Source organism: Devosia sp. P1_H9 (assembly GCF_056405135.1).
In genome coordinates, this window is sequence record NZ_JBFUCQ010000002.1 from 496,116 (window position 1) to 550,640 (window position 54,525).

60 protein-coding genes and 1 tRNA gene (2 of these 61 running past the window's edge) are annotated in these 54,525 nt (G+C 65.8%); 22 read left to right on the top strand and 39 right to left on the bottom strand.

The features are described from left to right. Nucleotides 1-474, bottom strand: the beginning of a protein-coding gene (locus tag AC1DYL_RS05665) for a transglutaminase family protein (protein WP_477172361.1). 486 nt of this gene lie to the left of the window's left edge; 474 of the gene's 960 nt are visible here — the first part of the coding sequence; its start codon is at nt 472-474; the stop codon falls past the left edge of the window. A gap of 111 nt (nt 475-585) precedes the next feature. Here AC1DYL_RS05665 and AC1DYL_RS05670 point away from each other — a divergent pair, with 111 nt between their 5' ends. The 5 genes from AC1DYL_RS05670 (at nt 586) to AC1DYL_RS05690 (ending at nt 3,781) form a co-directional block, all read left to right on the top strand. After that, nucleotides 586-1,422: a transglutaminase-like domain-containing protein gene (locus AC1DYL_RS05670; RefSeq protein WP_477172362.1), complete on the top strand. Its 837-nt coding sequence runs from the start codon at nt 586-588 to the stop codon at nt 1,420-1,422. Nucleotides 1,423-1,484: 62 nt separating this feature from the next. Continuing rightward, nucleotides 1,485-1,838 carry an ArsR/SmtB family transcription factor gene (locus tag AC1DYL_RS05675; RefSeq protein WP_477157520.1) on the top strand — a complete coding sequence of 118 codons (354 nt, stop codon included), beginning with the start codon at nt 1,485-1,487 and terminating at the stop codon, nt 1,836-1,838. Between the two features lie 90 nt (nt 1,839-1,928). Beyond that, entirely contained in the window at nt 1,929-2,525 is a 597-nt protein-coding gene (locus tag AC1DYL_RS05680; protein WP_477172363.1) for a dihydrofolate reductase family protein, read from the top strand. A 15-nt stretch (nt 2,526-2,540) separates the two neighbouring features. Further along, nucleotides 2,541-2,996: an SRPBCC family protein gene (locus AC1DYL_RS05685; protein WP_477172364.1), complete on the top strand. Its 456-nt coding sequence runs from the start codon at nt 2,541-2,543 to the stop codon at nt 2,994-2,996. Beyond that, entirely contained in the window at nt 2,993-3,781 is a 789-nt protein-coding gene (locus tag AC1DYL_RS05690) for an alpha/beta fold hydrolase (protein ID WP_477172365.1), read from the top strand. The genes AC1DYL_RS05685 and AC1DYL_RS05690 overlap by 4 nt, the downstream gene beginning before the upstream one ends. A 9-nt stretch (nt 3,782-3,790) precedes the next feature. Here the strand turns inward: AC1DYL_RS05690 and AC1DYL_RS05695 are convergent, their stop codons facing one another. Genes AC1DYL_RS05695 through AC1DYL_RS05710 form a run of 4 tightly spaced genes read right to left on the bottom strand, consistent with a single transcriptional unit; the run spans nt 3,791 to nt 7,673 of the window. Continuing rightward, nucleotides 3,791-4,615 (bottom strand): ABC transporter ATP-binding protein, encoded by an 825-nt coding sequence (locus AC1DYL_RS05695; RefSeq protein ID WP_477172366.1) that lies wholly within the window; start codon nt 4,613-4,615, stop codon nt 3,791-3,793. Nucleotides 4,616-4,629: 14 nt separating this feature from the next. Continuing rightward, nucleotides 4,630-5,691 (bottom strand): FecCD family ABC transporter permease, encoded by a 1,062-nt coding sequence (locus tag AC1DYL_RS05700; protein WP_477172367.1) that lies wholly within the window; start codon nt 5,689-5,691, stop codon nt 4,630-4,632. Continuing rightward, nucleotides 5,688-6,719 (bottom strand): FecCD family ABC transporter permease, encoded by a 1,032-nt coding sequence (locus tag AC1DYL_RS05705; RefSeq protein WP_477172368.1) that lies wholly within the window; start codon nt 6,717-6,719, stop codon nt 5,688-5,690. The genes AC1DYL_RS05700 and AC1DYL_RS05705 overlap by 4 nt, the downstream gene beginning before the upstream one ends. Further along, a complete protein-coding gene (locus AC1DYL_RS05710) occupies nt 6,720-7,673 on the bottom strand; it encodes an ABC transporter substrate-binding protein (RefSeq protein ID WP_477172369.1) in 954 nt (317 codons plus the stop codon). A 151-nt stretch (nt 7,674-7,824) separates the two neighbouring features. On the opposite strand from AC1DYL_RS05710, the gene AC1DYL_RS05715 reads away from it, so the two are divergent. Beyond that, entirely contained in the window at nt 7,825-8,196 is a 372-nt protein-coding gene (locus AC1DYL_RS05715; protein ID WP_477151133.1) for a hypothetical protein, read from the top strand. A 117-nt stretch (nt 8,197-8,313) separates the two neighbouring features. On the opposite strand, the gene AC1DYL_RS05720 is transcribed toward AC1DYL_RS05715, so the two are convergent. Beyond that, nucleotides 8,314-8,571, bottom strand: coding sequence for a hypothetical protein (locus AC1DYL_RS05720; protein WP_477151134.1), 258 nt, complete (start codon nt 8,569-8,571; stop codon nt 8,314-8,316). 343 nt (nt 8,572-8,914) lie between these two features. Between AC1DYL_RS05720 and AC1DYL_RS05725 the strand changes: the two genes are divergently transcribed. Beyond that, the gene (locus tag AC1DYL_RS05725) at nt 8,915-9,877 is read left to right on the top strand and encodes a nucleoside hydrolase (protein WP_477172370.1); all 963 of its coding nucleotides are present in this window, start codon (nt 8,915-8,917) and stop codon (nt 9,875-9,877) included. A gap of 19 nt (nt 9,878-9,896) precedes the next feature. Here AC1DYL_RS05725 and AC1DYL_RS05730 read toward each other — a convergent pair whose 3' ends face one another. Beyond that, nucleotides 9,897-11,132 carry a class I SAM-dependent methyltransferase gene (locus AC1DYL_RS05730; RefSeq protein ID WP_477172371.1) on the bottom strand — a complete coding sequence of 412 codons (1,236 nt, stop codon included), beginning with the start codon at nt 11,130-11,132 and terminating at the stop codon, nt 9,897-9,899. A 172-nt stretch (nt 11,133-11,304) separates the two neighbouring features. Continuing rightward, nucleotides 11,305-13,101, bottom strand: coding sequence for a single-stranded-DNA-specific exonuclease RecJ (gene recJ / locus AC1DYL_RS05735; protein WP_477172372.1), 1,797 nt, complete (start codon nt 13,099-13,101; stop codon nt 11,305-11,307). Between the two features lie 179 nt (nt 13,102-13,280). Between recJ and AC1DYL_RS05740 the strand changes: the two genes are divergently transcribed. Continuing rightward, nucleotides 13,281-14,231: a Tim44 domain-containing protein gene (locus tag AC1DYL_RS05740; RefSeq protein ID WP_477172373.1), complete on the top strand. Its 951-nt coding sequence runs from the start codon at nt 13,281-13,283 to the stop codon at nt 14,229-14,231. A 54-nt stretch (nt 14,232-14,285) separates the two neighbouring features. Here the strand turns inward: AC1DYL_RS05740 and AC1DYL_RS05745 are convergent, their stop codons facing one another. The 7 genes from AC1DYL_RS05745 to AC1DYL_RS05775 form a co-directional block, all read right to left on the bottom strand. Then, nucleotides 14,286-14,414 carry a hypothetical protein gene (locus AC1DYL_RS05745; RefSeq protein WP_477172374.1) on the bottom strand — a complete coding sequence of 43 codons (129 nt, stop codon included), beginning with the start codon at nt 14,412-14,414 and terminating at the stop codon, nt 14,286-14,288. A gap of 240 nt (nt 14,415-14,654) precedes the next feature. Beyond that, entirely contained in the window at nt 14,655-15,635 is a 981-nt protein-coding gene (glpX, locus tag AC1DYL_RS05750) for a class II fructose-bisphosphatase (protein ID WP_477172375.1), read from the bottom strand. Between the two features lie 34 nt (nt 15,636-15,669). Further along, nucleotides 15,670-17,010, bottom strand: coding sequence for a homoserine dehydrogenase (locus tag AC1DYL_RS05755; RefSeq protein ID WP_477151213.1), 1,341 nt, complete (start codon nt 17,008-17,010; stop codon nt 15,670-15,672). A 243-nt stretch (nt 17,011-17,253) separates the two neighbouring features. After that, the gene (locus tag AC1DYL_RS05760) at nt 17,254-18,222 is read right to left on the bottom strand and encodes an iron-siderophore ABC transporter substrate-binding protein (protein WP_477172376.1); all 969 of its coding nucleotides are present in this window, start codon (nt 18,220-18,222) and stop codon (nt 17,254-17,256) included. 8 nt (nt 18,223-18,230) lie between these two features. After that, nucleotides 18,231-19,199 carry an iron-siderophore ABC transporter substrate-binding protein gene (locus AC1DYL_RS05765; protein WP_477172377.1) on the bottom strand — a complete coding sequence of 323 codons (969 nt, stop codon included), beginning with the start codon at nt 19,197-19,199 and terminating at the stop codon, nt 18,231-18,233. 262 nt (nt 19,200-19,461) lie between these two features. Then, nucleotides 19,462-20,679: an LL-diaminopimelate aminotransferase gene (locus AC1DYL_RS05770; protein ID WP_477151144.1), complete on the bottom strand. Its 1,218-nt coding sequence runs from the start codon at nt 20,677-20,679 to the stop codon at nt 19,462-19,464. 292 nt (nt 20,680-20,971) lie between these two features. Next, on the bottom strand, nt 20,972-22,003 hold the full coding sequence (locus tag AC1DYL_RS05775; RefSeq protein ID WP_477172378.1) for a glycosyltransferase family 4 protein: 1,032 nt from the start codon (nt 22,001-22,003) through the stop codon (nt 20,972-20,974). Between the two features lie 112 nt (nt 22,004-22,115). Between AC1DYL_RS05775 and AC1DYL_RS05780 the strand changes: the two genes are divergently transcribed. Further along, nucleotides 22,116-23,528, top strand: coding sequence for a DUF2264 domain-containing protein (locus AC1DYL_RS05780; protein WP_477172379.1), 1,413 nt, complete (start codon nt 22,116-22,118; stop codon nt 23,526-23,528). 57 nt (nt 23,529-23,585) lie between these two features. Here AC1DYL_RS05780 and rpsI read toward each other — a convergent pair whose 3' ends face one another. The 3 genes from rpsI to AC1DYL_RS05795 form a co-directional block, all read right to left on the bottom strand. Further along, nucleotides 23,586-24,068, bottom strand: coding sequence for a 30S ribosomal protein S9 (rpsI, locus tag AC1DYL_RS05785; RefSeq protein WP_477151147.1), 483 nt, complete (start codon nt 24,066-24,068; stop codon nt 23,586-23,588). After that, nucleotides 24,068-24,532 (bottom strand): 50S ribosomal protein L13, encoded by a 465-nt coding sequence (gene rplM, locus AC1DYL_RS05790; protein WP_477151148.1) that lies wholly within the window; start codon nt 24,530-24,532, stop codon nt 24,068-24,070. The genes rpsI and rplM overlap by 1 nt, the downstream gene beginning before the upstream one ends. Before the next feature lie 161 nt (nt 24,533-24,693). Beyond that, on the bottom strand, nt 24,694-25,728 hold the full coding sequence (locus tag AC1DYL_RS05795; RefSeq protein WP_477172380.1) for a COX15/CtaA family protein: 1,035 nt from the start codon (nt 25,726-25,728) through the stop codon (nt 24,694-24,696). Nucleotides 25,729-25,811: 83 nt separating this feature from the next. Between AC1DYL_RS05795 and AC1DYL_RS05800 the strand changes: the two genes are divergently transcribed. Then, on the top strand, nt 25,812-26,018 hold the full coding sequence (locus tag AC1DYL_RS05800) for a DUF2842 domain-containing protein (protein WP_477151150.1): 207 nt from the start codon (nt 25,812-25,814) through the stop codon (nt 26,016-26,018). 6 nt (nt 26,019-26,024) lie between these two features. On the opposite strand, the gene AC1DYL_RS05805 is transcribed toward AC1DYL_RS05800, so the two are convergent. The 3 genes from AC1DYL_RS05805 to AC1DYL_RS05815 are packed head-to-tail and all read right to left on the bottom strand — an operon-like array spanning nt 26,025 to nt 30,475. Beyond that, nucleotides 26,025-27,311, bottom strand: coding sequence for a UDP-N-acetylglucosamine 1-carboxyvinyltransferase (locus AC1DYL_RS05805; RefSeq protein ID WP_477151151.1), 1,287 nt, complete (start codon nt 27,309-27,311; stop codon nt 26,025-26,027). Between the two features lie 51 nt (nt 27,312-27,362). Further along, on the bottom strand, nt 27,363-28,397 hold the full coding sequence (locus tag AC1DYL_RS05810; RefSeq protein WP_477157503.1) for a polysaccharide deacetylase family protein: 1,035 nt from the start codon (nt 28,395-28,397) through the stop codon (nt 27,363-27,365). A 5-nt stretch (nt 28,398-28,402) separates the two neighbouring features. Continuing rightward, nucleotides 28,403-30,475: a GumC family protein gene (locus AC1DYL_RS05815; RefSeq protein WP_477172381.1), complete on the bottom strand. Its 2,073-nt coding sequence runs from the start codon at nt 30,473-30,475 to the stop codon at nt 28,403-28,405. 159 nt (nt 30,476-30,634) lie between these two features. Here AC1DYL_RS05815 and AC1DYL_RS05820 point away from each other — a divergent pair, with 159 nt between their 5' ends. From AC1DYL_RS05820 to AC1DYL_RS05840, 5 genes are read left to right on the top strand one after another with little or no spacing between them, the layout of a single operon-like run. After that, a complete protein-coding gene (locus AC1DYL_RS05820) occupies nt 30,635-31,189 on the top strand; it encodes a polysaccharide biosynthesis/export family protein (protein ID WP_477151154.1) in 555 nt (184 codons plus the stop codon). A gap of 36 nt (nt 31,190-31,225) precedes the next feature. After that, complete coding sequence (locus AC1DYL_RS05825; RefSeq protein ID WP_477172382.1) at nt 31,226-32,401, top strand: glycosyltransferase family 4 protein; 1,176 nt, start codon at nt 31,226-31,228, stop codon at nt 32,399-32,401. 45 nt (nt 32,402-32,446) lie between these two features. Beyond that, on the top strand, nt 32,447-33,964 hold the full coding sequence (locus tag AC1DYL_RS05830; protein ID WP_477172383.1) for an undecaprenyl-phosphate glucose phosphotransferase: 1,518 nt from the start codon (nt 32,447-32,449) through the stop codon (nt 33,962-33,964). Between the two features lies 1 nt (nt 33,965). Further along, the gene (locus tag AC1DYL_RS05835; RefSeq protein ID WP_477172384.1) at nt 33,966-35,222 is read left to right on the top strand and encodes an O-antigen ligase family protein; all 1,257 of its coding nucleotides are present in this window, start codon (nt 33,966-33,968) and stop codon (nt 35,220-35,222) included. Between the two features lie 37 nt (nt 35,223-35,259). Next, a complete protein-coding gene (locus tag AC1DYL_RS05840) occupies nt 35,260-35,772 on the top strand; it encodes a cyclic nucleotide-binding domain-containing protein (protein ID WP_477172385.1) in 513 nt (170 codons plus the stop codon). Here AC1DYL_RS05840 and AC1DYL_RS05845 read toward each other — a convergent pair. From AC1DYL_RS05845 to AC1DYL_RS05860, 4 genes are all read right to left on the bottom strand, one after another. Next, the gene (locus AC1DYL_RS05845) at nt 35,769-36,554 is read right to left on the bottom strand and encodes a metallophosphoesterase family protein (RefSeq protein WP_477151159.1); all 786 of its coding nucleotides are present in this window, start codon (nt 36,552-36,554) and stop codon (nt 35,769-35,771) included. The genes AC1DYL_RS05840 and AC1DYL_RS05845 overlap by 4 nt on opposite strands. A gap of 18 nt (nt 36,555-36,572) precedes the next feature. After that, on the bottom strand, nt 36,573-37,547 hold the full coding sequence (locus AC1DYL_RS05850; protein WP_477172386.1) for a phosphotransferase enzyme family protein: 975 nt from the start codon (nt 37,545-37,547) through the stop codon (nt 36,573-36,575). A 30-nt stretch (nt 37,548-37,577) separates the two neighbouring features. Continuing rightward, nucleotides 37,578-37,654: transfer RNA gene (locus AC1DYL_RS05855), tRNA-Pro, on the bottom strand. A 74-nt stretch (nt 37,655-37,728) separates the two neighbouring features. Continuing rightward, on the bottom strand, nt 37,729-38,361 hold the full coding sequence (locus tag AC1DYL_RS05860; RefSeq protein ID WP_477172387.1) for a cysteine hydrolase family protein: 633 nt from the start codon (nt 38,359-38,361) through the stop codon (nt 37,729-37,731). A 146-nt stretch (nt 38,362-38,507) separates the two neighbouring features. Here AC1DYL_RS05860 and AC1DYL_RS05865 point away from each other — a divergent pair, with 146 nt between their 5' ends. Continuing rightward, the gene (locus AC1DYL_RS05865; RefSeq protein ID WP_141728495.1) at nt 38,508-38,669 is read left to right on the top strand and encodes a Thivi_2564 family membrane protein; all 162 of its coding nucleotides are present in this window, start codon (nt 38,508-38,510) and stop codon (nt 38,667-38,669) included. Here the strand turns inward: AC1DYL_RS05865 and ybaK are convergent. Both ybaK and AC1DYL_RS05875 read right to left on the bottom strand, forming a co-directional pair. After that, the gene (gene ybaK, locus AC1DYL_RS05870) at nt 38,666-39,139 is read right to left on the bottom strand and encodes a Cys-tRNA(Pro) deacylase (protein ID WP_477172388.1); all 474 of its coding nucleotides are present in this window, start codon (nt 39,137-39,139) and stop codon (nt 38,666-38,668) included. The genes AC1DYL_RS05865 and ybaK overlap by 4 nt on opposite strands. Before the next feature lie 132 nt (nt 39,140-39,271). Continuing rightward, nucleotides 39,272-39,922 carry a MarR family winged helix-turn-helix transcriptional regulator gene (locus tag AC1DYL_RS05875; RefSeq protein WP_477157494.1) on the bottom strand — a complete coding sequence of 217 codons (651 nt, stop codon included), beginning with the start codon at nt 39,920-39,922 and terminating at the stop codon, nt 39,272-39,274. 117 nt (nt 39,923-40,039) lie between these two features. Between AC1DYL_RS05875 and AC1DYL_RS05880 the strand changes: the two genes are divergently transcribed. Then, complete coding sequence (locus tag AC1DYL_RS05880) at nt 40,040-41,575, top strand: MDR family MFS transporter (protein ID WP_477172389.1); 1,536 nt, start codon at nt 40,040-40,042, stop codon at nt 41,573-41,575. A gap of 68 nt (nt 41,576-41,643) precedes the next feature. On the opposite strand, the gene AC1DYL_RS05885 is transcribed toward AC1DYL_RS05880, so the two are convergent. After that, entirely contained in the window at nt 41,644-42,039 is a 396-nt protein-coding gene (locus tag AC1DYL_RS05885) for a response regulator (protein ID WP_477157492.1), read from the bottom strand. A gap of 175 nt (nt 42,040-42,214) precedes the next feature. Between AC1DYL_RS05885 and AC1DYL_RS05890 the strand changes: the two genes are divergently transcribed. Continuing rightward, entirely contained in the window at nt 42,215-42,478 is a 264-nt protein-coding gene (locus tag AC1DYL_RS05890; RefSeq protein ID WP_477172390.1) for a hypothetical protein, read from the top strand. Here AC1DYL_RS05890 and AC1DYL_RS05895 read toward each other — a convergent pair. Continuing rightward, nucleotides 42,475-42,990 carry a MerR family transcriptional regulator gene (locus AC1DYL_RS05895; RefSeq protein ID WP_477172391.1) on the bottom strand — a complete coding sequence of 172 codons (516 nt, stop codon included), beginning with the start codon at nt 42,988-42,990 and terminating at the stop codon, nt 42,475-42,477. The two genes, AC1DYL_RS05890 and AC1DYL_RS05895, sit on opposite strands and share 4 nt — an antisense overlap. Nucleotides 42,991-43,016: 26 nt before the next feature. Next, nucleotides 43,017-43,328 (bottom strand): integration host factor subunit alpha, encoded by a 312-nt coding sequence (locus AC1DYL_RS05900; RefSeq protein WP_477151168.1) that lies wholly within the window; start codon nt 43,326-43,328, stop codon nt 43,017-43,019. A 256-nt stretch (nt 43,329-43,584) separates the two neighbouring features. Here AC1DYL_RS05900 and AC1DYL_RS05905 point away from each other — a divergent pair, with 256 nt between their 5' ends. The 3 genes from AC1DYL_RS05905 to AC1DYL_RS05915 are packed head-to-tail and all read left to right on the top strand — an operon-like array spanning nt 43,585 to nt 46,107. After that, complete coding sequence (locus AC1DYL_RS05905) at nt 43,585-44,556, top strand: glycosyltransferase family 2 protein (RefSeq protein WP_477172392.1); 972 nt, start codon at nt 43,585-43,587, stop codon at nt 44,554-44,556. Next, nucleotides 44,553-45,182: a class I SAM-dependent methyltransferase gene (locus tag AC1DYL_RS05910; protein WP_477172393.1), complete on the top strand. Its 630-nt coding sequence runs from the start codon at nt 44,553-44,555 to the stop codon at nt 45,180-45,182. Before AC1DYL_RS05905 ends, AC1DYL_RS05910 begins: the two co-directional genes overlap by 4 nt. Continuing rightward, the gene (locus tag AC1DYL_RS05915) at nt 45,175-46,107 is read left to right on the top strand and encodes a hypothetical protein (protein WP_477172394.1); all 933 of its coding nucleotides are present in this window, start codon (nt 45,175-45,177) and stop codon (nt 46,105-46,107) included. Before AC1DYL_RS05910 ends, AC1DYL_RS05915 begins: the two co-directional genes overlap by 8 nt. Here AC1DYL_RS05915 and AC1DYL_RS05920 read toward each other — a convergent pair. From AC1DYL_RS05920 to AC1DYL_RS05940, 5 genes are all read right to left on the bottom strand, one after another. After that, nucleotides 46,104-47,777 (bottom strand): hypothetical protein, encoded by a 1,674-nt coding sequence (locus AC1DYL_RS05920; protein WP_477172395.1) that lies wholly within the window; start codon nt 47,775-47,777, stop codon nt 46,104-46,106. The two genes, AC1DYL_RS05915 and AC1DYL_RS05920, sit on opposite strands and share 4 nt — an antisense overlap. A 118-nt stretch (nt 47,778-47,895) precedes the next feature. Further along, a complete protein-coding gene (locus AC1DYL_RS05925) occupies nt 47,896-48,864 on the bottom strand; it encodes a beta-ketoacyl-ACP synthase III (protein ID WP_477157485.1) in 969 nt (322 codons plus the stop codon). Then, on the bottom strand, nt 48,861-49,943 hold the full coding sequence (plsX, locus tag AC1DYL_RS05930) for a phosphate acyltransferase PlsX (protein ID WP_477151174.1): 1,083 nt from the start codon (nt 49,941-49,943) through the stop codon (nt 48,861-48,863). The genes AC1DYL_RS05925 and plsX overlap by 4 nt, the downstream gene beginning before the upstream one ends. 92 nt (nt 49,944-50,035) lie before the next feature. Continuing rightward, nucleotides 50,036-50,590, bottom strand: a complete 555-nt coding sequence (locus AC1DYL_RS05935; protein WP_477172396.1) for a YceD family protein — start codon at nt 50,588-50,590, stop codon at nt 50,036-50,038. After that, on the bottom strand, nt 50,587-51,114 hold the full coding sequence (locus tag AC1DYL_RS05940) for a ubiquinol-cytochrome C chaperone family protein (protein ID WP_477157484.1): 528 nt from the start codon (nt 51,112-51,114) through the stop codon (nt 50,587-50,589). Before AC1DYL_RS05940 ends, AC1DYL_RS05935 begins: the two co-directional genes overlap by 4 nt. Before the next feature lie 160 nt (nt 51,115-51,274). On the opposite strand from AC1DYL_RS05940, the gene AC1DYL_RS05945 reads away from it, so the two are divergent. Then, nucleotides 51,275-51,724, top strand: a complete 450-nt coding sequence (locus AC1DYL_RS05945) for an outer membrane protein assembly factor BamE (protein WP_477151177.1) — start codon at nt 51,275-51,277, stop codon at nt 51,722-51,724. Nucleotides 51,725-51,922: 198 nt separating this feature from the next. On the opposite strand, the gene AC1DYL_RS05950 is transcribed toward AC1DYL_RS05945, so the two are convergent. The 4 genes from AC1DYL_RS05950 to glyA form a co-directional block, all read right to left on the bottom strand. Next, on the bottom strand, nt 51,923-53,140 hold the full coding sequence (locus tag AC1DYL_RS05950; RefSeq protein WP_477172397.1) for an MFS transporter: 1,218 nt from the start codon (nt 53,138-53,140) through the stop codon (nt 51,923-51,925). Between the two features lie 6 nt (nt 53,141-53,146). Further along, nucleotides 53,147-53,641: a transcription antitermination factor NusB gene (gene nusB, locus AC1DYL_RS05955; RefSeq protein ID WP_477151179.1), complete on the bottom strand. Its 495-nt coding sequence runs from the start codon at nt 53,639-53,641 to the stop codon at nt 53,147-53,149. 84 nt (nt 53,642-53,725) lie between these two features. Beyond that, the gene (nrdR, locus tag AC1DYL_RS05960) at nt 53,726-54,208 is read right to left on the bottom strand and encodes a transcriptional regulator NrdR (RefSeq protein WP_477157482.1); all 483 of its coding nucleotides are present in this window, start codon (nt 54,206-54,208) and stop codon (nt 53,726-53,728) included. Nucleotides 54,209-54,379: 171 nt separating this feature from the next. Beyond that, nucleotides 54,380-54,525, bottom strand: the final stretch of a protein-coding gene (glyA, locus tag AC1DYL_RS05965) for a serine hydroxymethyltransferase (RefSeq protein ID WP_477151181.1). Its footprint extends 1,159 nt past the window's final position; the window shows 146 of its 1,305 coding nt (coding positions 1,160-1,305); its start codon lies beyond the right edge, outside the window; the stop codon is at nt 54,380-54,382.

Consider the following 54,525-nt stretch of genomic DNA (forward strand, 5'->3'; position numbering starts at 1 on the left):
GTATTTGAAGCTCTCACGGATCCCCACCGTCATCGTCATCAGCAGGCGCCCGGTCTCGGTCTCGAGTTCGGGGCGCACGAACCGGTGGGCAAACGCCTCCACCTCGGGCGCTGGGTGGTGCCGACGCAGGTAAGGGGTGAGGTCGGGCAAGCATTCCTCGTCGTATTCGAATGGCCAGAGCTTGGCGCGCTCCTCGGTCCTGAAGCGCGGGCCCATCTGTGGTGTGTGATCGAGCACGATGTCTGTCTCGAAGCGCAGTTCGGTAGCCGCACCGGCAATCTCCGCGATGGTGATGCAGTTGCCAAAGACATCGTGGATCCAGTGGATCTCGGCGTTGGGCGAGATCGATATGGCTGAGCTCATCAGGCGCTGGTCGTGGCTGTCCCGCGGGCGGAAAATCAGCCGGTGCTCGCCGAAGCGCACTGGCCGCCGATAGCTGTACGTCGTGACGTGGCGTACCCGTATCACTGTCATCGCAACCGGTCCCGTTCCCTGCCCCGGATCACAACCGCCGACCTGTCACGGCGGTTCCGCGGAACTTTCCAGGCGCGTGCCGAATTGAGGCACATCGGACGGGATGACGCGATGAAGTTCTCGGTGAGTTGCAGCCTGCAATACGATGTGGCGGCGGACACGACGCTGATCCTCAACATCGAGGCGCAGCGCGGCGAGGGCCAGGAGATCCTCGGCGAGCAATTCAGCATCTCGACCGGAATAGCTACCGAGTCGCATGTCGTGCCTGAAACCGGCAACCGCTACCGGCGGATGGTGCTGCCGGTCGGCCAGCACCTGATCGGCTACACCGCACAGATCGACGCGCACCCATTCATCAGCGACCCCGGAGCCATCGCGCAGGTACCGGTAGCCGAACTGCCGTTCGAGGTGATCGGGCACCTGTCGCCGAGCCGCTATTGCCAATCCGACAGGCTCGGGCGCTTCGCCTGGCGGCAGTTCGGCGATATCCGCGGCGGCTACGACAAGGTGACGGCGATCTGCAACTGGATCTTCGAGAACGTCGACTATCTCGAAGGCTCCAGCGACATCAGCACCTCGGCCTACGACACGTTCACGCTGCGCGCCGGCGTCTGCCGCGACTTCGCACACCTGGGGATCACCTTCGCGCGGGCCCTCGGGATCCCTGCCCGGTTCGTCTCGGCTTATGCGCTGGATCTCGTGCCGCAGGATTTTCACGCGGTGTTCGAAGCCTATCTGGGCGGGCGTTGGTACCTCTTCGACGCAACCCGCCTCTGCCCGCTGGATGGCATCATGCGCATCGCTGTGGGCCGCGACGCGGCCGACTCCGCCTTTGCCACCTATTTCGGCCAACTCGGCGGCCCGCCCAAGACGATCACCGTGCAGCGGCTCAACCCCGAGCCGGAGCCCGAATGGACCACCGACGCCGTCAGCCTCTCGACGCCTTGAGAAAATCACTTAAGCATTCACTTACGTATTGACAGCCACTCAGCGTCGCGATACTTAAGATCATGCTTAACCAAGAGACAGAACCCCTCGACCTCATGTTCCAGGCCCTGGCCGACCCCACAAGGCGGCGCATGGTGGAGCGGTTGAGCCGAGGGTCGGCATCGGTCAGCGAGCTGGCCGAACCGTTCAAGATGAGCCTGCCCGCCATCGTGCAGCACCTCCAGGTGCTGGAACAGAGTGGGCTGGTGACGACGCAGAAGGTCGGACGGGTGCGAACCTGCACCATCGACACGGGAGCGCTCAGCATGGCCGAGAAGTGGATCAATGATCGACGTGTCGGCTGGGAGCACCGGCTGGACCGGCTGGGAGCGTTCCTCGACGCGCTGCCCAGCGGCCCGGACAAGCCCGGCAAGTAACGCCGTAACGACGACAGAGCAGAACTAATCAGCCGGAAGCACCGTTTCCGGCGACGGGCGAGCTATGCCCTGCACCCACAGGAGGGTCAGATGGCCAGAGTTGTATTGCGCTTTTCCATGTCCCTCGATGGCTACGTCACGGGGCCGGAAGTCTCAGCGCGTGACCCCATGGGTATCGGCGGCGACCGTCTGCACGAGTGGATGTTTCCTGCAGACAAGCAGGACAAGGATCCCGCTGACGCTGCCGAGGCCGCCGCGTCGGTCAACGCCTTCGGCGCAGTGATCGTCGGCCGGCGGACCTTCGATCTCGGCTTCGTGCACTGGGATGACGACACGCCCTACCCGGCGCCGTCGTTCGTGCTGACCCACAACCCGCGGCCGGACCTCCCGACCAAAAGCGCCAGCTTCCGCTTTGTCACCGATGGCGTCGAAAGCGTCGTGCGGCAGGCGAAGAACGCAGCCGGCAGCAAGGACGTGATCGTAATGGGAGCCGAGGCTGCCCAGCAGATTCTCAGGGCCGGCCTTGCCGACGCGCTGCAGATCCAGGTGGTCAGCGTGCTGCTCGCCGGCGGCACGCGGCTCTTCGACAAGATTGGCGACGCTCACATCGAGCTCGTCCGCACCCGGGTCGTGGCGGCCTCGCCTGATGTGACCCACTTCGAATTCAACATCATCAGCCAAGCCTAGAATGAGGAAATGCAAATGACCGAACGTTCCATCGCCCACGGCAGCTTCACCATCGAGCGCAAGTACAAGCATCCGGTGTCCAAGGTGTTCTCGGCCTGGTCCAATCCCGAGTTCAAGCGCCAGTGGTTCGGCTCGCCCGATCCGGCAAAGCCCAACAGCATCTTCGAGTTCAAGGAGGGGGGCCGCGAGTACAATGCCGAGAAGATGGGCGACACCGACTTCGTCTTCGACGTCGCCTATCGCGACATCGTGCCGGACAACCGCATCATCTACACCTACGAGATGCACATGAATGGGCAGCGCATCTCGGTCAGCGTCGCGACCGTCGAGTTCACCGCCCAGGACGGCGGCACGCGGATGGTGCTGCGCGAAGACGGCGCCTTCCTCGACGGGCTCGACACCTCGGCGCAGCGCGAGGCCGGCACCAACTTCCTGATGGACCAGATCGGCCTCTGGCTCGACAAGCAGTGAGCCCCATCAGCAAGGCCGTCCGCGTCGGCCACCTCGAGGTGCACTACCTCGAGGAAGGCCGCGGGCAGCCGCTCCTGCTCCTCCACGGGGGAACAGCGACTGCCAGCTCGTGGGGCGAGGCAATGCCGCGGATGGCCGACCGCTACCGCGTCTTCGCCCTCGATACCCGCGGGCACGGCAAGACCAGCAACCCGGCGCAGAAGATGAGCTACGCCCAGTTCGCCGACGACGTCGCCGGGTTCATCGCGGCGCTCGGGCTGAAGCGGCCGCTGATCGTCGGATACAGCGATGGCGGGCAGACGGCGCTGGAGTTCGGGCTCCGCCATCCCGGCAAGGCCGGCGCGCTGGTGCTGGGCGGCACGCTCAGCGAGCCGACGGATGCCTATATCGAGGGGCTGCACGGCTGGGGGTTTCCATCGCCCGGGGAGGTGGATTTCGACCGGCTGGCGCGCGAGTTCGGTCCGTATTTCGAGCAAATCAAGGTGGCGCACGCGCACCACTATGGCCCCGACTACTGGAAGTCGTTCCTGCGCCAGATCTCTGAGCTTTGGCTCACCCTGCCCCGCTACACCGAACGGCAACTCGCCTCGATTTCGGTGCCGGCACTGGTGATCATGGGAGATCGAGACCAGTTGGGCGGGATTGAGGAAGCCAATCGGCTCTACCGGCACCTTGGCGCCGGCGAACTGGCGATCATCGCCAATATCGGCCACGAGGCGGTCAACAAGCCGCTGTTCTGGGATGCGGTGCGCGAGTTTCTCGCCCGGCATGACGAGCGGGACTGAACTAAGCCCCTATTCCGCCGCCGCCTTCAGCCTCGGCCGCACCCGGTGCCGTCCCACCGGCACGATCATCGGCGTGCGCGACACCGGATCCGGGCACACCTCGGCTTCCATACCGAACACCGATTTCACCAGCTCCGCTGTCACCACTTCGCCCGGCGCGCCCGATGCCGCGATCTTGCCGTCTCGCATGGCGACGATGTGGTCGGCGTAGCGGCAGGCGAGGTTCAGGTCGTGCAGCACGGCGACCACGGTACGGCCGCGCTGTTGCACCAGGTCGGTCAAGAGGTCGAGCACCTCGACCTGGTGGTTGATGTCGAGGAACGTCGTCGGCTCGTCGAGCAGCAGCAGCTCGGTTTCCTGCGCCAGCGCCATGGCGATCCAGACGCGCTGGCGCTGCCCGCCTGAGAGTTCGTCGACGGCGCGGTCGGCGAGATCGAGCGTGTCGGTTGCCTGCAGTGCCGTGGCTACGGCTACGTCGTCAGTCGCGACCCACTGGCGGAACCAGCCCTGATGCGGGTAACGGCCGCGGCCGACGAGATCGGCGACGGTGATGCCATCTGGCGCCACAGGGGTCTGCGGCAGGACGCCGAGTAGCCTTGCCACCTCGCGGGTAGGCATCTGGTGGATGGCGCGGCCGTCGAGATAGACCGTGCCGGCGCTCGGGGTCAGCAGCCGCGCCAGCCCGCGCAGCAGCGTGGACTTGCCGCAGGCATTGGCGCCGACGATCACCGTGAACTTCCCCGGCGGGATGTCGAGTCTGAGCTTCTCCACGATGGTGCGATTGCCATAGCCGAGCGTCAGGTCGGCAGCCGAGAGCTGGTGGTTCACTGACATCAAACGCCTCCGGATCAGCCGCCGCGACCGGAACGATGGGCGGCGGCGAGCAGGTAGATGAGGAACGCGGCGCCGAGCGCGCCGGTGACGACGCCAACCGGCAACTGGTTTCGGCCAAGCATGTGCTGGGCGACGAAATCGGAGCCGTTGGTGACGAGGCCGCCGACCAGCGCGGCGGGCAGCAACGCGTTGCCCGACGGGCCGAGCAGGCGCCGCGCGATCGGGCCGGCGATGAAGGCGACGAACGATACCGGGCCGACAGCCGCCGTGGCGAAGGCGGCCAGCAATACGGCGACGAGGATCAGGCCGAGGCGGGAGAACTCCACCCTGGTGCCGAGCGCAATAGCCGCGTCGTCGCCCAGTTGCAGCGATTGCAGTGGCCGCGACAACAGGGCTGCCAGCAGGCCGAGAACCAATAGCGCGACGGCCAGCGGCGTCAGCGCCTCGAAGCTCGCGCCGTTGAGGCTGCCGGTCAGCCAGCTCAGCGCCTCCTGCACTTCCATGATGCGGGCGCGGGTGAACAGGTACGAGACCACCGCCCCCGCCAGCGCCGCCATGCCGATGCCGATCAGCACCAGCCGGTAGGGCGTGACGCCATTGCGCCAGGCGAGGCCGTAGATCAGCAGCGCCGTCAGCACCGCGCCGCCGCAGGCCATGACCGAGACACCGAGCCCCGACCACTTGAACACGATGATCGCCAGCACCGCCGCGGCGCTGGCGCCGGTGGTGATGCCGACGATGTCGGGGCTGGCGAGCGGGTTGCGGAGGATGGTCTGGAAGATGACGCCGGAAAGTCCGAACGCCGCGCCGGACAACAGTCCGGCCATCACGCGCGGCAGGCGGACGCCGAGCACGATGAAGTCGTTCGCCGCGTCAGCGTTGCCGGTGAGCGGTGAAAGCAGCGAGCGCGCCACGTTGGCGAGCGGCAGCGGATAGTCGCCCACCGACATCGAGAGGCTCGCCACCGCCAGCGACAGGAGCGCGAGGGCGAGCACCACGAGGCCATAGCGCCGCTGCAAGCGTTTGCGCGCCGCAACGACTGCGCCGACGGGGGGGAGACTGGACGTGGCGCTCATAGCTCCGCCAGCTTCCTGCGCCTGACCAGCGCGATGAAGAACGGCGCCCCGAGCGCAGCGGTGACGATGCCGACCTGCAACTCGCCCGGCGGCACGATCACCCGGCCGATGATATCGGCGCCGAGCAGCAGGATGGGCGCCAGCAGCATCGAGTACGGCAGGATCCAGCGGTAGTTCGGGCCGGTGAAGGCACGGGCAAGATGCGGCACGGTGAGGCCGACGAAGGCAATCGGCCCAGCCGCGGCAGTTGCAGCTCCGGCGAGGATCACCGCCGCGAGACCAACCAGCGCGCGGGAACGCTGCACCTTGAGGCCGAGGCCGCGGGCGACGTCGTCACCCAGCGCCAGCCCGTCGAGTATACGCGAGGTCAGCAGCGCCAGGACGATGCCGGCGAGGATGAACGGCGTCACCTGCATCAGGATGTCGGTGGTGCGCCCGGTGAGCGCGCCGACCTGCCAGAAGCGGATCTGGTCGAGCGTCTCGACATTGGTAATGAGGATGGCGCTGGTGACAGAAGTCAGCGCCGCGGTGACCGCCGCGCCGGCCAGCGCCAGCTTCACCGGCGTCGCGCCTTCGCGACCGAGCGATGCGACGAGGTAGACCACCAGCATCGCCGCCCCTGCCCCGAGGAAGGCAAGCCAGACATAGCCCGAGAGCTGCGTAATGCCGAACACCGAGATGCCAAGCACCACGCAGAGCGTCGCACCGGCATTGATGCCGAGGATGCCGGGATCGGCCAGCGGGTTACGGGTCGCGCCTTGCAGGATAGCGCCCGAGAGCCCCAGCGCCGCCCCGACCAGCAGGCCCACCAGCGTGCGCGGCAGCCTGAGGTCGAGGATGATCTTGTGGTTGGTTTGCGTCGGGTCGAACGCCGTCAGCGCGTTCCAGATGTCGCCCAACGCGATCGGCCGGGCGCCTACCGTGATCGAGAGCACCAGCACCACGACAAGCAGCAGCGCCAGCAGCACGAAGCCGCCGGCACGTGCCGCTGCTGGCAGCCCTGTCGCCGATGTGGCGGAGGCCGGCACTTAGTCGCCGACGGTCGCGTCGGCAGCGTCAATAGCCGCGGTGAGCTTGTCGAGCTCACGGGCATAGGCGGCGTAGTTGCGCAGCCAGAATGCCGGCCAGTCGGTCACCTGCCCCGCTGCGGCGGCACGCAAGGTGGTCCAGGTGGCCTGCGCCTTGGCCGTCTCGATCGTGGTTCTGGAGCGATTGTCCACCAGGATCAGGTCGGGCTGGTACTTGTCGATCTGCTCCCAGCTCAACGTCTCCCAGTAGCCGCGATCATCGGCCACAGGAGGATCGATCAGCCTGAGGCCCCAGGAGGCAAAGTCCATCAGTTCGGACGAGCCGGCGGTAGCAGCGACGTAGAGCGCATCCGTGCCGGCCCACACCGCGAGGGCGGAAAGGTCGGGCTTGGCGGCCACGGCCGCCTTGAACTTGTCACGCGAGGCAACGAACGCGGCCTTTTCGGCGGCGACCTGCGGAGCAGCCAGATCGGCGCCGAGGCTCTCGGCGAGCTTCTCGTAGTCTTCGATCAGGGTGACGATCGAGGCACCCTGCCTGGTGCCGGTGATCGGGGCCAGGGGCTTCAGCGCATTGACCACGTCCGCACCGCCGCTCCAGGCGCTGTCGAGTGGCCACCACTCGCCGACGATCAGGTCCGGCTTCAGCGCCGCGGCCTTCTCGATGCTGACTTCGCCCCAGGCCTCGCCGAGGATCTCGATGCCAGTCAAGTCCAGCCCTTCGAGCGCCTTGGCGTCGGCGACGGCGCTATCAGCGTAGATGCCAACCGGGCGAATGCCGAGCGGGATCAGGCCGGCTGCGGCGTCCTGGCTGGCGATGATGCGAGTGGGCACATGGTCCAGCGTCACGGTAGCGCCCGAGCCGTCGACATAGCTCCAGGCCTGTGCGAGCGCGGCGTCGGGCAAAGCCAGCAGAAGCGTCGCAAAAGCAGTGGCGGCAAGAGCTTTGAGGGACATAACAGGGACCCGAAAATATGTTGATTATGGGGGTCACCTATCAAGGCGCTAAGCTGATTAGTCAAGTCATGTTTCTGCCCCGATCCCGCAGGTCATCCGGCTTTCACCAATCGGTGCTACGATTTACTCGCCAACGGGAGACGGGCTGAGCGTGATCGAGCTGCCGGCGACCATCCAGGAGTACTGGTATGCCTTCGATTGGGACGTCGAGGCGCTGTGGGCGTTGGACCTGCCGGCCGAAACATTCCCGATCGACAGGCTGCTCTGGCATCTCGACGTGCCGGTGTGGGGGCTCGGCGACGACCGGTACGTGCTTACGCCGCGCCAGGTGCTGCGCGCGCCGTTTCGCTACGAAAAGGAATACCGGCGGGTGCGCGCGGCGAACCTGATGTTCCCGATCGAGATCACCCGCTTCAAGGGGCGCTGGCTGATCCTCGACGGCGTGCACCGGCTGACGCGGGCGCATGAGGACGGGCACGAGGAGATCTTGGTGCGCAAGGTGCCGAGCAAGCTGATCCGCTGACCTCGCTACACACCCGATGTCATCCCCGCGAAAGCGGGGATCTCCGTTCGCAGGCGAGAAACAGGGGTTCCCGCTTTCGCGGGGATGACCCGGTATTGTACGGCAATATCCTGAAAGTCAGCTGGCCACGCGGTACGGGCTGAAGTTGCGGCCGTCGCCGCGATCGGAGAGGCTCGACCAGACCACCCAGTATTTGCCCTGCTCGTCCGGCACCAGCACTTCGGCCTCGCGGCCGCTATGGGCCTGGAAGCGGGCCAGCGACTGCGCCTCGAGCGCCGCATTGGAGCGCGACGCGTAAGGCCCGTGCGCCTTGCCCTCGAAATCGACCCACCAATTGTCGCGGCTCTGGATCACGAGGTAGAGCGCCTTGGCCATTCGAGAGGTCACCCCTGCTGTTAGCGGAACCGTTATCACCGATTCTGGTGCCGTTCCGTCATCTGGAACGAGTTTCGCACAAGTGCGTAGTTCGAGCGAGAGTACGAAGCGGCGCGGGTTTTATGAAATGATGCGCCAAATTTGCGTGAAAGCAAGCTTAGGCGGACGACAGCCGGGGCGAGAGCTTGCTTGCCCGAGCGGGCAAGCTTGGAGGCGCTATCTATCGTTCCGGGCGCAGTAACGGCCGCGGCGCAAACTACATCGGAAAGCTGAGGCAGCCGAAGTATTGGCTGCACCGCCCGTCAGGCTGGCGCGCTGCGCCGCGGCATGCATGATGTCCGGCATGCAAACACTCAAAGTCATCTACGATACCGACCCCGGCGTCGACGACGCCATGGCCCTGCTGCTGCTCGCCCGTCATCCGCGGATCGAATTGATCGGCGTCACCACGGTGTTCGGCAATGCGGACATCGCGACGACCACGCGCAACGCGCTGTACCTCAAGCAGAAGCTCGGCTTCAGTGCGCCCGTCGCGCAGGGCGCGGGCGCACCGCTGGTGGGCGAGCCCGATGCGCCGCCGACGTTCGTCCATGGCGTAAACGGTCTCGGCGACATCTGGCTGCCAGCGGTCACCGAGACTGCCGACCCGCGCCCGGCGCATCAGCTGATCATCGATCTCGTCCGCGCTAACCCGCACGAGGTGACGATCATCGCCGTCGGCCGGATGACCAACCTCGAGCGTGCCATGCGCGAGGCGCCGGAGATCGTCGGGCTGGTCAAGCAGGTTGTGGTGATGGGCGGCGCGTTTGGCCGCAATGGGCACACCGGCAATGTCACGCCGGTCGCCGAGGCCAATATCTGGGGCGACCCGGATGCCGCCGACATCGTCTTCGGTGCCGCCTGGCCGGTGTCGATCGCCGGGCTCGACGTGACGCAGGCGACAATCATGACCGAGCCCTATCTCGAGGAGCTCGCGGACGCCGCCGGCAGCGACGGTGCGTTCGTTCGCGCCATCTCGGCGTTCTACCAGAACTTCCATCGCGAGAGCGCCGGGCTCGACGGTTTCTACGTCCACGACTCGAGCGCGGTAGCACTGCCCCTGCATCCCGAGTTCTACGAGGTCGAGACCGGCGCGATCCGGGTCGTCACCGAAGGCATCGCCATCGGCCAGACCATCATCAAGCCGGATGGTCGCAACTATCCGCCGGGTCCCTGGGACGGCCGCCCGAGCCAGACGATCGCCGTCAGCGTCGATGCCGATGCGGTGCTGAAGTTCTACCGGGATACGCTGGTGGATGCGAGTTGAGGGGAGAGGGCAGGCCCCCTCACGCCGGACGGCGGTACTGGTAAATCCCGACGTCGATCGAGCCTTCGGCGAAGCCGGCTTCGCAATAGCTCAGGTAGTACACCCACTTGCGACGGAATTCCTCGGTGTAGCCGAGCTTCTTGATGTCGTTCCAGCGCTCGAGGAAGCGCTCGCGCCATAGCTTCAGGGTCTTGGCGTAGCTCAGGCGGAAGGTGTCGACATTCTCGAGGACCAGGCCGACCTTGTCGCCCTGCTCCTTCATCGCCGTCTTGGTCAGCAACATGCCGCCGGGGAAGATGAAGCGCTGGATGAAATCCGGGCGCGCCCGGTAGTCATGGAAATCCTGCTCGCCGATGGTGATCGCCTGGATCGCCGCGGTGCCACCCGGCTTCAGCCGGTCGTGCACGGTCTTGAAATAGCTCGGCCAGTGCTCCTCGCCCACCGCTTCGATCATCTCGATCGAAGCGACGTGGTCGAACTCGCCGCGGGTGTCGCGATAGTCCTCGAAGTGCATGGCGGCTAGGCCATCCAGCCCCTGCCGCTGCAGCCGCTCGTTGGCATATTTCAGCTGTTCGGCCGACAGCGTAATGCCATAGACTTCGGCGGCGAAATCCTTCGCCGCGGTCTCGGCGAAGCCGCCCCAGCCGCAGCCGATCTCCAGCACGCGGTGGCCCGCCTTCACCCCCGCCATCTCGGCGACGCGGCGGTACTTGGTGTGCTGCGCGTCGGTGAGCGACTGGTCGTCGGAGGTGAAGATGGCCGAGGAGTAGGTCATGGAGGGATCGAGCCACTCGGCATAGAAGTCATTGCCGAGGTCGTAGTGCTCGGAAATGTTCTTCTTACTGCCCTCTTTCGAGTTGTGGCGGCTCAGGTGGTAAGTGATGTCCTGGGCGGCGCGGCCGTACCAGGAGTCCTCGCCGCTATCGAGCACGTCGCGGTTCTGCAGGAAATAGCGGAACAGCCCCGTCAGGTCCTCGATCTCGACATCGCCATCGATGTACGCCTGCGCAAAGCCCACGGTGCCGCGCTGCAGCGTCTTCTGCAGCACCTTGAAGTTGTGCAGGGTCAGCCGGGCATGCACGCCAGTCGCCGGATCGCCGAAGGTGCGGGAGCGGCCATTGGGGAAGGTGATGGTCACTGCACCATGCTTGGGACGCCCGATAAGGCGCTTTCCCAGCCATGCCGCAACGGTCGACAGCAGATGGGTCCACGGCGTGGGCGACACCGCCCTCGTTTCAACCGCAAGCTTATCCATGACGCAACATTCCAGACTATTGGTCCGCTCCGCCGAGCGGTCAAACCAACGCCGCCGCGTCAGTGCCAGAAGCAACAGCAGCGGCGTTCCCCGCGAATTAGGGCAGCACTTTAGCCGCCATAAGTGGATATGCAAGCATGACTTTCAAGCCGCAAGCGGTGCTTTCAGTCCGCTAACGACCACCCGGCCGCGCCGCGTCCAGCAGGCGAAACTGCACCTCTTCCCGGCCCTGCCAGTGATCGATCGACAACGTTCCGGCCATGTGTAGCGGGGTATCGTTGCCGGCGCTGAGCAGCGCCTCGCCCAGCGCCGTCGTGGCGGCGCGGAAGGCGATGGCCTTGAGTCGCGCGCCGTCGTCGGAGGTCAGGGTGAACTTCACGTGCCCGCCCGTGCCGACGATTTCAGCGAACCGCGCCTTGTGCGACGGGAACGCGAAAACCGGCTGCGGACTGCCCGCGCCGAAAGGCCCTGCCCGCTCGATCTCGTGGACGAACTGCGGGGTCGCCCCGCGCGCCGTCATCGCCGCATCGATGGAGAGCGCGGTGAGCGCCCGCGCCGCGCCAACGCTGGTGCCCAGCCGCTCCACCACATGGGCGCGGAACGGTCCGAGTTGCCCGGGCTTCAATGTCACGCCCGCCGCCATGGCGTGGCCTCCGCCCTTGGCCGCAAGGCCCAGTTCCACCGCCTCGATCACGGCGCTGCCGAGATCGACCCCCGGCATCGAGCGGCCGGAACCGGTGCCGGTGCCGTCGGGCTGCAGGGCGATGGCAAAGGTGGGCCGCTCGAAGCGCTCGCGCAGGCGCGCTGCGATCAGGCCGGCGACGCCGGGGTGCCAGTTGGCGGACGCCAGAACCAGCACCGGCGGGCCCTCCCCGCTGCCGATCTCGACCTCGGCGGCGCGGGTCGCTTCCTCCACCGCCTCGACTTCGATGCGCTGACGTTCCACATTGAGCTCGTTGAGCTGCGCCGCGATCTGCAACGCCTGCTGCTCGTCGTCGAGCGACAGCAGTCGCGTGCCCAACGCCGCGTCACCGATGCGGCCGCCCGCATTGATGCGCGGCCCGATCAGGTAACCAAGGTGATACGCGTTCAAGGGTCCTGACAGCCGCGCCGCCAGCGCCAGCGCGCTGATACCGCGATTGGAGCCGGTGCGCGCAACTTCGAGGCCGCGTGCCACGAAGGCCCGGTTCAGCCCCTTCAACGGCACCACGTCGCACACCGTCGCCAACGCCACGAGATCGATCATGGTCATCAGGTTGGGCAGGCCGGTATCGCCACGCTGCTTCAGCAGCCGGTTGGTCGCCACCAGCACCATGAAGGTGACGCCGGCGGCGCAGAGATAGCCGAGACCGGAAATGTCGTCCGGGCGATTGGGGTTCACCAGCGCGTTGGCCGGCGGCAGCTCGGCGTCGGACAAGTGATGGTCGATCACCAGCACATCGAGCCCGCGCTCGCGGGCATGGGCGATGGGCTTGTCGCTGGTGGTACCGCAATCGAGCGTGATCAGCAGCTTGGCCCCGCCATCCACCAGCTTGTCGATTGCCGTGGTGTTGGGCCCGTAGCCCTCGAAGATGCGATCCGGAATGTGGATCTGCGGATCGAGCCCGAAATGCCGAAGGTACCGCGCCATCAGCGCGCAGGAACAAGCGCCGTCGACGTCGTAGTCGCCGAACAGCGCCACCGGCTCGTTGTCGGTGATGGCGCGCGCCAGCCGCTCGGCCAGAGCGTCCATCCCCGCCAGCGTCGACGGGTCGGGCATCAGCTCGCGAATGGTCGGCTGCAGGTACGTCGCGGCGCCGTCGACATCGACGCCCCGCCCAGCCACGATGCGCGCAAGGATTTCCGACAGATCAGTGCGCTGCCCGATGGCCGAGGCGGTGCGCAGCGCTGCCGCATCGAGCCGATCCACCCAGGAGCGGCCCAGCGCGGATTTCGACACATCAAGGAAATAGGGGCGCGGCTCGTCCATCACCGGCGGAGGTAAGCAGAATAGGCGTCCTAGTCGAGGGGCGAGGATAGTTTTCCTCTGCTTCGCCCTCTCTGATGATGCGCCGGTCGCGACCAAAATCGGACATGCGGGACTTGCAAGGTCTAAAACTCACCCCCGACCGCCCCCATATGAACGACAGTTTTTCACGGGGAACCACAATGTTCGCTTCGCGGGGCTTTCGACTTTCGGCCCTTCTCGCCACCCTGATCATGGCCTTCTCGCTCGTCGCGGTGGATACCGCCGAGGCGCGGCGGGGCGGCAGCTTCGGCAGCCGCGGCACGTTCACTCAGCGCAGCGTACCGGCGACGCAGGTTTCGCCGAAGACGACCGCGCCGGTGCAGAACACGATGACCAACAGCACGACCCGCAATAACACGGTCGGCAACGCCACGACGCCGGCGCGCCCGAGCATTTTCGGCGGCTTCGGCGGCGCGCTGCTCGGCGGCTTCCTGTTCAGCGGCCTGTTCGGCATGCTGTTCGGGTTCGGCTTTGGCGGCTTCGGCGGCATGCTCGCCCTGCTGTTCCAGGTGGTGATCATCGGCCTGATCGTCAGCTTCTTCCTGCGCCGCCGCCAGCAGCGCCCGGCGATGGCCGGCGGTGGACCTCTCAACTACGAGGCGCCGCGCGCCGCGCAGACCTACGGCAGCAGCGGCACCAACTCGCAGGGCCAGCGCTCGGGCGCATCGCGCCGCGCCGGCAACCGTGACCAGATCGGTATCACGGATGCCGACCTCAACACTTTCGAGGGCCACCTCAAGGACCTGCAGGACGCCTACTCGCGCGAGGATTACGCCGGCTTGCGCCGGATCTCGACGCCGGAAGTCATGGGCTACCTGGCCGAAGAGCTGGCCGAGAACGCCACTAACGGCCTCAGGAATGAGGTCTATGACGTCAAACTGCTGGCCGGCGACGTGGCCGAGGCCTGGCGCGAGGGCAACACCGACTACGCGACCGTGGCGATGCGCTACGAATCCCGCGACGTCACCCGCAACCGCGCCACAGGCGAGATCGTCTCCGGCGACGACCGGGTGACCGAGACCGCCGAAATCTGGACCTTCGTGCGCCAAAATGGCGGCCGCTGGCTGATCAGCGCCATCCAGGAAGCGTAAGCTCCCGATTACCGAAATGTACGCGGGCCGCCCGGTGGGCGGCCCGTTCTCGTATCAGGGCAGCGCGGCGACCAGCGCCACCCACTCACTGACCACCGCCGCCAGCGCCGTGCGCTTGGCCTCGACATCGGCCATCGTGTCGAACCGTGCCAGGCGGCGATCCTTGTAGTCACCCTCAAGCAAGCCGCGCCGATCATCAGCCCGCCAGGGAACACCAGCACCAGCTGAACGAAGCCGGTCTGCCGCAGGTTGAACGCCGCCATGTCGTGCCTGCCGAGGTACTAGCTCGGCGCGTTCCACTTAACCCGCTCGCCCAGTTTCGGCTCCGCCGCCCTGACGATGCTGCGCAGTGCTTGAGCTTAGCCTTCAGCGGATGGTCGAGCGCTGCTATCAGCGCCGCGACCTGTTCCGCGTCGGCGGGTTTCACCGGTGGTGTTCCGCAGTGATCCAACGCACCGTCTGGCTCCACGAGCGCATCACGACCGTGTTGGTGCGCACTGAGTTCTTGCCATAGCGGACGCCGCTCAAGAGGCTGCCGTCGGTGACGCCAGTTGCGGCGAACAGCACGTCGCCCGAGGCCAGCTCGTTGGTGCGATATTTCCGGTTCGGATCGGTGATCCCCATCTTCAGCGCCCGAGCCCGCTTCTCGTCGGTGTCGAGAATGAGTTTCCCCTGCATCTGGCCGCCGATGCAGCGGAGTGCCGCCGCCGCCAGTACGCCTTCAGGTGCGCCGCCGGACCCGAGATAGATGTCGATGCCGGTATCCTCGGTGTTTACCGCATGGATGATGCCGGCGATGTCGCCGTCGGAGATCAGCTTGATGGCGACCCCCGCGGTGCGCAGGTCATCGATCAGCCCGGCATGGCGCGGACGATCCAGCACGCAGGCAGTGATTTCGCTGACCGGCACGCCCTTGGCCTTGGCCAGCGCCTTCACGTTGACCATGGCGCTCTGGTCGAGATCGACCACGCCCTCGGGGTAACCGGCGCCGATGGCGATCTTGTGCATATAGACGTCGGGAGCATTCAGCAGCCCGCCGCGCTCAGCCATGGCCAGCACGCAGATCGAATCCGGCTGGTTCTTGGCGCACAGCGTCGTGCCTTCCAGCGGGTCGACGGCGATATCAACTTCCGGGCCGTCGCCGGCGCCCACTTCCTCGCCGATGAACAGCATCGGCGCTTCGTCGCGCTCGCCCTCACCGATCACGATCCGGCCGTGGATGTGCACGTTGCCCATCTCGGCGCGCATCGCTTCAACGGCAGCGGCATCGGCCGCCTTTTCGTCGCCCTTGCCGCGCCACTGGGCGGCGGCGAGCGCCGCGGCCTCGGTGACGCGCACCAGTTCGAGGGTGAGCGAACGGTCGATCGCCGCCTGCCGGTCGGTATCGGACTTGCTGAGCTTCATGAGCACTCCCTGCCTCCGCCGCAGGGAGGCTTCACTAGAGTTGTTCGATCCGGATCATCTGCGGATCGCCGACGATGAAGCCATCGCCCTTGATCGCCTGCAAGGCGTCACGGACGGTCTGCTCCATGGTGGAGTGCGTGAGCAGCACCACCGTACGGGATTCGGTCCCCGTCACGCCCGGCTCGCTAACACGCAAATCCGGACGCTGGATGACGCTTTCGAGCGAAATGCCCGCGGCACCCATGCGAGTAGCAATAGCGGCAAACGCGCCGGGCACATCCCTGACATTTAGTCGGATGTAGTAACCGCCCTCGTGCTCGCGGATCGGCGCGCGGCGATAGGGCGTCAGTTCCGCCACCGGCACGCCGAGCGGCGGCACTCGCGTGCCGCGGGCGATATCGAGGATGTCCGAGAGCACGGACGAGGCCGTCGGCGGCCCACCGGCGCCGGGGCCGGCGAGCAGCAGCTCGTGCACGTGATCGGTTTCGAGTGCCACCGCGTTCAGCACGCCATCGACGCCGGCAATCGCCGAGGTCTTGGGTACCAGCGTCGGGTGCACGCGCTGGTCGATGCCGTCGGCGGAACGCTGCGCGATGCCGAGCAGCTTGATCTTGTAGCCGAGATCGCCGGCCACCTTGATGTCGGCCTGGCTGATCGAGGTGATGCCCTCGACGAAGATCTCATCGGGCGCGATCTCGCAGCCGAAGCAGAGCGAGGCGAGGATGGCGAGCTTGTGGGCGGTGTCGAAGCCGTCGACGTCAAAGCTCGGATCGGCCTCGGCATAGCCGAGCTTCTGTGCGTCGGCGAGGCACTCGGCAAAGCTGATGCCCTCATTGCCCATGCGGGTCAGGATGTAGTTACAGGTGCCGTTCATGATACCGTAGACGCGGGCGATACGGGCCGAGCCGAGCCCCTCGCGCAGCGTCTTGATCACCGGAATGCCGCCGGCCACCGCGGCCTCGAAGCCGAGCTGCGCGCCCGATTCCTCGGCGGCCTTCGCCAGATTGACGCCGTGCCGCGCTAACAGCGCCTTGTTGGCCGTCACCACCGGGCGCCCGATCTCCAGCGCCGCCTTCACCGCTGCCAGAGCCGGCCCGTCTTCGCCGCCGATCAGCTCGACGAACAGGTCGATGCCGTCGGATTTGGCGAGCGCCACCGGATCGTCGAACCACTCGAGGTTGGAGGCATCGATGCCGCGGTCGCGGCTGCGCGAGCGGGCGCAGACGGCCGTAACGGTGATCTTCCGCCCCAACTTCCGCGTTAGCTCTTCGCCGTCTTTCTGGATGATCCGCACCAGCGTGGCGCCGACATTGCCGAGCCCGGCAACGCCGATCCTCAGCGGCGCCTCGAGGGCTGCGTCCGCATGGTCCTGCATCGCCTTGAGGATGCGGGTGCGCGTATCGGAGCGCGGCTCACGGCCTTCCCTGAGGTCGAACACGAACAGCGGGTCACCCGCGATCGTCCGCCCGAAGCGGGTGGGCGTCCAATCGCGTGCAGCGATGAAGGCTTCAACGGACTGGCGGAAGGACTGGATATCGCTCATCAAAGACGCTCTCGGAGTTACCCGAGAGCTATGAATAGGAAAGACCCTATCCGTCAATAGGATTGATCACCTAGCTCACTTGCCAACGTGCCTGGCCGCCTCGGCGATCTTTTCGAAGTAGCGCGGCATGCCCCATTTGATCGACAGCGCGCTCGACGAGATCACCGCCATGTTGAGGATGCGGTCGTCCATCTTCACGTAGGCGCCGCTCCTCACCTGCGGCGCGCTGTCGATGTACGGCCGGGCGAAGAACTCGTCGGCGAGTTCTGGTGAGTTGAAGAAGCCGATGAGGATATCGGCCGGGATCTGGTCGAAGTTCTCGTAGCTGAGGGGGTACCAGAAGCCTTGCGGGGCACCCGCCGCGTCCGGCCGCGGCGGGATCACCAGGCCTGCCAGCGCCAGCAGCTTGGCGCGGGCATCGTCGGCAGAGTGGATGGCGGCGGCGCCATTGTAGTCGATGAGCGTCACGGCGCTCTTGCCCGCCAGGAAAGGGTACTTGGCCGCTTCGTCGCGGATGAACTGCTCAAGCTCGGCGACCAGCGTCGCCGCCTCGGCGGATTTGCCCATGGCCTCACCGGAAATGGTGATCACCTGTTGCCAGGTCGCCGTCCACGGTGTCTCCGGATACGGCACCACCGGCGCGATCTGGCTCAGCAGCCGGTACTCGTCTTCGGTGATCCCCGAGTAAACCGCGAGGATCAGGTCGGGCTTCAGCGCCGCGATCTTTTCAATCGGCGCGCCGGCGCTGTCGTCGAAGGTGGTCGGCATCGCCCCTCCGGCCTTGGCGATCCCCTCCTCCACCCACGGCACGATATCCTTGTCGAAACCGGCGGAACGGAAGCTCGGGAAGCCGACGGGCACGGTGCCCAGTGCGATCGCCGCGTCCGTGGAGGACCAGCCGAGCGTCACGATGCGCTGCGGCGCGGCGGGGATCACGGTCTCGCCGAGGGCATGCTTGATGGTGACCGGGAAGGCCTGAGCGAAGGCCGGCGAGGCCAGCAGCGCGATGACCAGCGCCGCGGCGAGGTTGAGCAGTTTCGGCATGATCGATCTCACTTCTTAGCGTTGCGGGCGGCCGCAGCGATGATTTCGGCGTAGTGCGGGAAGCCCCAGCGCAGCGACAGCGCGCTCGGGGGTGAAACGGCGGCGACATACTCGATGCCGATGAGCGAGGCGAAAGCGCCCTTCTGGTACTGCGGCTGGCTCTGCGCATAGGGCTTCGAAAAGAACTCGTCCGAGGCCGCTTGCGTCTCGTAATAGGTGATGAGGATGTCGCTCTTCAGCTGGTCGAACAGCTCGTAGCTCAGCGGGTAGTAGAACGAACCGTCCTTGGGAGAGAGCTCGGTGACGCTTGGCGCCAGCACCAGCCCGATATCGGTGAGGAACTTCATGCGCGCATCGAGCGCGTCGTAGACGGCGATGGAGCCATCGAAATCGTTCACCCCGGCAAAGGTGGTGCCGGCGATCTCGGGATACTTGGTCGCCTCGTCGGCGACGAACTTCAGCGTGTCGGCGACCACCTGCTCGGCTTCCACCGGCTTGCCGACGATCTGGCCGACGGTGCGCGTCACCTCCTGCCACGGCGTGCTCCACGGCTGGTCCGGATAGGCCACGGTCGGCGCGATCTGGCTCAGGCGGGCATAGTCTTCGGCCTTGATGCCGGAGAACACCGCGACGATCACGTCGGGCTTGGCCGCGGCGATCTGCTCAAACGGGATCTCCTGCGTGTCCGACAGCTGGATCGGGGTCGCAGCCCCGAGCTCCTTCAACCGCTCCTCGACCCACGGATGCAGGCCGTTCTCGCCGCCGCCATAGGTGGAGAACGGCATGGCGACCGGCACCACGCCCAGCGCCAGCAACGCATCATGGTTGCCCCAGCCCCAGGTGACGATGCGCTCCGGCGCTTTCTCGATCATTGTCTCGCCGAAGGCGTGCTTGATGGTGACGGGGAAGGACTGGGCCGCGGCGGGCGCCACGGCGACGACCAGCAGCGTCAGGACGGCGAGAAGGTGGCGAAGCATGATGGACCCTTTGGTGAGAACCAAAAGCTGATAATCATAGTCATGTTAATTGAGCAAGGGGTAAAGGCGACGCGTGTCTCTCGGTCCCGCGACGCACACCAGGTCATTCCCGCGAAAGCGAAACCTCTGTTTTGCACCCGAGGCGCCATCGCAAACGGAGATCCCCGCTTTCGCGGGGATGACGCCGGAGGTGGGGGGAACGTCAGCACAAAAACAAGCGGCCCGATCAGTGACCGGGCCGCGCAAATTCCACTCCGTCCGCTTACTTCGCGGCGGTGATCGGCACCACGTTGCCGTGGGTCGGCTGGCCCGACAGGAACTTCTTGATGTTGCGCGCCGCCTGCCGGATGCGCTGCTCGTTCTCGACCAGCGCCAGGCGGATGTACTGGTCGCCGTACTCGCCGAAGCCTACGCCCGGGGCGACGGCGACGCCGGTCTCCTGGATCAGCAGCTTGGCGAACTCGAGCGAGCCCAGATGCGCGAACTGATCCGGGATCGGGGCCCAGGCGAACATCGTCGCCTTGGGCGACGGGATGTTCCAGCCGGCGCGGCCGAAGCTCTCCACCATCACGTCGCGGCGGGTGCGATAGACGTTGCGCACTTCATCGATGACGTCGTCCGAGCCGTTCAGCGCCGCGGCAGCCGCTACCTGGATCGGGGTGAACGCGCCGTAGTCGAGATACGACTTCACCCGGGTCAGCGCCGCGATCAGCCGCTCGTTGCCGACGGCAAAGCCGACGCGCCAGCCGGGCATAGAGTAGGTCTTGGACATCGAGGTGAACTCGACGGTGATGTCCATCGCGCCTTCGACCTGCAGCACCGAAGGCGGCACTTCGTCATCGAAGTAGATCTCCGAATAGGCGAGATCGGAGAGGATGAAGATCGAGTGCTCGCGGCAGTACTTGACCACTTCCTTGTAGAAATCCAGCGACGCCGTGTAGGCGGTCGGATTGGCCGGATAGTTGAGGATCAGCGCGATCGGCTTGGGGATCGAATGGCGAACCGCCCGATCCAGCGCGCGCATGAAGTTCTCGTCCGGCTCGGCCGGCATCGAGCGGACCACGCCGCCCGACATGATGAAGCCGAAGGCGTGGATCGGATAGGTCGGGTTCGGCACCAGCACCACGTCGCCCGGGGCGGTGATCGCCGCCGCCATATTGGCGAAGCCTTCCTTCGAGCCCAGCGTCGCCACCACCTGCGTATTTGCGTCCACCTTCACGCCGAAGCGGCGGCCATAATAGCTCGCCTGGGCCTTGCGGAGACCGGGGATGCCCTTCGACGACGAATAGCGGTGGGTGCGCGGGTCCTTCACCGTTTCCTGCAGCTTTTCGACGATGTGCTGCGGGGTCGGCATGTCGGGGTTGCCCATGCCGAGGTCGATAATGTCGACGCCGCTGGCGCGCAGCCGGGCCTTGATCGGGTCAATATGCGCGAACACGTAAGGCGGAAGGCGGCGGATGCGGTGGAAATCTTCGTTCATTGGAACCTCGGTGACCCGCGACGCACCCGTGGTGCCCGCAACGCCTTCAGTGAGGCGCCGATTATCGCGGAATTATGGTTTTGACTCGGTTAAGCCGCGTGTGCGGCAGGCTCGTTCGGTTCCGCTCTCCCCAGCCGCATTGCGGCGCTCGGGGAGAGCTAGCGAGCGGGGGCGCTAGCGCATGCGGCCGCACCGGCAAAACCGGCGGCTGCAATTGGCGCTGCTACTCCCTGAGTCATGTCCAAACCCTGAGCGAGGATTGCGGAGCTTTAGTGGCCGAGACGGGCGGAGGTCAAGTGCGCTCTGACGCCCCCACGCCCCTCACCGGCAAGTATCTCAGGAACTGGTCGGTGCTGGCGCCCCAGGAGAACTGCTCGGCATAGTTGCGGCAGCCATCGCGAGGGATATCGAGCGCCTTGATCGCCGCCGCCTTGAGGTCGTGGTCCAGCACGCCGACCGGCGCGTCGCCGATCACATCGATTGGGCCGGTCACCGGAAACGCCGCGACCGGAGTGCCACTGGCCAGCGCCTCGAGCAGTACGAGGCCGAACGTGTCGGTCTTGGACGGAAACACGAACACATCTGCCGAAGCGAACAGCCGCGCCAGTTCCTCGCCCTGCTTGGGGCCCGCGAACACCACGTCGGGGTATTCCGCCTTGAGCTTTTCGAGGCTGGGCCCGCCGCCTACCACCAGTTTGGTCCCAGGCAGGTCGAGCGCCACGAAGGCCTCGATGTTCTTTTCCACCGCCACGCGCCCGACATAGAGGAACACCGGTCCATCCCAGGCCAGCGGCTCACGGCGGGCGGGGTTGAAAAGCTCGGTATCGACGCCCTTCTGCCAGATCACCGCGTTGGTGAAGCCGCGCTGCTCCAGCAGCGTCTTCAAATGCGGCGTACCCACGAGACAGTACTTCGCCGCGCCATGGAACCAGCGCAGGAACCGGTAGCTCCAGCGCAGGGGCACCGGCAGCCGGGCCCGCAGGTACTCTGGGAACTGCGTGTGATAGGCGGAAGAGAACGCGAAACCGTTCCGCCGGCACCAGCGCCGCGCCATGATGCCGAGCGGCCCCTCGGTCGCAATGTGAATCGCATCCGGTGCCGCCGCCTCGATCCGCGCGTAGACCGGCTTCATCAGCGTCCGGCTCAGCCGAATCTCGCCATAGCCGGGCATCGGGAAGGTCTTGAATTCGTTCGGCGTCAGCAGTTTGACGGTGATGCCGCGCTTTTCCATCTCTCGCGCCACCAGCTCGATCGAGCGCACCACCCCGTTGATCTGTGGGTGCCAGGCGTCGGTGACGATGAGAACGGTCTTGGGCTGCGGCATTGGCTGCTCGTCTGAACGCGGCAATGCGTATCGTGGACGGACGGTGCTCGCAAGCGGCCGTAGTTGCGGTCCATGCCCGAGCCACTCTACGCTGGTCCGGATCGGAGCATCCATGCGTATGCCTTTTTCGACTGGACTGGGCTGGTTGCGCTACCGCCCGGCTCCCACTCGCCCAAGCGAAGCGGATGCGGCGCTGGTGCGCGACTTCCTCGACAGCGGCATCGAAGCGGAAGAACGCTACGAGACCCTGTTCCGCTACTTCGTCGATGGCTTCCTCGCCGCCGCGACGCCCGATTTCGAGCGCGCCCAGTATCGCGGCAGGGGTAGCCTGCACGGCTATCGCGTCGCTGGAGTCGAAGGGTTTGCGCGAACCGCCCCGCTGTTCACTGCCTGGATTGCCGGCGGCCGCAGCCCGGTGATCTCGGACCTGCCGAGTGGTCGAAGCGTCGACCTCGCCCAGATGCTCGCCTCCGGGCTCACGGCCGGAGCCGATCCGGCGCATCCCACCTACTGGAGCGATCCCTACGACTGGGCCCAGGTTCTGGTCGAGGCCAGCGACATCGCGGTGACGCTGTGGATCGGGCGGGACACCATCTGGCCGATGCTCGATGCCCGGACACAATCCAACCTCCTCACCTGGCTGCGCCGTGCGGCTGCCTCGGATCGGCCGGTCAACAACTGGCTGCTGTTCGGCGCCACTTGCGAGGCCGTCGTCGCCGCGCTCGAGGGGCGGACCGTCACGGCGCTACCGGACTATGAGAGGTTCAAGCCACACTATCTCGCCCATGGCTGGTTCTCGGATTCGGCGACCCACCGGTTGGTCGACTACTACAATGTCTGGGGCATCACCTATCAGCTGGCGTTCCTGCATCTGATGCATCCCGATTACGACGCCGAGTTCATGCGCAGCGCCATCCTCGCCTCGGCCGACCTCACAGCGCATCTGATCAGCCCGCAAGGCATCCCGATCATGGGACGGAGCGTCTGCTATCGCACCGCCGCCAGCGCTCCCCTGTCGGTCGCCACGCTGCTCGATCCGAGCCCACAGCGGCTCGGCCTGTCGCGTCGGGCCAACGACTGCGTCTGGCGATACTTCCTAGCCCATGGCGCGGCGCGCGACGGCACCCTGACCCAGGGCTATTTCGGCGACGATCCGCGGCTCCTCGACAGCTACTCCGGCCCGGGTAGCAGCCATTGGGGCCTGCGCTCGGTGATCCCGACGCTGCTGCACCCGCCGAGGTCGGCGTACTGGACCGTCCCCGAGCAGCCACTACCGGTCGAGGTTGGGGACTACCGGCTGGACCTGCCCGAACTCGGCTGGGTCATCGAAGGGGAGAAGACCTCAGGCGATATCCGAATCGTCATTCCCGAGAACAGGGGCAATCGCCCTGCCCTTCGGCCCTACGGCTGGACACACCGTCTGCGGGAGCTGTTGCGCGAACGGGCACAGCGACCGGACAACCACGCCGCCGCCTACGACGCTGAGGTTTACTCGGCGCTCGATCCCTACCCGCTGAAGCGGTAGCCAGAAAAGAAAAGGCCCGCCGAAGCGGGCCTTTCCGGAAATCTGAGAACTCGAAGCTTAGCGCTTGGAGAACTGGAACGAACGACGGGCCTTGGCCTTGCCGTACTTCTTGCGCTCGACCACGCGGCTGTCGCGGGTGAGGAAACCGCCGGCCTTCAGCACGCCGCGCAGCTCGGGCTCGAAATAGGTGAGCGCCTTGGAGATGCCGTGACGCACCGCACCGGCCTGGCCGGAGAGACCGCCGCCGGAAACCGTGGCGACGATGTCGTACTGGTCCTTGCGGGCCGCGGCGACGATCGGCTGCTGCAGCACCATCTGGAGCACCGGACGGGCGAAGAAGGCGTTGAACTCCTTGCCATTGACGGTGATCTTGCCGTTACCCGGCTTCACCCAGACGCGGGCAATGGCGTTCTTGCGCTTGCCGGTGGCATAGGCACGGCCCTGCGCGTCGAGCTTCTGGACATGCACCGGCGCGTCATTGACGACGGCGGCGACCGAAGCGGTGCCCAGGTCTTCGAGCGAATTGATGGTCTCGGCCATTACTTGGCCCTCACATTCTTGGAGTTGAACGAAGCGACGTCGAGCTTCACGGGCGCCTGGGCCTCATGCGGGTGGGTCTCACCGGCATAGACGCGCAGGTTGCCGTACTGCTTGCGGCCGAGCGGGCCTTCCGGGATCATGCGGCGGACGGCGTTCTCGAGCACGCGCTCGGGGAATCGGCCTTCCAGCAGCTGGCGCTGCGTACGGTCCTTGATGCCGCCGGGATAACCGGTGTGCCAGAAGAACCGGCGCTGATCGAGCTTCTTGCCGGTCAGCTTCACCTTGTCGGCATTGATCACGACGACGTGGTCGCCGGTATCCATGTGCGGGGTGTAGGTCGGCAGATGCTTGCCGCGCAGACGCATGGCGATGATGGAGGCGACACGGCCAACCACCAGATCCTTGGCGTCGATCAGGATCCACTTCTTCTGGATCTCGTCCGGCTTCGCCGTGTAGGTGCTCATTTCGTTTTCCTTGAAAGCGGACAGAGAGACCCCTGCCCCGTATTCGTGGCGCGGATATACGGACGCGACTGCAAAGCGTCAAGCGGAAAGATTTAGCGCTGTATTTTCAATGGCTTGCGCTGTTGGTATTATGATACCACATGCTAAGTAATTGATTTTGCTTACTCTACACCACTCCACTGGCCGTCATCCCGGCTTTCGCCGGCCAGCGCTTGGTGGCCGAGTGCCAGCGAGATCGGCACCATGCTGAGCAGTGTTGCGATGCCAAGCGCCACCTGCAGCAGGATCAGCGCCGAAATCCTCGGCAGCCAGCCATGCACGCCGCCGAAGCCGCCGCGCCGCGATTGCCGCCACAGCAGCCAGCCGGCGTAGAGCACGACCGCATAGGCGATCATCCGGTGGATGAACTGCACGGTCAGTGTGTTCTCGAACAGGTTCTTCCAGAACGGGTCGATGGCATCGAGTCCTTGAGGGATCAGCGCTCCATCCATCAACGGCCAGGTGTTGTAGCCCATGCCGGCATCGAGCCCGGCCACGAAGGCGCCCGCCGCGATCTGGACCAGGATCAGCAGCAACAGGAGCCACACCGGCCAACCCGTGGGGGTAGCAGCCTTGGCGGGCTCGAGCCGCCGCGCCACCCAGATCAGTGCGATAAACAACAGGGCCGCCGCGCTAAGGTGCGCCGCCAGCCGGTACTGCGAAACCGAGGTCAGCTCCGACAGGCCCGACGAGACCATCCACCAGCCGAGAAAGCCCTGGAAGCCCCCAAGCACGAACAGCCCGGCGAGCGGGGCCGCGAGGCTCCAGGTGAAGCGCTTCTGGAACAGGAACACAAGGAACGGCACCGCGAAGGCCAGCCCGATGAAACGGCCAAGGAAGCGGTGCGCCCACTCCCACCAGAAGATCGACTTGAAGTCTTCGATCCCCATCCAGGAGTTCTGAACCCCCTGCGGAATCAGCTTGTAGGCTTCGAACTCGGCCTGCCAGTCGGCATCGGACAGCGGCGGGATGGCGCCGGAAACCGGCTTCCACGAGGTGATCGAAAGCCCCGACTCGGTCAGCCGCGTCGCGCCGCCCACCACCACCATGGTCAGCACCAGGAGCGCCACCAGGTAGAGCCAGATCCGGACCGGCTTCAGCCGATCACGGGTGGATACTGCTGCTGTGGCAGTTTGTTCGGTTGCGCTGAGGGCCAAGATGGGTTCCTTTCGCCCCGAACTACTCCCGGCGGCGGCCGTCTGACAATGGCCGCGATGCCGCATCCCGACCCAGGAGAGCCATGACCCAGTCCACTCGCAAGCTGCTCGGCACCATCCTGATCCTGCTTTCGCTGCTGGTCTGGTCGGTGCTCGGCATGTGGATCTACATGAGCTTCCTCGGCGCCGCCGTATGGTGGCTGCTCATCGGCTTCTTCGCCGTGATGGGCATGGGCTGGTTCTTCCCGGCGACCTGGATCATCCGCTGGATGGCCAAGCCGGACAAGTAGCCCGCCCTACTCCCAGCGCACCTTGGCGCCGAGAGCGCTGAGCTTTTCGACGAAGTGCGGGTAGGCCCGCCGGATCGGATCGGCGTTCTTGATGCGCGACTCGCCGGGGATCTGGATCGCCGCCAGGAGCAGCGCCACCACTACCCGGATGATGTACGGCGCCTCGACCGTCGCCGGCCGCAGCGGATTGCCGCCGAACACCACCAGCCGGTGCGGGTCGGACAGGTGCACCCGGGCGCCGAATTTCAGCAGCTCCGCGCTCCAGCCCAGCGCACCCTCGTAGACCTTGTTCCAGAACATGATGTCCCCGGTGCAACCGACCGAGATGCCGATGGCATGCGGCAGGAGGTCCGCCGGGAAATACGGCCAGGGTGCCGCCTCGATCTTGGGCAGCATCTCGGCGGTGTAGGGCTCGGTCACCTTTCGGGTCCAGCCGGTCGCCGTGACCTTCCCCTCGCCCACCTCGAACTCCAGCCCGAGCTTGCCGAATTGGCGGAGGATCAGCGTCAGCTGCGGGCCCATGTCGGTCTCGACCGTCAGCCGACCGCCGGTCACCGCGCCGATGGCGAGGAAGGTCGCGACCTCGTGGTGGTCATCGGGAACCCGCGCGGTCGTGCCTGACAACTTGCCAACGCCCCGCACCGTCAGCCGCGAGGTGCCGATGCCATCGATATCGGCGCCCATCGCCGCCAGCATGTCGCACAGCGCCTGCACATGCGGCTCCGACGCCGCGTTGTTCATGGTCGAGGTGCCCTTGGCGAGCGCCGCGATCATCACGAAGGTCTCGGTGGCGGTTACCGACGCGTAGTCGGGCCACATATCTGTGCCGCGGATCTCGTTGCGCCGTTCGACACGGAACGGATGCGTGCCAGCGATAGTGCCACCGAAGCGCTCGAGGATCTCGAGATGCGGGTCGATCTCACGTACGCCGAGTGCGCAGCCCTTGGCCTCGGTGTCGAAAATCAGGTGGTCGCTGCGCAGCAGCACCGGCGCCAGCAGCAGCACGGCGGCGCGGATGCCCACCGGCAGCTCGGCGTCGCTCGTCGCGAAGGCCTTGAAGTCGTGCTGGATGGTCAGCGTCCGCGCCTCGAGGCTGCGCTCTACACGAGAGCCCTTGGTGCGGAAATACTCGACCAGCTTGTCGATATCGCTGATCTCGGGGACGTTGCTCAGCGTCACTTCCTCGTCGGTCAGCAAGGTGGCGCAGAGCATGGGCAGCACCGCGTTCTTGTTGCCGGACGGACGGATGGTGCCCGAAACCGGGTGCGCGCCGTCGACGATGAGGTCTGCCATGAAAGCTCCGAAAGTGAATCAGTCGAAAGAGAAGGCGAGGGATAGAACCGATCAACCCGGCAGCATTGAGAACACCGCCGGGGTGGCGAAGACATCGACATAGCGCCGCGACTGGAACTGCCCGTTGAGTGACACCCGCGGCAGCGAGTGGAGGCTATGCCGATGGCCGGCATAAAGTCCGCCCGGCCGCGTCGTTACCGCCGTGCGCAACCCCAGTTCGCGAGCCAGGGTATACTCCCGCGGCCCGGCCGAGGCACTCCCGCCAATCGGGTAGCTGAGATGCAGCGGCGTCTTGCCGAACTGCGCCTTGAGGATGCGGACCGATTGCTCGATCTCGTTGCGCGCGTCGGCCGGACTGAGCTTCGCCAGCTCATAGTGGTGCACCGTGTGCGCGCCGATAGTGCAGAGCGGCTCGGCGGCAAAGTTCCGCAGTTCGGACCAATCCATGATCAGCTCGCGGCAATGCTGCGCCAGGTCGAAATTGTACTGTCGGGCGAGGTCGCGGATCAGCTTGACGCGGTCGGCCTCGGGCATGGTGCGCATGCGCCGATAGAGGCTGTCGAAGGCCCGCTGCTTTTCCTCGAGGCTCGCGGTGACGAAATACTCGGTGTCGCCAGCATAGGTCACGGCCAGCGCATTCTGCCCTGCGACGATATCCTCGAGCGCCTGCCACCACACCTCGCCGACCCCATCGACCAGCGCCGTCGGCACATAGAGGGTGAACGGGCACTGCTGGCGCCGCAGGATCGGCAACGCGTATCTCAGATTGTCGCGGTAGGCGTCGTCGAAGGTGAAGACCACGAAGGGCTTTGCCGGCTCGTCCGCCTCGATGCGGCGCGCCGCCTCGTCCATGTCGACGATGTCGAAGCCGAGTTCGCGCACCCGCCCGATGGTGAACTCGAGGAAGTCCGGCTTCACCTGCAGGATGGCGTTGGGCGAGAAATCCGCTGGGTCGTCGGGCAGCACTCGATGGAGGGTGAAGATGACACCGCGCGATTTGGAGCGGCTGCGGATCAGGCGCGTCAGCTGGCTCGCCCACAACAGCTCGAAGGCGGCGCCGATCAGCCTGTACTTGAACTCGGCCATCGGGCTTACGCCACGTCGGCCCTGACGGCAGGGAGACTCACCACGCGACCGACCTCGAAACCGAGCGCCACGATATCGCGCCGTGCCGCAGACACGGCCACCGGGCCGCTTGCCTCGCTTGCCACCAGCACCACAGTGGCGCGCGCACCGCTGAACAGTGGCAGGCCCGAAGCCACGCCAACGCGCCCAGTGTCGACGATCACCACGTGGTAGATGTCGGCAAGCGCCTCGATCAGGGTCAGTGGCCGTGACGACCGGCGATCCAGCGTCGACAGCCGGCCCCAGGGCACTTCCGCGAGATTCTCGCCGGCACGCTGCATGACGTCGCCATAGTCGGCCCGCTCCGCCGCGAGGTCGGTCAGGCCAAGTGCGGTGCCGGCTTCGCCGCTGCCGGCGTCCACGACAACGGCGCTCAGGTCGCTCATCAGCGCGTCCTCCAGCAACCGGTCGATCACGATAACGGCCTCAGGCCCATCATCGAGCCTCGCGAGCAACACTGTGCGCAATTGATGCGAGCTAACTGCGGCCGACAGCTGCGTCAGATCATCAGCCACTGGAGGCCTTGACGTGGCCATAGGGCTCGTTTGCACCGCGCCCCCCGGCTCGTCGGCGATCGCGTCGGCCACAGCCACCGCCTCGGCATCCTCGGGCAGCGCTTCTTCTTCCGAAACTGCCACCGTCTCCCGCTCGACCAGCACTCGTCCGGACATCAGCTCGCCGAATAGTACCGCGCCGATCTGCAACGCCAGCGCCACGAAGCCGACGGCACCGAGGATCAACGGTATCTTCGGCGAAGCCGGCTCTGCCGACGGGGCGGCCTCGCTGACGATGCGGACATCGGGTAGTGCCGAGTTGGAAGCGGTACGCGACACGGCATCGGAGTATTTCGCCAGGTAGTTTTCCAGCAGGTCACGCTGCGCCTTGGCTTCGCGCTCGAGGCTATCGAGCGTCACGTTGCCCTTGGTGGCGTCGCCGGCCGTGAGCTTGGCGCGGGTCAGGTCATCGCGCAGCCGCTGCTCGAGGTCGGCCTCGACCTTCGCCTCTGCAACGAGCGAATCCGCCACGCGATCGGCCTCGGCGACGATCTGCTTGCCGAGTTCGCCGATCTGCGCCTTCAGCGCCTTGATCGTCGGGTGGTTGGCAAGGAGCGTCGTCGACTTCTGCGCGAGGTCTGCCTGCAGGTTCGCCTTGGTCTGCAACAGACTCTGGATCACCACCGAGTTGCGGACGTCGTTGACGCCGTCGAGCGACTGCCCGGACGCCAGCAGCCCGCGGATCACCTGTGCCCGCGCCTCGGCATCGTTCTTGCGCTGCTGCGCTTCGGCGATCTGCGTGCTGACAACGGTCAGCTGCTGGTCTGTCACCGGCACACTGTTGGCCCCGACGAACAGGTCGTTGTCGACCTTGTAATTGGCCACCGCGGTTTCCGCCGCGCTCACCTTGGGACGCAGCTTGTCGATCTCTTCCTGCAGCCACACCGTGGCATCCGCGGTATCGGTCAGCGACTGGGCACCACGGCGCTTCACGTGCGCTGCCGCGATGGCGTTGGCGACACGAGCCGCCAGTTCCGCGTCGGTCGAGCGCACGAAGATCGAAATGACGGCCGAGTCGCGCTCGCGGATCACTGTCATCCGGTCCGCCAGGTTGCCGAGCACGGTCTCGTCGACGCTGCGCGCTTCAGGGCCACGGCCGATCAGCCGCATGACGAAGCCGATCGGCGAGAAGCCGGCATTGGAGAACTCCGGCACCGAACGCAGGTTCTGCGAATCGACCACCTCGAGCAGCAGGTCGCGCGATTTGATCAGCTCGATCTGGCTCGACATCAGCGCCTCGGTGTTCACCGAACTGCCGTTCGTCGGCGCCTCCATGGCGGCGCGCGTGTAGATATTGTCGCGCGCCTCGACCAGGAGGCTCGCCGAGGATTCGTAGGTCTTGGGCATGAACAGCAGGACCGCGGCGGTCGCCACCAGCAGCAGAGCCGTGACGAGCACGATCCGCAGCCCGCGCGACAGCACGGCGGCAACGAGCGCCCCCACGTCCATCCGCATATCTTCGGCGCGCTCGATATCCGAACTCACTCGCCCGCCCTCACTGTTACACACGAGCTATGGGCCCATCGTGGTAAGCATTCGGTTAAGCGGCCTCGCAATGTGAGAGCCGCTGCGTGATTTTCTAAGCAGAATGTTAACCATACCGCCCCGACACTGGCACCCTGATCAGGGTTTCCAGGGATGGCCATGCGCTGGCTGCGTTTCCTCCTCATTTTGCTGCTCGTACCGCTCGCGGCCTGCGCCATGAACGGCCGTCCCTCGACCTACCTGGTCGACGTGAAAGGCCCTTACGCGCTCGATACCGGCGACGTCGTCCGGGTCAGCGTCTATGGCGAGGCCGAGCTCTCCAAGAGCTACCAGGTCGACGACTCGGGCGCCGTGGCGCTGCCGCTGGTCGGTCCGGTGAAGGTGCGCGGCAAGACCACCCAGCTTGCCGCCGCCTCGATCACCGCCGCGCTCGCTGAGGGCTATATCCGCGAGCCGAGTGTTGCAGTCGAAATCGAGACTTACCGTCCATTCTTCATCCAGGGCGCGATCAAGAACGGCGGCCAGTTCCCCTATGTCTACGGTATGACGGTTCGCGCCGCGATCAGCACCGCCGGTGGATTCTCCGATACGGCCGACCGTGGCAGGGCGATCGTCTACCGCCGGCAGGGCAACCAGATGGCCAAGGGGACGGTCGACCTCGACTTCCCCATTTACCCCGGAGATACCATCGTGGTGTCGGAGCGCTGGCTCTAAAGGGTTCGGAAACCCCGGTACGCAAAACTGCGTGCCATGTTCCGTAATTCCGCGCCGCTCCGCATCCTCCAGATTCTCCGCGCCCCGGTCGGTGGCCTGTTCCGGCATGTCTACGACCTGACGCACGAATTGGCGGCCCGCGGCCACCAGATAGGCATCGTCGCCGACAGCCTCCACACCGACGCCCTCACCGAGGAGCGGCTCGGCAGGCTCCGACCTCTCGCGCCGCTGGGCATCCATTCGCTCCCCATTCCGCGCGTCTTCGGCGCCGCCGACCTCATGACGCCGCTAAGGGTCAGGCAGCTTGCCCACGCGCTGCAGATCGATGTGCTGCATGGTCACGGCGCCAAAGGCGGCCTCAACGCGCGGCTGGCGCGGATCGGCGCCAGACAGCGGGTCTCGCTCTACACCCCACATGGTGGCGTACTGAACTACAAGCCGCACTCACCGGCGGGCCTCGCCTTCCGCCTGATCGAGCGGGCGCTGATTGGGGCCACCGACGCCATCGTGTTCGAGAGCGCCTTTGCGCAGGCCGCCTATGTCTCGCAAATCGCCCGGCCCGCCTGCCCCGCCCCGGTCATCCACAATGGCTTGATGCCCTCGGAGTTCGAGCCGATCACGCCGGGCCCCGATGCCGCCGATTTCGTCTTCATTGGCGAGTTCCGCGCCGTGAAGGGCATCGCCTACCTGCTCGATGCGCTGGCACCCGTTCGCGCGCCAGGCGGCCGCCCCGCCACTCTCGTCATGGCCGGCGGCGGCCCTGATCTCGACGCCGTCAAAGCCCAGATCGCCCGGCTCGGCCTCGCCGACCGCGTTGCCCTGCTCGGCGTCAAGCCGGCCCGCCCGACGCTGCACCTCGGCCGCATCGCCGTGGTTCCATCGCTCGCCGAGTCGCTGCCCTACGTCATCCTCGAGGCCGCGGCCGCCGGCCGGCCCGTGATCGCCACCGACGTCGGCGGGGTCAGGGAAATCTTCGGACCCACCGCGCCGAGCCTGCTCCCCGCGGCCGATACGCCGGCCCTCCGTCGGGCGATGCAGTCTGCCCTCGACGACCCCGCGGCGGCCACGCAGGCGGCCGAGATGCGCCTCGCCCATATCCGCGCCGGCTTCTCCATCGCCCACATGGCCGATCAGATCGAGGCGCTGTACCGGCGAGTCCTCGACACCAGGCGAACTACGGGTTTCACCGAGTCTTCATCGGTATCTTCCTAAAGTCCGGCTGAACCACAAGAGCCCAGTCAAAGAGCCGCCCCCACCATGTTCCACCTCGATCCCAAAGAAGCCGTCCTCGAGCACGTCGCCCACCCGCCCAAGGCCAAGGCCGGCCCGCTGCGACTGGGCGACCTCGCCGCAGCGATCGCCGACCAGCCGATCGAGCCGACCTATTCGGCGGCGGTGGTGACGGGCGTCACGCAGGTCGCGGAGATCGGTGTCCTGACGCTCACCGGCTTCACGCTGTTCGGGCTCAACGGCGGTGACACGCTGCTCAGCGTCATCACCACGCTCGGCGTCGTCGCCGTGGCGCAACTGTTCATCAGCCTCGCCCGGATGCATAGCGTCGCCGCCTATCGCCTGGGCTTCACGCAGATCTGGAAGACAGCGCTCGCCTGGACCGCCGCCTTCGCCGTACTTGGCGCGCTGGTGCTGCTCTATGACAGCGGCCATGCCCTGTCGCGCAACTGGGTCGTGACATTCTGGGCCGCCGGCCTCGTGGTGCTGGTCGTCTCGCGCACCTTCGTGCACGAGCTGGTCACCCGCTGGACCCGGCAGGGCAAGCTGAGGCGTCGTACCGTTATCGTCGGCGGCGGCAAGGATGCCGAGGCGTTGATCGAATCCATCCAGACCGGTGCCAGCGACGACATCGACCTGCTCGGCCTGTTCGACGACCGCAACGACGACCGCTCGCCCGAATCCGTCGCCAGCCTCGCCAAGCTCGGCCGCGTCGCCGAGCTCATCGAGTTCGCCCGGCAGACCCGGGTCGACCTCGTCATCGTCTCGATGCCGCTGTTCGCCGAGCACCGCGTGCTCGACATGCTGAAGCAGCTCTGGGTGCTGCCGGTCGATATCCGGCTCTCGGCCCACATGAGCAAGCTGCGCTTCACCTCGAAGGCCTATTCCTATGTCGGCGGCGTGCCGGTGTTCGACATGGCCGACCGGCCGATCTCGGACTGGAACCTCGTGTTCAAGTGGCTGTTCGACAAGCTGGTCGCGGTCACCGCCCTCGTCCTGCTCTCGCCGGTGATGATCGCCACCGCGATCGCCATCAAGCTCGAGAGCAAGGGCCCCGTGTTCTTCCGGCAGAAGCGCCACGGCTTCAACAACCAGCTCATCGACATGTGGAAGTTCCGCTCGATGCGCACCGACATGCTCGATGCCAACGCCACGAAACTGGTGACCAAGGACGACCCGCGGGTCACCAAGGTCGGCAAGTTCATCAGGAAGACCTCCATCGATGAACTTCCGCAGCTTTTCAATGTCCTTCTGGGTGAACTTTCGATCGTCGGACCGCGTCCGCACGCGCTCTCGGCCAAGGCCGACAACCAGCTCTACTACGATGCGGTCGAGGGCTATTTCGCCCGTCACCGGGTGAAGCCGGGGATGACCGGCTGGGCCCAGATCCACGGCTGGCGCGGCGAGACCGACACGGTCGACAAGATCATGCAGCGAGTCAATCACGACCTCTACTACATTGAAAACTGGTCGCTCTGGCTCGACGTGAAGATCGTCGCGATGACCCCGATCTCGCTGTTCACCCAGCGCAAGAACGCGTTCTGAGGTGAGCGCCGCCGGCGTCCACACCGTTTCGGCGCTCGGCGCCACCTGGCTCCGCACCCGCGCCACCACCCTGCTCGACGCCCTCGTCGTCCTCTGGATCTTCGCCGGCGGCATGGTGATCACCGAACCGTCGCCGTACGAACTCGCCTTCCTGCTCGTCCTCGGCGTCTCGATGCTCGCCGGCTTCACGCTGCGCCGCTCGACCCTGGGGCTGCTGGTGCTGTTCGCGAGCTTCATCCCGTTCGCCATCATCGCCGCCTTCCAGGTCAGGTTCAGCTCGATCCCGGACGCGCTGATCTACCAGACGGTCACGATCTTCCTGTTCTTCACCTCCTACTGGGTGGCCAACTACGTCGCCGACGCGCCGCAGGCCCGCATGCGCCTGATCGTCGCCGCCTACCTCGCGACGGCGCTGCTCTCTGCCATCCTCGGCACGCTGGGCTATCTCGGCATCGGCCACGACCTGTTCACCCGCTACGATCGCGCCAAGGCATTCTTCAACGATCCCAACGTTTTCGGCCCGTTCTTGATCCCACCCGCCATGTATGCGCTGCAGCGTGTGCTGATCGGCACGCCCAAGCGCGCCGCCTGGGCTGCACTCGCCTACGCCGTCCTGCTGATGGGCATCTTCGCCAGCTTCTCCCGAGCCGCCTGGGGCCACATCGTCATCTCCAGTGCCATCGTCTACCTGCTGGTGTTCGTGCTCGAAGCCCACGCGCGCCAGAAGGTGCGCATGCTGATGATCGCGCTGCTCGGCCTGCTGCTGCTCGTCGTGGCGGCCGCCGGCATCCTGTCGATCCCGCAGTTCCGCTCGTTCATCGAGCTCCGCACCCAGTCGCAGAACTACGACACCGGCGAGAGCGGCCGCTTCGGCCGCCAGGGCTACGCCTTCGACCTGGCGCTGCAGCACCCGCTCGGCCTCGGCCCGCTCGAGTTCCGCAACCTCCGCGTCAAGGAAGAGCCGCACAACACATACGTCAACGTGTTGCACGCCTATGGCTGGGGCGGTGGCTTCGTCTTCATCTTGTTCATTGCCGTCACCATCTGGCGCAGCGCCACCTACATCGCCCGCCCCGGCCCCAACCGCCTGCTGCTGATTCCGTTGGTGTCGGTGTTCGTGCCGCTGGCGGGCGAAGCCGCGATCATCGACCTCGACCACTGGCGCCACTTCTTCCTCGTCGCGGGGCTGATCTGGGGCGTCACCGCCGCCTACCGGCATGTCGGCAAACGATTTGGCTTGGCGGCGCCCGTTCCCTGAGGGCATGATCGCTCCGTAGCGCGACAGCGGGGGCAGCATGGAACCTCAGAGCAGCTCGATGCAGGCGGTCCTCACCACCACGGCGGACCTCGCCAAGGTGCGCTACGACACCGGCGATATCCTCATCGCCGAAGGTCCCAGCAGCGGCGTGCTCTACATCCTCGTCGACGGCGCCGTCGAAGTGCTGCGCGGCGACGTCCGCGTCTCGCTGGTCGACGAGCCGGGCGCCGTGTTCGGTGAAATCTCCGCCCTCCTCGGCCGCCCGCACAGCGCCACCGTGCGCACCATCGAGCCCGTCACCGTCCACCGCATCGAGGATGCCGAGAGCTTCCTGCAGATGCGACCGGAGATCGTCTTCCACGTCGCCCGCATCCTCGCCAGCCGGCTGATCGACGCCACGACCTATCTCGCCGACCTCAAGCACCAGTTCAGCGATCGCAGCGACCATCTCGGCATGGTCGACGAGGTGCTCGAAGCCCTGGTCAACCAGCAGCTCCCCTCGCAGCCTGCTGCTCCTGCCGGTGACGGCAAACCCGATCCCCGCCTCTAGGCAGCCACCGGAGCCCGTGGCAGCCAGGCCGGCCACTCGGTCATCTCTTCGGGTGCGCTACCGCTGCCCCAGTCGAGCGTTCCCGCGCCCTCGAAAGAGAACCAGGCCGCCTGCTTCAGTTCGGAGTCGACCACGATATGCGTCGGCACATCGCCCACCTGCTTGCCGGGGTTGAAGACCCAGGTATCCCCGATGCGCGATGCCCATGAGCCGCCGCGCGCGAACGGCGCTTCATGCACATGCCCGCTGAACACCAGTTGCGGCCGGTACTGCACAATCCAAGCCGCCAGCTCGACATCGCCATAGTGCCGCGACCCCGACCAGCTCACCGGCGCCTCGGCCGGAGGCGCATGATAGACCCAGAACCAGTTCCGCCCACGCGTCGTCGCCGCTTCCGCCAGCTGCCTGCCGATCGCGTGCTTGGCGATATCCCCATCCCACCACGGGCAGACGGTGACCGTATCCTCGCCGATCGCGAAGGTCTCATTGTCGGCATGCGCGCCGCTCCCACGCGCATAGGGTACCCAGCGCGCATAGCGTTCGCCCGTCGAGTAGGCGTGGTTGAGGTCATGATTGCCCGAGCACACGACGAGCGGCGCCAGCGCCCGCAGCCGCTCGAGATACTTCAGCACCACCACCATCTGGGCGCTCGTGGTGACGAAGGAACTGCCGTCCAGCAAATCTCCGGCGATGATCAGCAAGTCATAGCGATCGGCCACCGAGACGAGCCAGTCGAACTGCGGCAGGCTGTAGTGTAGATCGGCGACGGCGAGGATGCGCATGGCGCCCTCCCCCGGTCGTCAGCGAGCGAGATACTTCCGCGCCATTGTCGCGGTGTCCAGCGCAAACCGCTCCACATGGGCCTTGGCAAGGTCGGTTTCTGCATGCGAGCCGATCCAGGCCAGCAACGCCATGCGCCTGAGCAGGATCAACGTATCGATCATCCTGAGGTCTTCCGGCTTCAGCGGCCGGATTTCCATATAGGCGCCGAGCCACGCCCGGATCAGCGCCGGCACCTGCGGCGAGGTCTCGATGAACGACAGGCTGGCGGCCAGGTCATAGAGGAACCAGCCGAAGCCGGAATCGTCGAAATCCAGCAGGATCGTCTGCTCCCCATCGACAAGGAGGTTGCCGAGCCGCATGTCGGCATGGATCAGCCCGAAGCGATCGATATCGGTGCCATAGGCCCTGAGATCGGTCCTGAGCGCCGCGTCGAGCTCCGTCAGGTCGGCCAGCACCTCGCCCTCGACATGCGGCGCCTTGCGCCAATCGCCCCACAGTCCCGACGCCTCGAGGATCCCCACCGCGTCCCAGATCGGCCGCACGAACTTCTCGGGCTGCTGCCAGGTGGCGATGTGGTTGTGCAGCGTCGCCGCATACCGCCCCAGCGTCGCGAACAGTGGCCCAAGGTCGGCATCGGGCTGCGGCTCGCTGCCGTTCTCGAACGCGAACAGTGCCGCGAACCGATCGGGCGCCACCTCCTGCACGATCTCGCCGTCGGCTCCGGGAATCGGCCGCGGCACCGGAATCTCGGTGTCGTCGGTGATTGCCTCGAGCCAGGCCAGCTCGCTGCCGATCGCGGTCTTCGACTGATAGCGCGGCCGATGCAGCCGCAGCACATGGCGCGCGCCGTTGGGCCCGTCGATGCGGAACGTGTGATTCTCGGAGAGATTGATCAGAACCGGCGCGCCGCCATCGGCGACCGGCCAGCGCTCGAGGCTGCCGGCGACGAGCGACAGTTCCTCCGGGAGCGGATCGCTGGGGGCAATATCCAATCCGCTATCCTCTGAGGCCTTTAGAAGAAATGGTCGGAGTGGCCGGATTTGAACCGACGACCCTTTGTCCCCCAGACAAATGCGCTACCAGGCTGCGCTACACCCCGACTGGTGCGGAGGCCTACAGAAACCAGCCTTTTGAGGCAAGAGGCATTTTTGCGGCAATGCGATCGAAGCGGGGCTACCGCCCCCTCGCCTCCACGATCTCTGCCACCTCCGCCGTCTCCACCTGCATGCCAAATCTGCTGTCGTAGATGTGCGCCATGGCGTCGTGGGTGGAATCGGCGGACGAGCAGATCGCGTCGGTGGCGATGATCACGCGGTAGCCGAGATCGATGGCGCCGATGACGGCCGCCATCACGCAGACTTCGGTTTCGGCGCCCGATACCACCACCGTGTCGACGCCGGCGGCCAGCAGTTCGACGTGGAGCCGGCTGCCCAGCCAGGGGCTGTAGATCGGCTTGTCGAACACCCGCGCCGGTGGCGCAAATCGTCCGAGGTCGGGGATCAGGTCGATCAGCGCGGGATCGAGCTGCTCACGTGTCATCATCGCCCAGCGCTGGTAGTAGCGGCGCCAGGTTCCGCCGACCTCATCCGCTGACCTAGGCGGAACGAAGCGGGTGAAGACCGTGCGTGCAGGGCCAATCTCCACCAGCCGCACAACCTCCGGCAGCACCTTCTCCATCCACGGCGCGTGCCATTCGGTCTGCTCGGCGAACATGCGCTGCATGTCGACACAGAGGTGCACCCAGTTATCGCCAAGCGGACCGAAGTGAATGCCGGAAGGTGCGACGAGGTCTGTCGGGGAGGTCATCGACCAGCAACTCGATGCGGCGCGACCGGTTCCCCTCCCCCACTCAAGAAAGCCGCTGGAGAGGAATTTCGCGAGCGCCTGTCACGATTTGCCGTCTCGCGCGTTGTGAAAGGGCCTGCATTTCCGCGGCGTCACGGAGATTACAGATGTCCGTCCTTATCGGAATTCTCATCACCTTCCTGGTGGTCGTCCTCATCCTCTGGCTGGTTCAGCGCCTGCCGGTCGATGCCCGGGTGAAGCAGATCATCCAGATCGTCGTGATCATCATCGGCATCGTTTCGCTGCTGAAGTACCTGGCGGTATTCTAAGCCACCAGGTCGACCAGCTTCGCTTCGGCCGCGCGCGCCGCGTCAGTTGGGCTCAGCCCGACCAGGAGGCCGCGCTGGCCGCCATTGATCAGCACCTCGTCGAATAGTTCGGCGGTCTCATCGATGGCCGTGGGCACGCGCCTGCGCTGGCCAAAGGGGCTGATGCCGCCGACCTTGAAGCCGGTGAGACGCTCGGCGTCCGCCGGCTTCATCATGTTGGCGGATTTGCCGCCGAACGCCGCGGCGAGCTTCTTCATGCTCACCTCGCAGTCGGACGGCACCACGACGCAGACCGGCTTGCCGTCGACCTCCGCCATCAGCGTCTTGAACACCTGCTCCGGCGCCTTGTTCAGCGCCTCGGCCGCCTGCAGGCCGATGCGCGGCGCATCGGGATCGTAATCGTAGGGGAAATGGGTGAAGGCGATGCCGGCCCTGTCGAGCGCCAGCGTGGCCGCGGTGGTCTTGGACATGGCGCCAAGTGTTACGGCGCGGAAACCGCGCCGTCTACTGCGTGGCCGCCCGGGGCCCGGAGCAACAGCCCGCTGCCGATGTCGGCATTGTAGCCGGCCTGTGCGCCGAGCAGCCCGCGGCCGAAGCCGATATCAGGTGATCCTGGCAGGCTGCCGCTTCGGCTTGGGCCCAGCCTCGGGCTCCTCCAGCAACGCCTTGACCTCTGCCGCCCGCTCCGTGAGCCCCTTGGGATCAGTGGCCCAGCTGCTGAAGCGATCGAGCAGGTTGGCGAACACGATCAGCTCGGATTCGTCCCACTGCCCCAGTGCGCTGGTGAACATCCCCATCTTGCTCTGCCGGATAGCATCGACGAAGCGCCGGCCCTTGGGCGTCAACTCGAGGCAGATGCGGCGCGCATCCTGCTGCGAGGCGACGCGGCGGGCGAAGCCGCGGTCGACGACGTCGGCGGATACCCGGCTGGCGCGCGATGGATCGATGCCGAGCCGCTCGGCGATCAGCCCGACGGTCACCTCTTCTGCGTCGCCCTCGATCCGATGGCCGATGGCGCTGATGACGTCCATGTGGGCGACTTCCAGGTCTGGCGCGATCTGCGCCAGCACGATCCGGCCGAACTCGCGGCGCATCATGTTGCGGCGGATCCTGGCCATCACGCCATCGATCGCACCAACGGCCTGGGCCGCCGCCTCGCTGAGCCCGCGGCTTCGCGCCAGGGCAACCAGCTCCTGATCGCCGATCGTCGTGCAGGCCAGCACCGGCAGCGGCATGTCGTGATTGTCTTTCATGCCACCGCGCCTAGCAGATTCATGTGCTCACGTCAATTACATGCTATGTGCACATATTTGCTGTTGACACATATGTGAAGGAGGCACATAAGCCACCCGAGTTTCGGAGATTTCCAAATGAGCGTTGATACGAATCCCATTTCCGGCGCCGCGCCGGCCGCCGAGGCGCCAGCGCGCCCCGACCGCACGACGCTGCTCGTCTATTTCGGCGCGTTGATCGCGATGTTCATGGCGACCCTCGACATGCAGATCGTCGTCACCGCGCTGCCCACCATTGCCGGCGAACTGGGCAACCTGCACCTCTTCGGCTGGGTCGGCTCGGCCTACCTGCTCTCCACCGCTGCGGTGTCGCCGTTCTACGGCAAGCTAGGCGACATGTACGGTCGCAAGAACGTGGTGATGACCGCCATCGTCCTCTTCCTTGTCGGCTCAGCGGTCTGCGGCATGGCCTGGTCGATGGAATCGCTGATCGCTGCCCGCATCCTCCAGGGCATTGGCGGCGGCGGGCTGATGGTCTCGGCTTTCGCCATGATCGGCGAACTGTTCGGGCCGCGCGACCGCGCCAAATACCAGGGCTATTCGTCCGCCGTGTTCGCGTTGAGCTCTATCCTTGGGCCGGTCGCCGGCGGCTACATCACCGATATCTTCGGCTGGCGCTGGGTGTTTCTCGTCAACCTGCCGGTCGGCCTCGTGGTGCTGGCGCTGATCGGCTTCGCCATGAAGTCGAAATTCACCGAGAAGAAGCACAAGGTCGACTATCTCGGCGGCGTGCTGCTGGCTATCGCCACCACCGCCATCGTCTACTGGGGCGATCACGTGCTCGATCCCACCGGCCCGGACCTCTTGACGTTCGCGCTGCCGGTGATCGGCGTCGGCGCCGCCATCTGGTTCATCATGGTCGAGCGTCGTGCCGAGGAGCCGATCGTGCCGCTGCGGCTGTTCGGCAACCACACCATCAGCATCGTCACCATCGTTTCGCTGATCGCCGGCTCGGTGACGCTGGGGATGTTCTTCTACTTCGCGCTCTACTTCCAGACACTCACCGGTCTGGGGCCGGCCGAGGTCGGCTTCCTGTTCCTGCCGGCATCGGCCACCTCGATGGTGATCTCGATGGTCGCCGGCCGAGTGATCGCCTCGACTGGGCGCTACAAGTGGATGCCGGTCGCGGCAATGGCCGTGGGCGCTGCCCTGATGGTCGCCTTCACCTTTATCGACGCCCACACGCCGCTGTGGATTCTGGCGCTGATGATGGCGGTGTTCGGCATTTCGATGGGCCTGCAGTTCCAGGTGCTGATGGTTGCCATCCAGGCGGCGGCGCCGCTGAGCGACATCGGCGCGGCCACCGGGCTGATCACCCAGGCCCGTACCATCGGGGCGTCGATCGGTCTCGCGATCAACGGCGCGGTGATGACCTTCGCGCTGACGCAGCAGAACGCCGCCCTGCCCGCCGATGTCGCGGCGCAACTGCCCGACGGCCTCACCGGCCTAAGCCCGCACATCGCTTCGGGCCTGCCGGAGGCGGCGCGCGATGTGGTGCTGAGCCACTACGGCGCCGGCATCAACGTGATGTTCCTGTGGGTCGCCGCGCTCTATGTGCTGGCCATGGGCTTCACCATCCTGCTCAAGGACGTGCAGATCCCGAAGCGGGCGTAACGGCCGGAACGAGAAACGAACAAGGGGGCCATCCGGCCCCTTTGTCATTCGCGCCTGCGCGCCTGGCGTCAAATCGTCGGCCGCGGCTCGGAGATCGTGGCGTGGAGGAATTCGAGCAGCTGGGCGTTCGAGAAGGGCTTGGCAAGAATGGGCCGATGGCGGTGACGCTCGACGATTGCCTCCGGCCCCGTTGCCGTCGCGAAGAAGAACGGAACGTTCCGGTGGGTCAGCTCGTCGGCGAGCTCGAAGCTGTCGGCGCCACCGACTTTGACGTCGAGGATCGCGCAGTGCACCGAACGGTTGCCAATCCGCGACCGGGCCTCATCCGGAGTGCCGCAGACGATCACCTCCGACGCACCGAGATCGAGCAGGAAATCCTCCATCATCACCGATACCAGTGCTTCGTCCTCGACGATCAGCACGGTCCCGATTCCAAAGCCTTCTACCTGCGGATTTGATAGCACTTGCCATCTCCTTCGCGATCATGCTTGCGCCGTCGGCCCCGTAAAATCGAGGAAAATGGGAGTTAGCGCGTTGCCACCTTGCAGCGCATTGGGGCGAATGAGTACGCGCTGCATGCAACCATTCGGCGTCTAATGAGTTGAATGAGTAAGTGACCTCATAACCTCATGATCTGCGATGTCCGAAAAGACCTACAAAGGTAACGACCTGATCCGCGGCGAGCGCCTCCAGATCATGCTGGAGGCAGATGAACTGCGTGCGCTCGATGATTTTCGTTTCGCCAACCGGATGCCGAGCCGGGCCGCGGCGGTGCGCGAATTGCTACGGCGTGGACTCGCTGTCGACGGGGCGGTCAACGCCAACGGAAATGGTTCTTCGCAGTCGTTCGGCGTGCTTGATGGCAATGGCGCGGGCGCAGACGATAGCGGCCACGAGGCCTAACCCTCGCGAGCCCGCTCCAATAGCCGCTTGCAGTCAAGCAACTCGCGCAGCACATCCGACAGTTTGTCGCGGTCGGCAGCGGTCAGCCCAGCCGGCTTTGGCTTGAAGCTTGGCAGCTTCAGGCGAGCGGGCGCGGGCGCAACCTCGGTCATGTCGTCCTCGACGAGCACCGCTGATTCCGATGCAAAGTCCTCGTCTGGCTCGGTATCGGCCGGCTGGTGCTCCAGCGCTTCCACCGGGCGGCCCTCGCCGATGCCGATGACGTAGCGGATGCCCTGGTCCTTGAGGATGCGCTGCACCCCCTTGATAGTGAACCCCTGGTCGTAGAGCAGGTGCCGTATGCCCTTGAGCAGCAATACGTCTTCGGGCCGGTAGTAGCGCCGGCCGCCGCCGCGCTTCAGCGGCTTGATGGTGGAAAAGCGCGTTTCCCAAAAGCGCAGCACGTGCTGCGGCAGGTCGAGCTCGTCGGCCGCCTCGGAGATGGTTCTAAACGCGTCTGGAGACTTGTCCAAAAGGACTCACCCGCCCGGAAAGAGTCTTATTTTCCAGACCGGACCATAGATTTGTTGATCTTGGATTTCAACACGTTGCTGGGTTTGAACACCAGAACCTGTCGCGGCAGGATCGGCACTTCCTCGCCGGTCTTGGGATTGCGGCCGATGCGCTGATTCTTCGAGCGCACCTGGAACGAGCCGAACGAGGAGAGCTTGACGTTGGCGCCCTCGACCAGCGCGTCGCCGATCAGGTCGAGTACGCGCTCGACCAACTCGGCCGATTCCGTTCGCGACAAGCCCACCGCTTCGTAGACCGCCTCGGCCAAATCCGCTCGCGTGACCGTCTTCTGTGTCATATGCCGCCCCTCCGTTTCGCCTACCTGCATTTCAGGTCCCCGTCAGGCGCCCCCACCCACGGATTTTGTCAAAGATTAACGCGCTGTAACGTGACTGGCAATCTGGCTTACCAATCAAAGGCGTGACCACTTCGCAACCGCCCCAACTGGCCGGGCGACGGCCCCGCCCTCCGAGTTAACCGCGAATTCGGACTTCTGGTGGAGAGTTTTGGTCCGGCGCCACACGTCGTGGACCCTCGCGACCGTCGGATCCAACTTGTCAAAGCTGATCATCCAGATTCCGTGCCTCAACGAGGAAGCCACCCTCGCGATCACGCTCGCCGACCTGCCGCGCAGCGTGGCAGGATTCGAGCGCGTCGAATGGCTGGTGATCGATGACGGCTCCATCGACCGTACGGTCGAGGTGGCGCGGGCGAACGGCGTCGACCACATCGTATCGCTGCCGACCAACCAGGGCCTGGCTCGTGCATTCATGGCCGGCATCGAAGCCTGCCTCAGACTTGGCGCCGACGTGATCGTCAATACCGACGCCGACAACCAATACGACGCCCGCTCGATTCCCGATCTGGTAGCGCCGATTCTCGCGCGCAAGGCACTGATCGTCGTCGGCGCCCGGCCGATCGAGCAGATCGCGCATTTCTCGCCGATCAAGAAGCTGCTGCAGCGGCTCGGCTCGTGGGTGGTGAAGCAGGCCAGCGGCACGGTGGTCGCCGATGCCCCAAGCGGCTTCCGCGCCATTCACCGCGACGCGGCGGTGCGGATGAACGTCTTCAACTCCTACACCTACACGCTCGAGACCATCATCCAGGCCGGCCGCAACGGCATCGCCATCGCCTCGGTGCCGGTGGGCGTCAACGGGGATTTGCGCCCCTCGCGACTGGTCCGCAGCATCGGCAGCTACGTGGCGCGGTCGATCCTGACGGTGGTCCGCATCTTCGTGCTCTACAAGCCGCTGCGTTTCTTCCTCGGCCTCGCGATCATCGTCGCCCTGCCCGCCGTCATCGTCTTCGTGCGTTTCCTCTACCACTTTGCCATCGGCGAAGGCGCGGGCAACATCCAGTCGCTGGTGCTAGGCGCCGGGCTCCTCGCGGTGTCGGGCATCCTCGCGGTTGGTGGCATCCTCGCCGATCTCATCGCCACCAACCGGCGGCTGCTCGAGGAAATCCGCGAGCGCCAGTTGCGGGCCGAACTGCAGCGAACCGCGCCCACCCGGGAGCACGTCCCGTGAGCGAGCCGACCGATGTGGGGCACGACTACGTTAACGTCCCCGGCAACCACTACGACAAGTACAACACCAGGAACCCGGTCGCGCGCCTGCTGATGGATGGCTTCCTCGCCGCCTTCGATGAGCTCACGGCGAAGACCGGCGCCAGCACTGCCTATGAGGTTGGCTGCGGTGAGGGCAATCTCAGCATGCGGCTTGCCGATCGCGGCTGGACCGTGCACGGCTCCGACCTCGAGGCGAGCAGCGTCGCCGAGGCGAACGCACAATGCGCCGAGCGCGGCCTACCTGCTGCATTCGAGGTTCGCTCACTGTACGACCTAACGGCGGAGCAGAGTGCCCCGCTCGCGATCTGCTGCGAGGTGCTCGAGCACGTCCCCGACACCGCCCGCGCCCTTGCATCCCTGCGCAGGATCGCGGCCCCGTACCTGCTGGTCAGCGTGCCGCGCGAGCCGATCTGGCGCGTGCTGAACGTGATGCGCGGCAAATACATCGCCGAGCTTGGCAACACCCCAGGACACATCCAGCACTGGTCCTCGTCGGCCTTCATCTCGCTGATCGCGCAGAACTTTGAGATCGTCGAGATCCGCCGCCCGCTGCCCTGGACCATGATCCTGTGCCGCGGTGGATGAGCTGAAGCCAGACACCGTCGCGACGCCCTCGCGCCTCCGCCCCTGGCTCAAGGCAGCCGGCATTGCGGTGACGCTGGCCGCGCTGGTGTTCGTGGTCTTCGCCGTCCAGCGCTCGTTCGGCCAGCTCAGCGCCAATGTCGCCTCACCGACGTTCCTCGCGACGATCGCCGGCGGCAGCGTCTCCTATGCGCTGATGCTGCTGCTCCTCGCGTTCGCGTGGCACGGCATGCTGGCGGCCATCGATGGCCCGGTCGTGGCGCTCCTGCCGGCGCTGGCCATCTACGCGCGCACCCAGGTCTACAAATACCTGCCGAGCAACGTTCTCCACATGGTCGGCCGCTATGTCGAGGCCCGCGCTGCCGGTGCCTCGCACACCGCACTCGGCATCGCCCAGCTCGTCGAACTGGCACTGCTTTCGGCTGCTGGTGGAGTGATCGCGTCGGTCCTTGCCCTGCCCCTGCTGCTCGATCAGCTGCGTCTCCACGGTCTCGAAGCCTGGCTGCTGCCCGCCATCGTCATCGGATGCACCGCCGTGGTGACCGTGCTCTTCGCCGCCGTTGCCCGAAGGCTCAACGTCCAGCGCCTCGCCGGCCGTATCGTCGGCCGCGGCGTACTGGCATTCGGCCTCTACCTGCTGTTCATGCTCGGCAGCGGTGGCCTCGCGCTGGCGCTGGCCTGGAGCCTTGGCGGCCCCGGCGCGGCCTCGCCGCAGATCATCGGCATCACCGCCGCCGCCTGGCTGATCGGCTTCCTCGTCCCCGGCGCCCCGGGCGGCCTTGGCGTGCGCGACGCCGTGCTGATTGCCGGCCTGACCGCCGCCGGCATCCCCGGCGCCACCACCGTCGCGCTCGGCCACCGGTTGATCACCACATTCGGCGATGTGCTGCTGGCCCTTGTCGGCTTCGCTCTGAGACGGAAGCCCTAGCAGCCCGTTCCCGCATCAGGCGGATTGGCGAGCAGGTATAGTCCCCGCGGCAGGCGCGCGGCGCACGCGAGACCGTCCGAAGCCGGGTCGATTGAGATCAGCCCGGCCTTGGCCGGCAGCGGCCCGTCTGTATCGAGGAATGGTGCATCGAGCGCATATTGCAGCGAATAGGACCACGGCGACTGGTCGCGCACCGCCTCCGACCAGTACAGCGGCGCCAGTTGCGTCTTATGCACGGCGTCGACATCAGCGTTGAGAAACAGCAGCTGCACCTCGGCATGCTGCAGCTCGTGCCAATGGATCGCCGCTCCAGCGAGGCCGATGAACAGCACGAGCACGATCATCCGGCCGATCCGGCCGGCAAGCAGCAGCAGCGCCGCAGGCACGGCGAGGAATATCGAGCTTGCCCCGAAAAAGCGCAGCGGCGTCGACTCCACCCCGGCGAGCCAGCCCACTCCGGCGACAGCCTCCGGATGCGCCGGCTCAAGCTCGGCCATCAACGGCAGCACCGCCAGCAGCCAGCCGGCCGCCACGATCACTACGACCCCGACTATGCCAACCAGCCGCTGCTCCCTGCTCCGCTCGCCCAGCACGAGCCAGCACAGGCCCAGCCAGATCAGCACGACCGAAGCGCTGTCGATGTACCGCCCGTAGGCGATGTGATCGACGCGCGTCGGCTCCAGCATCTGCACGACGGAAGCGGCTGCAACCGCAAGTACCGCCGCAACCACGTAACCCGCCACGAGCCGAAGCGTCGGAGCGCCGGGTGTCAACGCCTGGCGGCCCGCGAACCACAGACCCAACCCGGCGAGGCCGAGGCTTGCCGCCAACTGGTACCAGAACTGTCCAAGCATCACGGTCAGGCCGGTAAGCAGAGCATCCGGCCGCAGCAACCGGCCCATGAGCGTTTGTTCCGCCGAATAGGCTCCATCACCCCACAGCGCAGCGTGCAGGTAGTCCATTGCCAGCATCTCGCCGGCCACGAGAATTACGAACAGCATCAGCGCTAAGACGAGGGCGCGCGTATCGACCGTTCGCATCGCGCGAAGCGCGACCAGCACAATCGGCGTCAGCAGGAGGATCAGCAGAGCCTTGGGATGAACTGCGTAGAGCGCAGCGCCTGCGGCGGCGAACAGCAGCGCCCATCGCGCCCGTGGTTTCAGCGCGAGCCTCGTCAGCGACCAGACCTGCAGGACGAATACCAGCCGGAACAGAGCCTCGGACCAGGCGTAGTGGGAGACGAAAAAGCTGGATGGCCAGAGCGTGACAATGGCCGTCGCCAGCACCATCGCCGGCGACCGCTTGAAGCCGAATGCCGCGCCAATGCTGACCAGCAGCGGCACCAGCAGCGCCGCGAGCCCCGCGTTGACCAGCATGAAGCCCTTGTAGGCCACGAGCGGATCATGGGTGAACCACAGCACCGGCACCAGCAGCAGCGAGTAGCCAGCGTGATAGTAAGGCGCTGTTCCCATGTTGATGGTCACGGGCGCCCCAGCGAGCCGTTGCGCCTGGGCGATGAAACCGAGTTCGTCCCAGGCGATCCGCGGCAGTGTGCCGACCCAGGTCGACCAGGCATAGATCGCGAAAACGGCCACTGTCGCGAGCAGCACCAACAGCTGGCTGTCGATCCCGGTCGCGTCCGCTACGCCTTCGCGTTCAACCTGCTGCACGGCCACGACCTGATGTGAGATTCGGTGATCGCGTGCAGGATGTCGCCGGCCGGAAGGCGCAGCAATAGCGGCGGCCGTTTCCGGCCACCGTTCCAAGGGTATTTCTGAGCTAAGCCCGCTACCAGCGGATCAGCGAGGCGCCCCAGGTGAAGCCGCCGCCCATGGCCTCGATCATCACCAGGTCGCCGCGCTTGATGCGGCCGTCGGCGACGGCCGTGTTCAGCGCCAGCGGCACCGAGGCGGCGGAGGTGTTGGCGTGGCGGTCGACGGTCACCACCACCTTTTCCGGCGGCAGGCCGAGCTTCACGCCGGCGCCGTCGATGATGCGCTTGTTGGCCTGGTGCGGCACGAACCAGTCGAGATCGTCGATGGTGTGGCCGGTATCCTCGAGCACCTTGTAGACCACGTCGGTGATCATCCCGACGGCGTGCTTGAACACTTCCTTGCCCTCCATGCGGACGTGGCCCATCGACTGCGTCGAGCTCGGGCCGCCATCGGTATAGAGCTTGTTCCAGAAGTGTCCGTCGGAGCGGAGCGACGTCGCCAGCACGCCGCGCTCCTCGCCGCCCTTGCTGATCTCCATCACCGCCGCCCCTGCCCCGTCGCCGAACAGCACGCAGGTGGTGCGGTCGTTCCAGTCGAGGATGCGCGAGGCGGTTTCGGCGCCGATCACCAGCGTGCGCTTCGATAGCCCGTTCTTGAGGTACGAGTCGGCCGTCGCCACCGCGTAGACGAAGCCCGAGCACACCGCCTGGATGTCGAACGCCGCACCATGATGCATGCCGAGCTTCTGCTGCACCACCGCGGCGGTTGCCGGGAAGGTCATGTCCGGCGTTGTCGTCGCGACGACGATCAGGTCGATGTCGTCGATCGTGAGTCCGGCATTCTCCAGTGCCTTGCGGCCGGCGGCCGCGGCGAGGTCGGAGGTGTTCTCGCCTTCCGCCGCGATGTGGCGCTGCCGGATGCCGGTGCGCTGCACAATCCACTCGTCGGACGTGTCGACGGTCTTTGCCAGCTCGTCATTGGTCACCACACGCGCCGGCAGGTAAGCGCCAACACTGCGGATGATGGATTTCTTGTCGGTCACGCGGGTTTGGCCTCGGGTTCGGGAGCGGGCGCCGCCTCTGCCTGGGGCGCCACGTTGAGTGTGGGGAAGCGGCGCATGCCTTCGCCGATCTTGTCCATGACACGGCTGCGCGCCATTTCGTAGGCAAGGCTCAGCGCGCCTTTGAAACCGATCTCGTCGGTACCGCCATGCGACTTGATGACGACGCCATTGAGGCCGAGGAACACGCCGCCATTGATGTTGCGGGGGTCGAGCTTGCGCTTCAGCGCCTGTAGCGCCTGCCCGGCAATGGCTGCGCCGAGCATCGAGACGATATCGGCCTTCAGCGCCTCGCGGATATAGGTGCCCACCTGCCGGGCGGTGCCCTCGGCCGTCTTCAGCGCGATATTGCCGGCAAAGCCCTCGGTCACCACCACGTCGACAGTGCCCTTGCCGATGTCATCGCCCTCGACGAAGCCGTGATAGATGAAGCCCTCGCCGCTCGCCGCCTGGAGGATGCGCGCCGCTTCCTTCACCTCGTCGTGGCCCTTCATCTCCTCGGTGCCGACATTGAGCAGGCCGACCGTCGGCAGTTCCTGGTCGAACAGCGCGCGAGCCAATGCCGCGCCGAGAATCGAGAAGTCCGTCAGTTGCTTGGCGTCGCCGCCCACCGTGGCGCCGACATCGAGCACGATGATGTCGGTGCGCAGCGTGGGCCACAGCGCTGCGATTGCCGGACGCGAAATGCCCTCGATGGGCCGCAGGCAGAACGTTGCCATCGCCATCAGCGCGCCGGTATTGCCACCGGAGATCGCGACGTCGGCCTCGCCATCTTTCACCGACTGGATCGCCGCCCACATCGAGGACGTGCCGCGGCCCTTGCGCAGGGCCTGCGACGGCTTCTCGTCCATCGAGATGACGTTCTCGGCATGGACGATCTTCGAGACCTTCTTGAGGTCCGGAAACTCGTCGAGCAGCGGCTTCAGGTCGGCCTCGCGGCCATGGAAGATGAAGTTGGTGTTCTTGCGCTCGCGCCAGAACAGGCGCGCGCCTTCGACCGCCACGCGCGGGCCTTTGTCGCCGCCCATGGCGTCAACCGAGATACGGATGGAGTCGCTCATCGCCGCCTGGTCCAGCGTCCCCTAGCGGAGACGGGTTTCAACATACTCAAACGCTTACCCCAAGCAAGATATCACCCGGACGCAACCGGACCCTACCCCTTGTCCTCGGGAGTCTTGAGGATTTTGAGGCCGGCGAAAGGCAAGTCGCTTCCCATGTCGCCATCATCGCCCAACGCGCCCAGGGTTTCACCGGGCAAGCGCGGATAGGAATCCATGGCCAGGGCCAGGGTTTCGATGATCAGCGCCGAAAGGTCGGCTTCGTTGCCCTCGAAATGGTCCGGCACGTCCTCGCCTTCAAGGTCGACGAAGATTTCCGCATCGGCGGCGACGGCGTACTCCTTCTCGCCGCCGGGCAGGAACACCCGCTCGATCGGCTCGGAGATCTCCTGCGTCACGGGCTCCAGCGACACCACGCTCGGTTGCACCGTGGTGCCGATCAGCCGCCCAGTCACCCGGATGCCGCCCTCGAAGCGCACGGCATGCAGCCTCACGTCGAGCTTTTCCACGGCGGTGATACCCAGCTGGTCGGCAATCGCCAGCCGGTCGGCCGCCCCCACCGACAGCACCAGGTCGCGCCCGGCGGTCGGCATCGAATCGAGGCGGATGCTGGCATCCGGTATCCGCACCTGCTTCAGCTCGCCGCTCATGCTGCAGCCGCCAGTTCGAGGCGCCCGCCGGCGATATCGCCGAGCGGCTGCCCGGCCAGCTTGTCGTACTGGGTAAAGAGGTAACCCGCCAATGCGGCGGCATGGCTCGAGTCGGCCTCGCCATAGACGTTGCGGCGCAGCACGGCCTCGACGCCCGGCCGGTCGTCGCGATCCATCGCCTCATTGAGGCTGGTCATCAGGCCATAGAAGAGCTCGCTCATCTTCCGCACCTTCTTGGGCACGGCCATGTCGCCTGCCCCCATCTCGCGCAGCGAACGGTCCATGTCCTTGAAAAACAAATCGAACAGCGCCTGGCTGAACTCCGCCCCGGCCTGCTTTTCGACGCGCAGCCGCCGGAACAGCAGCGACAGGTGCAGCGAGATCATGTCGAAACGGCCGGTCACCGTGTCCGGAATACCCCACTCGGCGTAGAACACCGGTTGCCGGGATTGCGCCACAATAGCTGTATAGATCGCATAAACAGCGTCCGTGGCCGGGTTTTTCCTGAACAAGTTCAATATCATCAGTCGCGCTCCGCGGTTTTGCGGGACAAGGTGCTGCCGGTGTGGAAGGGTTCGGGCAAGGATGCAACCTAGCTTGCCAGCGGGCGCCTTTGACAGCTACACAGTGCCCGCTCGGCCAAGGCCGTGCTAATAGTAGACAGCGATCGGGAAAGTCAAATTGATGCCTTTGCGCACCGTCACTAACCGCCTCCTCCCGATTACCGCCGTGCTGCTCCTCAGCCTGTCGCTTGAGGCCTGCAGCAGCGGCATGAGCCTGACCCAGTCGCGGGCCCGCGGCTACGAAATCTCCGAAGATGCCGTGGCGCAGATTCGCGTCGGCCAGAGTGCCGCGCTGGTCACCGCCGTGCTCGGCTCGCCGCAGGTCACCAACTCCTTCGCCACCGAAACCGCCTGGTACTACCTAGGCGAAAAGGTGCAGCAGACGGCCTTCGGCATGGAGCTCAGCAAGGAGCGCACCCTGCTGGTCGTCTACTTCGACAAGAAGAACAAGGTCGTCGATACCGAGCGGCTGGGCGTCAAGGACGGCAAGTCGTTCTCGATCGAGAGCCGCCGCACTCCGTCCTACGGCCAGGACCGCACGTTCCTCGAGTCGATCATCTCGTCGATCTGACTTCGGTCGCCCGTCGGCCAAACCCACCAGCCGTCATCCCGGCGAAAGCCGGGACTCACTGCTCGGACGGTTGGATAAGCACGAGCTATACCAGTCCATCACGGCAAGGTCCGTTGATTTCGTCCTCGTGGATCACCCAATGCACTGGGTCCCGGCTTTCGCCGGGATGACGGCTGGAGGTTCGAGGCGCGCTGAGCGTTAGCCGGGCTGCCCCTGAGCCTTTCCGGGGCGCATGCTGCTCCATGCCAGCGCCAGGATTGCTGCCGCAGCCAGCGGAATCACCAGGATGTTGATCGACTGCCAGCCGATCAGCTGCAACAGCAGGCCTGAGGCGATCGACGCCAGCGCCATCACGCCGAACACCACCTGCTCGTTCAGCCCCTGCACCCGCGCCGCCTCCTCGGGCCGATAGGCCGTGGACAGCAGGGCGGTTGAGGCGATGAATCCGAAGTTCCAGCCAACCCCCAGCAGCACAAGCGAAATCACGAAGTGCGCCACCGAGATTCCGGTGAGGTTGACGATCGCCGACGCGAGGATCAGCAGCAGTCCCAGCGCCGCCGTGAGGTGCGCGCCGATGCGGTTGATCACCGAGCCGGTGATGAAGCTGGGCGCGAACATTGCGACGATGTGCCACTGGATGGCGAATGCCGCCTCCTCCGTGGTGTGCCCGCAGACATAGACCATGGCCAGCGGCGCCGCGACCATCACCATGACCATCAGCGCGAAGCTGGCCGAAGCGCCGAGCATCGGCACGAGAATGTCGACGCTGCTCAGCAAGACCTTGAACGACCTGCCGGATTTCTTGATCGCCGCTTGCGCCGCGGTGGGCGCGAGCCGCGTGAGTGCCAGCACCGCGACGGCGATCAACGCCAATACGGCCATTGCGACATAGGTGCCGACAAAGGTCGCTCCGGGGATCAGGTCCTTGGTCAGGATGCTGAGCCAGGGCCCGAGGAATCCCGAAATGACGCCGCCTGCCAGTACCCAGGAAATCGCCCGCGCCTTCAGGGCCATGGGCACGCTGTCAGCCGCGGCGAACCGGTATTGATTGGCGAAAGCCGAGGTGACGCCGAGCAGCCCCAAGGCCACCGTGAACAGCCAGAAGTTGCCGAGCCATGCAGCCAGCGCCGCAAGCAGCGCGCCGGGGATGGCCAGCGCGGCGCCGAGCATGAAGCCCTGCCGGCGGCCCCAGGAGTGGATGATATAGGCCGACGGGCCCGTGGCCAGCGCGGTGCCGATGATCATGAAGGTCACAGGCACCGTAGAAAGCGACTTGTTCTCGATCATGGCGATCGCCGTCAACGACGCGACCGCTCCCAGCACTGCCTGATTTGAGCCGACGATGGCCTGCGCCGTGGCAAGCAGACCGATATTGCGAAGAGGCGTGCCAGTCGTCTGTTTGGCGCGCTCGTCCATCGCGCCCTACCTGGCCTGCTCGCTGTCGCGGCCGGCCTTGCGGGCCACCTCGTCGAGCACGGCATTGACCATCTTGGGCGCGTCGTCCTCATAGAAGGCCTTGGCGACGTCGACATACTCGGTGATTACCACGCGCGACGGGATGTCCTTGCGCTTCAGCAGCTCGAACGCAGCGGCACGGAGGATGGCGCGGAGCGTCGCGTCGATGCGGCCCATCGGCCAGCTGTCGACCAGCGCATCGTCGACGGCGGGATCGATCTGCAACTGGCCCTTGATCACGCCGGTGACGATCTGGCGGAAGAAGTCGGCATCTGCCGGCAGGTAATCCTCGCCCTCGATCTCGCGACCGAGATGCACGGTGCTGAACTGGCTCAGGGTATCCTCGAGCGTCTGGCGACCGACATCCATCTGGTAGAGGGCCTGGACGGCGGCCAGCCGAGCCGCGCCGCGCTGGTTGGCGGTGCGAGGAGTCGAAGGATCACGTGGCTTAGGCTGGGCCATATCTAGAAAGTCATTTCGTTGTACGCGGTGAGACGCGCAATGTTCTGCCCTTTGGCTTAGCCACTAGGCGGCAGAACCGCAATCTCAATCGTCGTCGTGGTTGGGCTTGTGACGCTCGTCATTGCCGAGTTCGGTGAGAAACGAGCGGAAATCGTCGGCGGCGGAGAAGTTCTTGTAGACCGAGGCGAACCGCACGAATGCCACGTCGTCGAGGCCCTTCAGCCCCTCCATCACGAACTCGCCGATCTGGTCGGAGCTGATCTCGGCATCGCCGAGGCTTTCGAGCTGCCGAACCACCCCGGAGATCATCCGCTCGACCCGCTCCGGCTCGACATCGCGCTTGCGCAGCGCGGTGTTGACCGAGCGCGCGAGCTTGTCGCGATCGAACGGCACCTTGCGGCCGGACTTCTTGACCACCAGCAGCTCGCGCAGCTGCACGCGCTCGAAGGTGGTGAAACGGCCGCCGCAGGCATTGCAGATCCTGCGACGGCGAATGGCGTTGGAATCCTCGGTCGGCCGGCTGTCCTTGACCTGCGTGTCGTCATTTCCGCAATAGGGACAGCGCATCAGCGTACCTCTTCAGTCTCGGGCCAGCGCCCCTCACCCGTCCCGGCTTCGCCGGTCCGCCCTCTCCCCGACGGGGAGAGGAAACCAGCCTGCGCGGTCGACGCCCTGTTCTTCTCCCCGTCGGGGAGAAGGTGGCGCGAAGCGCCGGATAAGGGGTGGCGCCCCGTCATCTCAGTCGGCGTAGACAGGAAAGCGCGACGTCAGCGCCACGACCTTGTCGCGCACCGCCGCCTCGACGGCAGCGTTACCCTCGTCGGAATTGGCTTCGCGCAACCCATCCAGCACCTCGACGATCAGCTTGCCGATCTCGCGGAACT

Excerpts from the sequence above, each read along its gene's own strand:
- AC1DYL_RS05935 (WP_477172396.1), bottom strand. The coding sequence starts at position 50,590 with ATGAGCGGCGAGCTGAAGCAGGTGCGGATACCGGATGCCAGCATCCGC.
- AC1DYL_RS05845 (WP_477151159.1), bottom strand. The coding sequence starts at position 36,554 with ATGCGCATCCTCGCCGTCGCCGATCTACACTACAGCCTGCCGCAGTTC.
- AC1DYL_RS05830 (WP_477172383.1), top strand. The coding sequence starts at position 32,447 with ATGTTCCACCTCGATCCCAAAGAAGCCGTCCTCGAGCACGTCGCCCAC.
- AC1DYL_RS05940 (WP_477157484.1), bottom strand. The coding sequence starts at position 51,114 with ATGATATTGAACTTGTTCAGGAAAAACCCGGCCACGGACGCTGTTTAT.
- AC1DYL_RS05670 (WP_477172362.1), top strand. The coding sequence starts at position 586 with ATGAAGTTCTCGGTGAGTTGCAGCCTGCAATACGATGTGGCGGCGGAC.
- AC1DYL_RS05780 (WP_477172379.1), top strand. The coding sequence starts at position 22,116 with ATGCGTATGCCTTTTTCGACTGGACTGGGCTGGTTGCGCTACCGCCCG.
- rpsI (WP_477151147.1), bottom strand. The coding sequence starts at position 24,068 with ATGGCCGAGACCATCAATTCGCTCGAAGACCTGGGCACCGCTTCGGTC.
- AC1DYL_RS05805 (WP_477151151.1), bottom strand. The coding sequence starts at position 27,311 with ATGGCAGACCTCATCGTCGACGGCGCGCACCCGGTTTCGGGCACCATC.
- AC1DYL_RS05950 (WP_477172397.1), bottom strand. The coding sequence starts at position 53,140 with ATGGACGAGCGCGCCAAACAGACGACTGGCACGCCTCTTCGCAATATC.
- AC1DYL_RS05710 (WP_477172369.1), bottom strand. The coding sequence starts at position 7,673 with ATGTCCCTCAAAGCTCTTGCCGCCACTGCTTTTGCGACGCTTCTGCTG.
- AC1DYL_RS05725 (WP_477172370.1), top strand. The coding sequence starts at position 8,915 with ATGCAAACACTCAAAGTCATCTACGATACCGACCCCGGCGTCGACGAC.
- AC1DYL_RS05825 (WP_477172382.1), top strand. The coding sequence starts at position 31,226 with ATGTTCCGTAATTCCGCGCCGCTCCGCATCCTCCAGATTCTCCGCGCC.
- AC1DYL_RS05775 (WP_477172378.1), bottom strand. The coding sequence starts at position 22,003 with ATGCCGCAGCCCAAGACCGTTCTCATCGTCACCGACGCCTGGCACCCA.
- plsX (WP_477151174.1), bottom strand. The coding sequence starts at position 49,943 with ATGAGCGACTCCATCCGTATCTCGGTTGACGCCATGGGCGGCGACAAA.
- AC1DYL_RS05820 (WP_477151154.1), top strand. The coding sequence starts at position 30,635 with ATGCGCTGGCTGCGTTTCCTCCTCATTTTGCTGCTCGTACCGCTCGCG.
- AC1DYL_RS05700 (WP_477172367.1), bottom strand. The coding sequence starts at position 5,691 with ATGAGCGCCACGTCCAGTCTCCCCCCCGTCGGCGCAGTCGTTGCGGCG.
- AC1DYL_RS05765 (WP_477172377.1), bottom strand. The coding sequence starts at position 19,199 with ATGCTTCGCCACCTTCTCGCCGTCCTGACGCTGCTGGTCGTCGCCGTG.
- AC1DYL_RS05860 (WP_477172387.1), bottom strand. The coding sequence starts at position 38,361 with ATGACCTCCCCGACAGACCTCGTCGCACCTTCCGGCATTCACTTCGGT.
- AC1DYL_RS05720 (WP_477151134.1), bottom strand. The coding sequence starts at position 8,571 with ATGGCCAAGGCGCTCTACCTCGTGATCCAGAGCCGCGACAATTGGTGG.
- AC1DYL_RS05890 (WP_477172390.1), top strand. The coding sequence starts at position 42,215 with ATGTCCGAAAAGACCTACAAAGGTAACGACCTGATCCGCGGCGAGCGC.
- AC1DYL_RS05680 (WP_477172363.1), top strand. The coding sequence starts at position 1,929 with ATGGCCAGAGTTGTATTGCGCTTTTCCATGTCCCTCGATGGCTACGTC.
- AC1DYL_RS05800 (WP_477151150.1), top strand. The coding sequence starts at position 25,812 with ATGACCCAGTCCACTCGCAAGCTGCTCGGCACCATCCTGATCCTGCTT.
- AC1DYL_RS05695 (WP_477172366.1), bottom strand. The coding sequence starts at position 4,615 with ATGTCAGTGAACCACCAGCTCTCGGCTGCCGACCTGACGCTCGGCTAT.
- AC1DYL_RS05840 (WP_477172385.1), top strand. The coding sequence starts at position 35,260 with ATGGAACCTCAGAGCAGCTCGATGCAGGCGGTCCTCACCACCACGGCG.
- rplM (WP_477151148.1), bottom strand. The coding sequence starts at position 24,532 with ATGAGCACCTACACGGCGAAGCCGGACGAGATCCAGAAGAAGTGGATC.
- AC1DYL_RS05875 (WP_477157494.1), bottom strand. The coding sequence starts at position 39,922 with ATGAAAGACAATCACGACATGCCGCTGCCGGTGCTGGCCTGCACGACG.
- AC1DYL_RS05685 (WP_477172364.1), top strand. The coding sequence starts at position 2,541 with ATGACCGAACGTTCCATCGCCCACGGCAGCTTCACCATCGAGCGCAAG.
- ybaK (WP_477172388.1), bottom strand. The coding sequence starts at position 39,139 with ATGTCCAAGACCACCGCGGCCACGCTGGCGCTCGACAGGGCCGGCATC.
- AC1DYL_RS05945 (WP_477151177.1), top strand. The coding sequence starts at position 51,275 with ATGCCTTTGCGCACCGTCACTAACCGCCTCCTCCCGATTACCGCCGTG.
- AC1DYL_RS05865 (WP_141728495.1), top strand. The coding sequence starts at position 38,508 with ATGTCCGTCCTTATCGGAATTCTCATCACCTTCCTGGTGGTCGTCCTC.
- AC1DYL_RS05900 (WP_477151168.1), bottom strand. The coding sequence starts at position 43,328 with ATGACACAGAAGACGGTCACGCGAGCGGATTTGGCCGAGGCGGTCTAC.
- AC1DYL_RS05755 (WP_477151213.1), bottom strand. The coding sequence starts at position 17,010 with ATGCAGGACCATGCGGACGCAGCCCTCGAGGCGCCGCTGAGGATCGGC.
- AC1DYL_RS05675 (WP_477157520.1), top strand. The coding sequence starts at position 1,485 with ATGCTTAACCAAGAGACAGAACCCCTCGACCTCATGTTCCAGGCCCTG.
- AC1DYL_RS05760 (WP_477172376.1), bottom strand. The coding sequence starts at position 18,222 with ATGCCGAAACTGCTCAACCTCGCCGCGGCGCTGGTCATCGCGCTGCTG.
- AC1DYL_RS05730 (WP_477172371.1), bottom strand. The coding sequence starts at position 11,132 with ATGGATAAGCTTGCGGTTGAAACGAGGGCGGTGTCGCCCACGCCGTGG.
- AC1DYL_RS05770 (WP_477151144.1), bottom strand. The coding sequence starts at position 20,679 with ATGAACGAAGATTTCCACCGCATCCGCCGCCTTCCGCCTTACGTGTTC.
- AC1DYL_RS05810 (WP_477157503.1), bottom strand. The coding sequence starts at position 28,397 with ATGGCCGAGTTCAAGTACAGGCTGATCGGCGCCGCCTTCGAGCTGTTG.
- recJ (WP_477172372.1), bottom strand. The coding sequence starts at position 13,101 with ATGGACGAGCCGCGCCCCTATTTCCTTGATGTGTCGAAATCCGCGCTG.
- nusB (WP_477151179.1), bottom strand. The coding sequence starts at position 53,641 with ATGGCCCAGCCTAAGCCACGTGATCCTTCGACTCCTCGCACCGCCAAC.
- AC1DYL_RS05880 (WP_477172389.1), top strand. The coding sequence starts at position 40,040 with ATGAGCGTTGATACGAATCCCATTTCCGGCGCCGCGCCGGCCGCCGAG.
- AC1DYL_RS05740 (WP_477172373.1), top strand. The coding sequence starts at position 13,281 with ATGTTCGCTTCGCGGGGCTTTCGACTTTCGGCCCTTCTCGCCACCCTG.
- nrdR (WP_477157482.1), bottom strand. The coding sequence starts at position 54,208 with ATGCGCTGTCCCTATTGCGGAAATGACGACACGCAGGTCAAGGACAGC.
- glpX (WP_477172375.1), bottom strand. The coding sequence starts at position 15,635 with ATGAAGCTCAGCAAGTCCGATACCGACCGGCAGGCGGCGATCGACCGT.